We start from the raw sequence: 56318 nt of genomic DNA, 5'->3' as shown, positions 1-56318 counted from the left end.
CTGGATGCAAGGGCGCAGGAATAGGTCCACACGCCTCCAACCGTATCGGTCGTCATCAAGATCCTGATATCCGCGCTTCGGCTCATGATGCCACCTGGCGTTCGAGGGCATCGAGCGGCACGGGACGGTCGTTCTGGACGTCGCTGAACTGGTTGAACATCTGCAGGTAGTGGCGGTGCGCCCGTTCCCAGGCGAAGTCGTCGGGCTCGCCCCAAAGCTTTCGGTAGTCCGGCGAGCCCGGATAGGGATAGAGCGGCACTGGATCGTTCGCCCAGACGCCCGCGTCCTGCATCGTGCGGCGCCAGCGCTGCACGACGGGATCGTCGTCCTCGGGCACCTCGATCAGATTGGCCTGCACGAAGGGGACGTGGTGCCGGGCTTCGACCAGGCGGTCGGCGAGCTGATCGGTGGTCATCTTGCAGTTCTTGGCCAGCGCCGCGCGACCTTCGACCGTGAGGCTCTCGATCCCCGCTTCGATCGAGACGCAGCCGGCACGGCCGAGCAGCGCGAGCATGTTCGACTTCCAGAGGTCGATACGCGTCTGCACGCCGAACTTCAGGCCGCGGGTGGTCAGTCCTTCCAGCAATTCGGCGTTAGGAAGGAAGATCTCGTCGATGAAGTAGAGATACTCGATGCCTTGGCCGCGCAGACCATCGATCTCGTCGAGAATGACGGCGGCCGGCCGCCTGCGATAGGCGTTGCGGAAGTTCTCCTTGGCGCAGAACGTGCAGTTATAGGGACACCCGCGCGAGGCCTCGACCTCGGCGCCGGGAGCGACCGGCTCGGCTTCGAAGCGATGATGGTGGTGATGATGGCGCCGGATCATCTCCTCCGGCCAGTCGAGCGCGGGCTGATCCTTGAATTCAACGGCCTGCGGACCGCCATTGACCCGAAGCGAAGCGCCGTCGGCGATGCACAGGCCCGGAAAATCTCGCTCGCCATTGGCAAGACGCAGCAGGGACGCTTCGCACTCGCCCATCACGACGATGTCGGCGGCAAGCTTCTTCAAGGCCGTCCTTGGCGTGGTCGAGCCATGCGGCCCGACTACGATCAGGGTCGGGGCAAGGTCGCGCACCGCTCGCGCGAGCTCCTGTGGCACGCGCAGCTCCGGCGGCGCGCAGCGCCAAAACAAATAGGTCGGCGCAGTCGTGATGACGATCTGGTCGGGACCGAATGCGCGCAGCTCGGCTTCGATCTCGCCGAGCGACAGATCGAACATGTGCGCGTCGAGCAGCAGCGTCTTGTGGCCGGCCGCCTTCAGAAAGTACTCGGAGATACCGAGCTCGAGCGGAAGGTGAGGGGAGCGACAGCCGAAATAGATGCTGCCGGCGAAATCCCAGTTCGGGTTGATGAGAGCGATCCGCGTCATGCCAGCGCCTCGCGATTGTCCTGTGATGATCCGAAGCGGCCGTCCAGCCACGAATGGAGCGATCGGAGTCCGTCCGCGAGGAAGATTTGAGGCGCCCAGCCGAGCGTGGTGGACAGCGCCCGCGTATCGCTGACGTACCAGGGTTGATCGCCAGGCCGCCAATCGGCAAAGCGATACGTCATCTTGCGGCCGGTCAGGTCGGTGATGCCGTCGATCAGTTCCAGGAGGCTGATCGCGTTAGCCGGGCCACCGCCGAGATTGAATACGCGCCCGCGGGTCAGCGCGATGTGGTCAAGCGCGGCGAGCCATGCGCTCACCGCGTCGGATACGTGCAGCGCGTCGCGAACCTGGTGACCATCGCCGTAGATCGTCAGTGGATTGCCGCGGATGGCGCTGAGCAGGAAGTACGCGATCCAGCCCTGATCCTCGGTGCCGAACTGGCGCGGCCCGTAGATGCAACTCATCCGCATCACTACGGTCTGGAGCCCGAACACCCGGGCATAGTCGTGGACGTATTGGTCCGCCGTGCCCTTGGAGCATCCATAGGGGCTGTAGAAATCGAGCGCCGCATTCTCCGAGATGCCGCCGGCCAACCCGTTGCCAGTCGGGGCGTAGCGGCGACCGGTGAGCGCGATCTCGCCGTCGTCGATCAGCCGGCCGTAGACCTTGTTGGTCGAGGCGAAGATCACGGGTGCGGTGCTGTTGTGCAGGCGAAGGGCTTCGAGCACGTTCAATGTTCCGCGGGCGTTGATCTCGAAATCGGCGACGGGGTCGGTTACGCTATCGGTAACGGCGACCTGGGCCGCGAGGTGCAGCACGGCGCGCGCCTCGCGCACGGCGTCGATCACCGGGATCGGCTCGCGAATGTCGGCCACGGTGATCGTGACGCGATCGCCGTGCCTGGACTTCAGCCATTGCGCGTTTTCGCGCACGCCGTCCCGGGCGAGATTGTCCAGCAGCAGCACGCGGTCGCCACGCTCGGCAAGGCGATCGGCGAGGTTGCAGCCGATGAAGCCGCATCCGCCGGTGACCAGGACAGGCTTGTTGTCTCGTTCACTCATCACGCAACCAATCCTCGTTGCAGCAGCTCCCTGGTGGCCCGTTCCGCCTGATCATCGGCGATCTGGTCCGCAAGATATTCCGCGAGTTCTTCAAGGCCGGTCTTGAACTCGACATGCGGCTCGAAGCCGAGCAGGTCGCGCGCCTTGCCGATGTCGGCGAAGCAGTGCCGGATATCGCCGGCGCGATATTTCCGTGTGATCTCGGGAGCGATGGCACGGCGCCCCATCACCTCGGCCAGATCCTCGGCGACAGAGAGGATCGTGCGGCTCTGGCCCGAGCCGACGTTGAACACGTCCTGCGTATGGTCCGCCTCGAGGGCCATGCGGCAGGCGCGGGCGACGTCATGGACGTGAACGAAGTCGCGCCGCTGCCTTCCGTCCTCGAAGACGAGCGGTGGCCGGCCGTTGAGCAGCCGTGCAGCAAAGATGGCGAGCACGCCGGTATAGGGGTTGGAAAGGGCCTGGCGTGGTCCGAATACGTTGAAGAAGCGCAGACCCACGGTCGGGATACCATAGGCTTTGCCGGTGATCAGGCACATGCGCTCCTGCGCATATTTGTTGAGTGCGTAGATCGAGCTCAGCGACGGTTGTTTGGTTTCGGGAGTTGGCATGGGATCGAGCGGACGGTCGGCTCCGTCCCGCAACTCCCATTCGCCTCGGCGAAGCTGCTCGAGCGGCCGTTCGTCGCGGGCGACGACGCTTCCGTCACGACCGCGATACAGACCCTCGCCATAGATGCTCATGGAGGATGCGACCACCAGCCGGTCGATCGGACGTTTGGACAGCGCTTGCAACAGCACCGCGGTACCGAGCTCATTGGTTCTGACATAAGGCTCGATGTCGTACATGCTCTGGCCAACGCCCACGGCGGAGGCGAGATGCAGCACCACATCGGTGCCGCTCAGGGCCTGTTCGACCGCGAGGCTGTCGGTGACGTCGCCGACAATGAGTTCGGCGTCATCGGCGAGATAAGCGGGGCGCTGGCGGTTGCCGCCGTGAACCTGCGGCGACAGATTGTCGAAAAGGCGGACCTCATAGCCCGCCGCAAGCAGCACATCGGCGGCGTGCGAACCGATGAATCCGGCGCCTCCAGTAACCAGTACCCGCGTCATTCACCGCTCCGTGCGCCTTGAGACCGATCCTTTCGGGATCGATCGATGATGAGGTTGAAGCGCGCTTCTGCTTGGTCGGGCGACCTCGCGCACCAGTCACGTCTGGAGGTTAGAAGCGGTGCAAAGAATGTTCGTTCCTCGGAAATGTACAAACGAAAGTTTCTCTAACCTGGATTAATAAAACAGGTGAAGCACGGGTCTGCCGGCGACTAGAAGTGCGCGCCATGGAGCGGTGCGGGCAGGTCGAGATGCCTTGCGACGGTCGCGCCGATGTCGGCAAAACCCGCGCGCCGGCCGATTGGTGTCGTTGATTTCGCACTCAACGCCAGGATCGCCACCTGTTCGCGCGTGTGGTCCGAGCCGCTCCAGGTTGGATCGCAGCCATGATCGGCCGTGATGATCAGGAGGTCGTCACCGCGCAGACAATTCAGCAGATCGAGAAGGCGCGCGTCGAACACTTCGAGAGCTGCTGCGTACACGGCGACGTCGCGGCGATGCACCGTTCGCTTGAAATCTCTCGCCGACGTGCCCACGAACGGCCGGGCGATGACGCGGCCGATGTTTAAGGGTCGACGAGCCGCCTTGCCACGGTGCAGACCTCGTAGAGGCGTTCGAGCCCGAACGTCTCTTCATGGGCGGCGATCTGGAACAGGCTGTCGGCCGAGGTGTAGCAGATCGGCTCGCCGCTTAGCATGTGGCGCTCGCCGAATTCGACGATGATCGCGGTTCCCGAGGCGGGACAATTTCCGAGGATGCCGGGCAATCCAGCCTGGTCGCACAGCCTGATCACGAGATCGGGAGGGAAGCATGGTCTTAGGGAAATAGCCCCAATCGAACGGCATCGGCACGCCGGCGATCTCCCAATGACCTGAGGGCGTATCCTTGCCCTTCGATATCTCGCTCGCGCATCCGTGGCGGGAACGTTCGCCTGCTCCGTCGAGCCCCGGTGGCAGGCGCCCCGTGGCGAGACGGCAGGCTCCGCCGAGGCCCAACGCAACCAGATTGGGAAGCTGTAACGGTCCCTCCCGCTGCGGACTGTCGGCCTTGCCAGCGATGCAGTACTCCGCAATGTAGCCGACGGTATCGGCGCCCTCGTTGCCGTACCTGATGGCATCGAGTGCCGCGCCGATGCCGACCGAGTCCATCACCAGGATCAGGGCGCGCATGTCGGCTCCCTGATCGGGAGCCGAGGCGCGGCAGAGGGCGCCAGTCCAGTTTTCGCGCAGTAGCGCTCAATCATCAGCGCGCAGAAATCCGCGAATTCGTTCACGTCATGCGGCGGGCTCGTGTGGTGAGGTTCGAGACCCCGGTGTTCAGGTGTGAAGCAGAAGGTCACCGTCACCTGGAACTCCGCCAATGCATCCATCTGGCGGTCGAACCAATCGAGCGCGTTGGGACGGAAGCTGTCGGCCCAGGACAGCCCGGTCCGCAGATGCGTCAGGCCGAGACGGCGCATCCAGCGTACGGCGTCGTTGAGTCGATGGTCTTCATAGTGAAACCATTGGCACAGGCCCATGGCGGGCGCATATCGGCCAAACAGATCCGCTGCGACTTTGGGCGTTCCGTCCTCGCGCAGCAGGCCCATGTGGAAATGCCGGTAATAGGAGGAGCCCTCCGCCTCCTTGTGGCGCGTTGTTGCCTCCCAGGTTGAGGGGAGATCGTAGAGACTATACCAGTGAATGCGCGGCGCACGGCCGATCAGGAGCTCGGCGGTGCGCGACAGGCCCCAGGCCTGCACCTCCTCGGCGCCGAACGACGAGGCGCCGACCTCCGTCACCCAGATCGGATGCGAGGTGACGGCTTTGATTTCCGCGAGCTTGGCGGGCCATTCGCCGATCTGCCACAGGTTCCAGTCGAGCGGAAAGCCGTGCACGGCTACGGCCTCAACATGATCGAGTACGCCGCGCGCCTGCATGTTGCGCATGAAGGCCGGATCGATCGGCGAGATGCCTCCGAGCACGCGCGGCAATGTCGGATGCGCGCTGCGGATGGCTCTGCAAGCAGCCATCACCAGGCTCGCGAACATGGCCCAGTCCGGATCGATCAGGATGTCCCAATGCGACTTGTTGTTCGGCTCATTCCATATCTTGGCAGCCTCGATCATCGGCCGGCCTCCCGTGCCGGATAGATCGGGCCGTCGGCCTGCGGCCGCGTCGTCCGCCTGCACAGATAGACCTCCTCTTCCGGATGCGCTGCGATGGCAAAGCCCGCGCTGCGCAGCATGGCTTCGACGCAGGCGCGGTTCGGCACCCACCAATTGGTGGGATCATCGGCATATTTGTGCTCGATGAAGTGCAGCTTTGGGTACCCCGGGGAATCGAACTGGTCGGTGGTCCAGAAGTCGTAATTCTTCTCGACCGCGTCGACCAGGCCGTCGCCGCGCTGCATCGACTGAAACAGCAGCAGATCGCCGGCCACATGCTCGTGAATGAGATCCAGCGCGAGCAGAGGATGGCGCAGGTGATAGAGCACGCCCATGAAAATCACGAGGTCGAATTTTTCGCGGAGCTGCCCGACGTCATAGGCCGACATCCTGCGGAATTCGATCTTGAGCCCGTTCACCTCCGCGGCGAAGCGGGCTTGTGCGAGGTATTCCTCGTCAGTGTCGAGACCGAGCACGCGTTCGGCCCCGCGCCGTTTCATCTCCATGGCGTAGAAGCCGGCGTTGCAGCCGATATCGAGCACAGTCTTGCCTTCGAGGCGATCCGGGATGATGTCGGAGAAGCGCCGCCATTTCACGCCCGGATAATCGCCGAGGAAATGCGAAGGTGCGGTCGGCACGCCGTTGAGGTCGAGATTATGAAACCATGGTCCGAGCGCATCGACGCGCCGGCGGATTTCCTCGCGCGACAGGTCGCCTGTGGTCATGCAATCGCTCCGTAGTTCACTGTGGCGGGACGGGCACCGTCTGACGACGCACCGGCCTTGTAACCTCGATCGGCCGTCGCCGCCTGTGCGCTCGGCGAGGAGGGCTATCGCTGTGCGATAGCCCTCGACGGTGCCGACGTCGACGTAGGATTCGCCGGCCTTGACTCCGATGCCTCGGCCGCCGGCTGCGAGATAGGCGTTGACCAAAGTCCCGAAATACTCGTCGCGGCGCTCGCGCGCGTTCCAGAGCGCCTGGAGCGCGCCGAAGCCGCGGGTCGACATCCTGAAGGCGCCCCAGATCCAGCGTGAGGTCGCATTCGGCTGCTTGACCTGGATCTCCGTCACGCGATCGCCGTCGAGCACCACGGCGTCGAAGAATTCGGGATGCTCGACTGGAAACAACAGGAACGAGAGATCTGCGTCGGGCAAGGCCTGCAAGGCCGCCTTGGGAAACCACACGGTGTCTGGCAGGCCGACCATGACTTCCTCGTGCTCGCCGACCACCGTGCTCGCCCTGAAAACGGCGTCGCACAGCCCGGATGCGTCGGGCTGAACGACGTAAGCAAGCTGGGCGCAGCCATAGTGATCGCCGAAATATTCAAGAATATCGGACTTGCCCGGCGAGATCACGAAACAGATCTTATCGGCGCCCCCAAGGATCAGGCGCTCCAGGAGATATTCCGAGACGGCACAAGGGCGGTCGGTTCCGTCGTCGCACCGGCTGCCGACGGGCAGCAATTCCTTAGAGAAGGCAAGCGGCTGGATGCGGCTGCCGCGGCCCGCGGCCGGAACGATGCCCCACATGATCAGGCCTCCTCGGATTGCTGCCGGTGCGCGCCGCTCGATGCCATCTGCTCGAGCAGCGACACCAGTTCGCGGGCGCGTTTGTCGGATGTGTGCTGGTCCATGGTGCGGTCACAAGCGCGCTGGGCCAAGCGCCGGAGCTGAGCGCCCTCCATCCCCAGCGCGGCGAGCGCGTCCTGCCCGTCGCGCGCGATCAGGATTTCCTCTCCGGGCGCGAAAAAATCCCCGATCCCGGGCCAATCATCGCTAAGCAGCGGTGCGCCGCAGGCGGCGGCTTCGAACAGCCGCCCGGACGGACACCAGCCCATTTCGGCCATGGCCCTGCGCGTGACATTGAGCGTCAGCCGGGACGAGGCGAAGAACGGCGCGTGTTCCGAGGGCGGCAGGTGCCGCACAAAGTAGATATTCGGGGACCAAGGAAAAGTGTCGGGATATTGCGCGCCGCCAATCAGGAAACGGAGATCCTGTCGCGCCCGGGCGGGTGCGACGAAAAGCATCTCAAGCAAGCGCTGACGATCTTCGGAGTAGGTGCCGAGATAGGACAAATCCGCGCGATAGTGCGGCTGCGGCGGAACTGGCCGATGAATGTCGGCATCGACATGGCCATAGAGCGGCCGGACGTCGCGGGCGCCCAGCCTGCCGCGGAATTCGCTGGCGACGCGGGGGCCGCCAGTGAAACTCAGGACGAGAGCAAAATCGCGCAGCCCTCGCGGACCGATATACGAAACGGTTTCGCCGGCCATAAGCCTCGCCAGCGTAACGGGCGTATCGAGATCGTAGAACACGGGGATCGCACGACCTTCGGAGAGGATCAGATCGGTCGCCGCAAGCGCGTCGGGGCAGTAGGAAGTCACGATCGCAACGTCGGCATCGCGAAGATCGCTGCTCGCCGTCAGGCGTATGTCGTCCCAGTTTGTGAACAGGCGTAGCTGACCACCGGGCAATTCGTGCAGATCCCGGGCAGCGGCGTAATAGGGCGTGTCGCGCTCGAAAAAGACGATGCTGTGCCCGGACCGCACGACATGCTTGCACAGGCCGCGCCACAAGGTCGCGTGGCCATTGCCCCAGGAGGAAGAGATTGTCAGACCGAAAATGACGATCTTCACGCCAGCACCCGTCGGTTGATTCCGGTGATGCTGATTCCGCGATTGTCGACGCGAAGAGTGCTGATGCTGCCGGGGTCGATCTCGATCGACAGGAAGTCGTCGAGCCGCATGTGCGAGTAGCGCAGGAGTGCCGCGCGGATCGGCTCGGCATGACTGACGGCGATGACGACCTCGATATTGCGATCGCCGCGCAGCTGCTCCAGATGATCAACGACACGCTTCTGGAGCGATCGCATGCTTTCGCCGCTCGGCGGCCGGCTCGTGCTGCGTCGCGCATTCCAGCGCGACCATCGTGGATCCGAGGCGAGATCCTCGAAGGATCGTCCGGTCCATTCACCATAGTCGAGTTCGTCCAGGGCCGGCACGATCTCGACCGGTAGAGCGAAGCGCGCGGCGAGGATGCAGGCCGACTGCATGCAGCGCCGCTGCGGGCTCGATTGCACCAGTGTCGGCCGGGGCGCGACGGTCGCGGCACAGCGCGCCATCTCCTCGCAGCCGAGACCGTCGAGCTCCACGCCCTTCATCCGACCGCACAGTGTGCGGCCGAGTAACGGGTGATGACCGTGCCGGATGAGATGAATGATCTTCGCCATCAGGCATACGCCTTGTCATCGATGAAGGCGCGCGTCCGCCGCCCGGCTTCCTCATCCGTGAACTGCTGCGGCGGCGACTTCATGAAATAGCTCGAGGGGCCGGTCAGTGCGCCGGCCTGGCCGCGGTCCATTGCAAGCTTGGCGCATCGCACCGCGTCGATTACGACGCCCGCCGAATTCGGGGAGTCCCAGACCTCGAGCTTCACTTCGGCGCTCAGCGGAACGCCGCCGAACGTCGTGCCCTCCAGACGGATGAAGGCAAGCTTGCGATCGGTCAGCCACGGAATGTGGTCGCTCGGCCCCACATGAATGTTATCGGGCTCGATCGGAACATCGAACTGGCTGGTTACGGCCTGGGTCTTGGAGATCTTCTTGGAGGCCAGCCGCTCCCGCTCCAGCATGTTCTTGAAATCGGTGTTGCCGCCGACATTGAGCTGATAGGTGCGATCGAGCCGCACGCCGCGGTCGCGGAAAAGGTTCGCGAGCACGCGGTGGAGAATGGTGGCGCCTACCTGGCTCTTGATGTCGTCGCCGATGATCGGCAGACCTGCATCCTCAAACCGCCGCCGCCAGTCCGGATTGGACGCGATGAAGACGGGGATGCAGTTGACATAACCGCAGCCGGCCTCGATTGCGCGCCCCGCATACCATTCGCTCGCGTGCTGCGAGCCGACCGGCAGATAGGACACGAGCACATCGGTGCGCGACCTCGTGAGTGTCTCTGCAACGTCTGCTTCTGGTGCATCTGCGATCGGAATGTCATCCTCGAGATAGCGGCCGATGCCGTCCAGGACAGGGCCGCGCTGTACGATCACGCCCGTCGGAGCGACGTCGGAAAAACGGTGCGTATTGTTTGGTCGGGCAAAAATCGCATCGGCAACGTCGCGACCGACCTTGTCGGCATTGACGTCGAAAGCCGAGGCAATCTGGATGTCGCTGATGTGATAGCCACCGAGGTCGGCGTTCATCAATCCCGGCACTGGTTCATTCGATTTGGCATTCCGATAGTAGGTAAGTCCCTGGACGAAAGAGCTCGCGCAGTTGCCGACGCCGACGATACCGACGCGCACGCGTCGCCTGTCTTGAAGACGTGAATGCATGGATTGAGATCCTCCGGAAAGCAAGCAGCGTCGGTGCAAGTACGTCGGCGAACGTGCGGAAGGTATGTTCGTTCCTGTGCGGGGAGGCGCCGGCGCACCCCGGCGACCCGATTCCGGCCGGGAAAATGCAATCGGCTTAACTTGGGATAGAATACCGAGCCGTCAAGCGGGAACGAAGAGCCTCCGGGATGAAGATGAAGAAGATGATGCTGGCGTCCGGCTGTCTTGCTTCAGAGCACGGAAGAACAAATCCATCCGGTCAGCGTTTCCTGGCAGACAGTCTGATGCGGTGGCGATGCTCATCGCGCGGCCGCGGCAGCAAGGGAGGTGCGACATGACGAAGGCGCAGAACAGCGAAGCCGAGCAGACGACTGACCATGAGGTGATCCGGAAATGGGCGGAACAGCGCGGCGGAAAACCAGCGACGGTCAAGGCCACGGAAGAGGATGGGCACGCCGGCATCCTGCGCATCGATTTCGATCCGCCCGATGGGGAGCTCGACCGTATCGGCTGGGATGAATTCTTCGAGAAATTCGACGAAGCCGGAATCGCGTTCCTTCATCAGGACCGGACCAAGGACGGCAAGCTGAGCCGCTTCCACAAATTCGTGCGGCGCTAGCCCGGGCTTCGCGAGGTGGCGGGCGGCTGGGTCGAGGCGATGCGCACGCGCAATTTCGCCCGCGCCTGGGAGATCAGCGATCGTGATCTTCTGGAGATCGCGCATCCGCCCAAGCACACCGGGCCGCGCCATCTCCAGCGGATCTGGCGCGGCGAGCCGCTAGCGGACAGACATGTGCTCGTGCGTTGTTATCACGGGCTCGGCGATACGATCCAGTTTCTCCGTTTCATGCCGGCGTTTGGCGAGATCGCGCGCAGCCTCACGGTCTGGTGCCAGCCGGAACTACTGCTCATGGTCGCGCGGACGGCTGGGGTGGATCGTGCGATTCCACTCCACGATGGCGCGCCGGAGGTCGAATTCGACATCGACATCGAGATCATGGAGGTCCCACATGCTGTTCGAGCGGGGCGGGAGCAGGTCGAGATGCGAGCGCCTTATCTCACGCTGCCCGAGGTTGCGATCCCTCCGCTGGACAGCAAACGCGGTCTGGCTGTCGGTCTCGTCTGGGAGGTCGGCAATTGGGACAAGCGACGTGCCATTCCGGTCCGACTGTTGCGCCAGCTTGCTGATGCCGAGGTGACGCTCTATTCGCTTCAGCGTGGGGCCGCGCCGTGGGAGCTCGCCGAGATTGGCGCTCGGGACGTTAGCACGCCGGATATCGCGGCTCTCGGTCACCTCATCCGCCAGCTCGATCTTCTCATTTGCGTCGACACTATGGTCGCGCACCTTGCCGGCGCGCTCGGATGCGAAGCCTGGGTGTTGCTGCACGCCGATTGCGACTGGCGCTGGCCGCCATCCGGGTCCGGCTCGTTCTGGTATCCGAGCCTGCGGCTATTTCATCAGTCGACTCCGGGCGACTGGGAAAGCGTGATGGCTGAAGTATGCGCTGCGCTGCGGACGCGAGCCCGGCACCGGGAATTTTCCGTGTAGATGTCCGGCAAAGCGATTCTCGGTTTCGACGGCCGCACATCTGGTTCACTTGGACGAAGGTCGAGATAGCTTGGGTCGAAGCCGGCGAGCCGAACCAGGCCGACCCAATCCGTAATCGAGATGATCTTGCCCTGCCATTGCAGGAGGTTGCAGCGGCGCAATTCCTGAACGGTGCGATTGGCATGCACGGGAGAGATGCTGCAGGCCGCGGCAAGATCGGACTGGGTAAACGGCGAGGAAAAGCGGAAGTCTCGCGCAAGCCCGACAGTTTGCAGGCGCGTGGTGATTTCGCAGAGCAGATGCGCTACGCGCATCAATGCATCGCGGCTGCCGAGGTTCACCGTCCAGTTTCGCTGGATGGCGTGGTCGATCAGCAGGATCGACAGCAGCGCGCGAGCCGTACGCGGCGACCGTACGCACAGCTCGTGAAGGAAGCGGTGCGGCACGAGAGCTATGACGGCGGAGCCGAGTGCGACGAGATTGCTGGAGATGTAGGGACGGTACAAGGTATGCAGATCGGGCAGGTCGCCGGGAACGAAGATCGATGTGATCTGACACGTCGCCATTTCTGTTTCCTGCCAGCACAGATATCCCTGGAGCAGCAGACGGCATTGGCTGGTCTCGTCGCCCTGTCGCAGGATCACCTGATGAGGGCCGAAATGAGCGATGTTGGTCGGCATGTTCGAAAGGAGGTCAAGGTCATCGGCAGTCACGTCAGCGAGTTTCGTCAGACGGTCGGCGAGTTTGGAGAACGCAAAACCTGCTTGCATGTATTGTCCGCTGGCGCTCCACCCGCAATCCCCTTTTGAAAGGGAGGAGGGCGGAAGGTAATAACTTTTGATATGTTGCAGCGAGCCTTGGATGGTTGCCGCGAGGCCGATTCGACGTTTGACGATTTCAAAAGTTCCTATCGGTCTCTGACGCAGCTGCACGATCCTCAGCCGGGCCGATGCCGAACTGGCGGTGCGAAGGAACAGCCGCAACTTGCACTCGTTAGCGGGATGGTTGGCCCCAGCGGAGAACAGGAGAGCAGATGCGCAGGCGTCTCTGGTTGATGTCTGGAATCCTGCTCGTGCTTACGGCAATCGTGGTGACATGGTTCGTCACCTCACCGGATCGTTTCGCCGCGGCAGAGGTGAAAGACGTCGCCGATGGTATCGGTGATGCCGAGCGCGGTAAGCTGGTCTTCGCGGCGGGTGACTGCGCCTCCTGCCATGCTTCGCCGGGACAGCCAGATCATCTGCGTCTCGGAGGCGGGCTCGCGCTCGCCTCCCCCTATGGGACGTTCCGTGCGCCCAATATTTCAATGGATCCAGTCGACGGTATCGGGAACTGGACGACAAAGGATCTGGCCAACGCGCTCCTGCGCGGCACCTCGCCGGATGGCAGCCACTATTATCCGGTCTTTCCCTATGAGAGCTTTGCGCATATGCGTGCCGGAGACGTGCAGGATCTGATGGTCTATCTGCGGACGCTACCTGCGGTGAGGGGGCGTCCGCCGGATCATGATCTCAATCCCTTGTTCGGTATCCGCCGCTTCGTCGGCTTCTGGAAACTTCTCTACTTCCGGCCGGGGCCGATCTTGTCCGATGCCGCGCATGACGAGATCTGGAACCGCGGCCGCTATCTGAGCGAAGCGCTCGCCCATTGCACGGAGTGTCACTCCTCGCGCGACGTGTTCGGCGGCATAAAGGCAGGCACACGCTATGCTGGTGGGCAGGACCCCACGGGCACGGGCTTCTATCCCAACATCACGGCGGCGAGGATTGGCCGCTGGTCGGAGCAGCAATTGGCGGATATGCTGAAGATGGGAATCACGCCGAACCATGGCCGGGTCGGCTCGTCCATGGCCGACGTCGTGACCAACCTGGCCATGCTCCCGGAGAGCGATCGTAGGGCGATTGCCGCCTTTGTGAAATCATTGCCATCCCGGCCGACCCCCAATCCTTGAGATCTGCTCACTGCGCATAGAGATAGGCCGCGACGTCGCGTGCCTCGGCTTCGGTGATACCCGTTGCCGGCATTGCGGTTCGCGGCGATAAAGCCTGCGGGCTCACGATCCATCGGATCAGATTGTCCGGCGCGTTAGCCGCAACGCCGGCGATGTACACGCGCGACCTGAGATCGGCGAGCGAGGCGCCGACCTTGCCGTCACCGCCGGGAATGCCTGGGATGGTATGGCATCCCGCGCAGCCATAACGGCGGATCAGCGCCGGTGCGCGCGCCGGATCGCCCCCGGTCATGGCACGGGCGATGCTCTCGTTTTGCCGGCGCTCACTGCGGATGAAGCCTATCGCAACCCCCGCGGCGACCATGAGGCCGGTTGCTCCAATCGCGAAGAGCGTTCCTCTAGAGAGCGTGAAGCGCATCGGCCCGCTCGCTGTCCTTGCCGGCCCGCCGTATCCATAGCGCGATCAGCGCAAGCGCGGCGCCGGCATAGATCGTTCCTGCAGGGACCCACATGATAATTCCAGCCAGTTGCTGGTCCTCGAGTGGCGTCAAGCCCCAAGCCGCTGCGGCATCCGTTTGCTGCCGATAGAGCAGGTGGGGAGCCAGCGCCATCAGCGCGCCGAGGACGCTGGTGTGCAGCATGGTGACGAAGACATGCCAGGCAGCGCTGCCGGTTTGGCTTCGCCGGAACACTGACCACCAGAACAGAACGGCCGTCAGGAAAAAGCTCAGATGCTGGAACCGGTGCAGCAGGACGTCTTGGACGGCTGCATCGAACAGCGGCGGTGCGTGCCAGGCCCAGATCGCGACACCGTGCAGGAGCGTCGCATTGCGGCCTCCGCTCAGTGAGGTCCAGAGCCGCACGGTGAGCGGACGCCGCATCGCGCGGCCGACCGCGAGGCGCGCGGGCCGCGGCAGGGACCATAACAACGATCCGACCGGCTGCGCGATCGCGAGCAGCGGTGCTGCCACGGCTATCAGGATCTCATGCTCGATCATGTGAAAGGTCAGGAGCCGTTCGCCGAGCCAGTGCAGAGGCGACACCAGTGCGGCTGCCAACGTAAGCCAGCCTGCGCAGCAGGCGAGAGTCTGCCAGGCGCGGCCGCGACGCCTCTGCGCCGTTCGCTGCGAGAGAACCAGCAGGCCGATGACGTATATGAGGCTGAACGCGATCAGCGGCACGATGACCCACGGATCGAACGTCCAGCTTGCACTCACCGCGTCGCGTGTCGTTCCATGCCCCTGCGCCACGGAAGGGTAGGAGAGAGCAATGGTTGTCAGGACTATCTTTCGCATCCGGTCAGCACCAACGATGCAGCGCCTTGCATCAACAGCGCGAAGGTGAAGATACATGCCGAGAGTGCGCTGACGCCGCTGCCGAAACCTGTGATCTCGCGCTGAGCATGAGCCTCGCCAGCGGGCGGTCGCGCGGACTGCCATGAGACCAAGCCTGACATCGCGGTAAGCGCTGCCCCGACGAAGGACGTGATCGCCGATATATGAAGCTGCGAGCGGCAATCGGCATATGGCAGGATCTGACCAAGTTGCATGTTCACAGCCCAGATCAGCGGCGCGAGCCACAAGCCGGCCCATACCAGGAGATTGAAGTGGAGCTTCCATGCGCTCATAGCCGTGCAAGCCAGTAAATGCAGCCGTAGATCGGAAGCCAGGTCACGACGACAAAGTTCCAATACATGGCGTTGTCCTGGACGTCGCCGAACCGCCTCTCATTGTTGCCGTGGCGTGTGAACATGAGGGCAGCCAGGACGAGCGTGTCGACGAGATCGGTGATGATATGCGTGGTGTGGAGGCCAAGTAGCATCCACACCACTGAGCCGTAGGCGTTGCTGTCCCAACCCACCTTGAGAGCTGGGAACTCGAAGACGCGCACGACCAGCGGTGCGATGCCGAGGATCGACATGATAACCATTCCGATCCTCACCTTGCGGAGATCCTGCTGCTCAGCCCAGCGCGAGATCATGATATTCGGCGCCAGGCTGGTGAGCAGGATCAGCGTCACCAGCGTACCCGGAAGCAGGTCCGGCGGCGGCGCATTGATCGGCCAGGCCGCAGCCAGGCTCATCAGATAGAGATACACGGCGATCACGAGCGCAAAGCCGGTGCCTTCGATCAGCATGAAGGCTAGCGTGCCCCACCAGGTGACGCTCGCCGTTCCCATTCCGTGCGGCGGCAGCCGATCGAGGTCGAACACGACCTTCTCCCTCATGACTCATCCTCCGGCGTGCCCTTGGGCCAGAACCAGCCGATCAGCGTGATCGCAACGGGAATGGCACCCCAGACCGCCGCCCATGGTGAGAAGATCGACCAGATCAGCATGATCGTGGTCGCAATCGCCGCCCATAGCGGCCAGATCGAGTGCTCGGGCGAGGCTTCGCGGGCCTGCGGCTCGGCCTCTGCGAGTGTGGTCACGAGCAGCTCGCGCCGGTCGGTGCGCAGGCCATCGGCAACGGAAAGCGCATCGCGGTTCTCCCACAGCGGCTGTAGTCCGGCGACGACCGGGATCATCGCGAAATTGTAGCTTGGGGGAGGCGACGTCGTCGCCCATTCCAGCGTCGGCGCATTCCAGGGATTGTCAGTCGCAACCTCGCCAGAGCACGCGCTTCGGATGGCATTGATGAAGAACAGCAGGAAGCCGGCGGCAAGAGCGGTCGCGCTGAGGCTGACGAACAGGTTCAGGCCATGCCACGGCAGATCCGGCTGATACGTATAGATCCGGCGCGGCATACCCTCGAGCCCCAGGATGTGCATTGGAAAGAAGGTCGCGTTGAAGCCGGCGAAGATCAGCCAGAACGACCATCGTCCGAGCCGCTCGCTCATCATTCGTCCGGTCAGCTTGGGAAACCAGTAATGGATGGCGCCAAGCAGGGGGAATACGGCTCCGCCGATCAGCATGTAGTGGAAATGCGCAACGACGAAGTAGGTGTCGTGGACCTGAGTATCGAACGGCACCGAGGCGACCATCACCCCGGTCAATCCGCCGATGACGAACGTCACGATGAAGCCGATGATGAAGAGGAGGGGGGTCTTGAAGTCTGGCGTGCCGTCCCACAGCGTCGCCAGCCAGCAGAACACCTGGATGCCGGCGGGGATCGCGATCGCCATGCTGGACGCGGTGAAGAAGCTGTCGCCGAGCCGCGGCAGGCCCGCTACGAACATGTGGTGCACCCAGAGGCCGAAGGCGAGGATGCCGGTTGCGATCAGGGCCATCACCAGCGCAAGATAGCCGAAGGCCGGCCGCCGCGCGAATGGCTCGATCATGGTCGACACCATGCCGGCGGCGGGCAGGAAGATGATGTAGACCTCGGGATGGCCGAAGAACCAAAAGAGATGCTGCCAGAGCAGCACGTCACCTCCCTCGGCCGGATTGTAGAAATGCGTGCCGACGAGGCGGTCGAGAATCAGGCTGGTGCTCGCGACAACGATGGCCGGCATCGCCATGATGACGAGAAACGACGTCACCAGCATGGCCCACACGAACACAGGGATACGATCGAGGGTCATCCCGGGTGCGCGCTGCTTGAAAATGGTGACGACGAGCTCGACGGCGACCGCGAGCGCGGAAATCTCGGTAAAGGTGATCATCTGTGCCCAGATGTCGGCGCGCTTGCCGGCGCCATATTGCGGGCCGGACAGCGGCACATAGGCGAACCAGCCGACATCCGGGCCCATGTCGAGCGCGAAGGCGATCCAGAGCATTGCGCCGCCGGCGAGATAGATCCAGTAAGAGAAAGCGTTGAGGCGCGGAAAGGCGATGTTGCGCGTGCCGACCATCAGCGGCACGAAATAGATCGCTACCGCCTCCATGACGGGCACGGCGAACAGGAACATCATGTTGGTGCCGTGCATGGTGAAAATCTGATTGTAGCGGTCGGGACCGATCAGACGCGCCTCCGGCTGCGCGAGCTGAATGCGCATCAACGCGGCGAGAACGCCGCCGAGCGCGAGGAAGACGAAGGCCGTAAGGATGTAGCGGCGGCCGATGATCTTGTGATCGACGGTCGCGAGCGCGCCCCAGAGGCCGGACGGCGTCTTCCATGTCTCCGCGAGCGCGCTGGTCAGGCGCGTGCGCTGGAGCTCGATATCGCGCGTACCTGGCGCTGTGGCGGGATGGCTCATTTCAGGCTCGCCAGATAAGCCGAGACGGTGCGCAGTTCGTCGGGCGTGAGCGGCACCATGGGCATGTTGTTGCCGGGCTTGATGGTCTGGGGATCGGCGATCCAGGCGGCGAGCGAGCCGCGGGTGGTCTCGAACAGGCCTGCGGCGATGGTGCGTCGGCTGCCGACATGGGTGAGGTCCGGCCCGGTCTTGCCGTTCGCTGCCGTGCCGCGAATGGTGTGACAGCCCGCGCACGGCTTCGCCAGGAACGTCTGCAGGCCCGCGGCAAGTTCCTCTTCAGCGGGCTGAGGCGCAGCCTGCTGCTGCGCATTCGACCATCGGTCAAAATCATCCTGCGATTGCGCGATGACGAGCAGCGCCATGTGGGCGTGCTGCATGCCGCAGAACTCGGCGCATTGACCACGATAGACCCCTGGATTGTCGGCGCGAATGGTCAGTTCGTTCGAGCGACCGGGCACAAGATCCTGCTTGCCCGCGAGGCTTGGCACCCAGAACGAATGAATCACGTCGAGGCCCTCGAGCTTCAGGCGCACGTTGCGGCCGACCGGGATGTGGATTTCGTTGGCGGTCTCAAATCGGTCCGACGGCTTGGGGCCGATATATTCGAGGCCCCACCACCATTGCAGGCCGCGCACCCGGACCGTGAGATCGTCGTGGCCGGCAACGCCGAGCGTATGTGTCGCGAGGAAGCTGATCACGGTGAAGCTGCCGATGATCAGAATGGTCGCGACGACGGCGCCCGTCACCGCCACCGTCATGCGGTGTTCGGTTCGTGGCGAGGGCGTCGCTGGCCGTACCTCGCGGCGGCGCAACAACGCAAGGATCAACGTGATCATGACGAGCATCCAGACCAGCGAACAGACCACGACGATCACGATGATGAGCTGCTTCAGGCTGACAGCCGACCGACCGTGAGCGTCGAGCGCCGACTGCCAGCCGCTGCAGTCGGCCAGCAGAGCCGCGAGCATTGCGCGCATGCATGTCTTGCCGATCGCGCGGATCACGGCCTTGGTCCCTGATCCGCGTGCACGGGGGTGGGGCCTTCATCGAACAGGAGCTTCGCCGGCGCCCTGTTTTCGGCGGGACGCGTCTGCTTCTCGTCATTGCGGCTCGGCGCGGCGGTCTTGCCTTCGTAGGAGCCCATCGCCTGCACGTAGCCGGCAAGTTGCCAGATCTGATCCGTGGTCATCTTGTCGCGATAGGCCGGCATGCCATGCGGCCGCCCGTCTCGAATCGAGGCGAAGATCGAAACCATCTCTGGGCCGTAATACCACCAGCCATCGAGGAATGAGGGCCCGATGCCGCCTCGGCCGTCGCCATGGCAGGCCTTGCAGCCGAACCATGAATACAGCCGCTTGCCCTGGCTGAGCTTGTAGGCGTTGACCTCGTAGGGCTTGCCAAGTGCAAAATAGACGTCCGGCGGCGCTCCGCTGATCCCGTTCGGCATCAGCGCGATCCTGTCGAGCGCGTCCGCAATCGGCGGATCGAGCCGCAACTGCCGCTCTTCGCGCTGGCATCCCGCCAAAGCGGTTGCAAGACCCAGGAGAACGCCCGTCATCCGCATCATCTGATCGCTTGACGTCGAGGAACTACAATCGTCAATCGGCTCGCTTGTCCTAGGTTCCTCGCACTCAATTGACGTTGTCGCCGAACATGTTGCTGAAGGCCGTTGTCACCGCGGCGACGCCGCTCACGCGCTGCATCAGCGCTATCTCACCTTGCTGGCTCATGGCGGATGGCATTAGCCATGACGCGCAGGCGCGGATCGCCATGTGCCACATCTGGTCCGCCATCTTCACCGCGCCCTTGTGATGCCACGTCATCGTCTCGACAAAGAGGGCCATCGAACGCCTCGGGCGCGGCGATCTTGACTTGACGCTTCTCGGCCGGTGTCAGAAAGCCCGGCATGACCGAACGCTCCTGCGCGGTGCAGTCCGGCAGCTCGGTATCGAACCAGCTCAGCCACCAGTTCTCGAAGATCCTGTTCTCGCCGGACTGGCTTGCGATCATCAGCATGGCGAGCTCCTGCAAATGCGGGTCTTGCGCACGCCTCGATCCGGTTTGCGACGTCTTCGGCCGCTCCCGGATCCACGATGTAGTTGACGACGACGTCGGCGCTGGAGGCGGCGAGACCAAGGGCAACTGCGGAGCCGCTCCTGAGTTTGCGCCGGTCACGAGCGCTGGCTGCCCCTCCAGCACGATGGGAAAGCGGGGGTGCCGGTCGAACGCGTACACCGGGAAGAGCCGGGTGCGGCCGGATCCGGGGTGTCTGCCATGCTCACCTCCTGTTGGGGTGCGAGTTCCTCTGGTCGGTAGCGCCCGTTACCGGCGGCGGCTGGATGGCTGTTATCCGCCTTCGCTTCCTGTCGCACGTCCTTCGGTGATCCCACCGCCAGTTCCTTCGCTTCCCATCGTCACGCCAGTCTTGTCCAAGGACTTCGTGCCGCCCGACTGCAGTCCGGACGCGATCCCTGAGAATCCAGTCTTGCGGTCCTTCGCGTTGGAAGATTGATCCCGCTTTATGGTCAGTCCTCCTCGGAACGCCCCCACTCGCCGAGCACGGCTATCGTTCGGTCAAAGTCGATAGGGCTGGGTGGGTAGGCCGCTTCTGCCGCTACGCTGTCCGGGACAAAGTTCGCCGCTTTCGCTTCAGATGACGGGTTATCTCGGCCAGCGTCATCGCGTTCAGGACTCGGTCTGCGGGCACGCCGCCTTTGCGTGCCATCTCGACGCCCCAGTGCGTGTGGTCGAGCTCGCGGATCGAGTGGGCGTCCGGATTGATGCTCATCATGCAGCCGAACTCGAGCGCAGCCTGGTGCCAGCGCCAGTCCAGATCGAGCCGCCACGGATGCGCGTTGATCTCGACGGCGACGTCGTGGTTGGAGCAGGCGCGCAGCACTTTCTCGACGTCGATTTCGTAACCTGGCCGGCGCTGAAGCTGGCGGCCGGTCATATGGCCTATGATGGTGGTGTAGGGATTGCCGATGGCGCGCAGCAGGCGTTCCGTCTGCGCCTTTCTGTCTAGCTTGAAGCGCCCGTGGATGCTGGCGACTGAGAAGTCGAAGCTGTCGAGCACCTCGTCCGGATAGTCGAGCGACCCGTCCGCCAGGATGTCGGACTCGATGCCCTTTAGGATCCGGAAGTCCTTGCCGAACTTCCTGTTGAGCCGGTCGGCCTCGCGATGCTGCTCCTTGATCTTTTCCAGTGAGAGGCCTCCGGCGTAGTGCGCCGACTTCGAGTGATCGGCGACGCCGAAATATTCTAAGCCTCGCTTCAGCGTGGCTTTCGCCATTGTCTCGAGGGTCTCGGTTCCGTCGGAGGCATCCGTGTGGCAATGTAGGATCCCGCGCAGGTCCTGATCGGTAACGAGCTTCGGCAGCTCTCCTTTCAAACCGCGCTCGATCTCGCCGCGTCCCTCGCGCAGTTCGGGCTCGATGAAGGGAAGCCCGAGCGCCCGGTAAATGTCTTGTTCGGTGCCAGCGACCACGCTGCGTCTCTTGTGCAGCCCGTCCTCTTCGAGGCGCATTCCCTTCTTTTCCGCGAGGAGGCGAAGCTGCTCCAGGTGGGCCGACGAACCTGTGGCGTACAGCAGGGCAGCGCCAAAGTGCTTGCGATCGGCGAGGCGGACCTGTAGCCCCGTGGTATCGACGACCTCCGGCTCAATGCCGCTGCTTGGTATCTCCGCGACGATGGCCAGATCTCCGACCAACTCGCAGCCGCGCCTGAAGTCGCCGGCAATGGTAAGTCTCTTGAGCCCGGGACGGGATTTCCGGAGGGACTCCTGCGCATGCTCGAGCAGTGCGGCGGCGCGATGCAGATGCAGCCGACCTTGGCCGCTCTTGGCGATCGCCAGGTTCTGCAAGATCTTGGTCTGCCATGCCGCGCCGAGCCCCTTGGCTTTCTTGATCCGGTCCTCCTTCGCGGCCTGCTCCAGCCCGGCAAGCGAGGTGATGCCCAAGTCCTTGTAGAGCCGCAGCACCTTTTCGGGCCGAAGACCGGGCACGCTCAAGAGCTCCAGGACACCGGCGGGGATGTCCTGCCGGAGCTTCTCCAGGCTCGGGTGCGTGCCGGTGCGGTGTAGCTTGGTTACGATGTCGGCGATGGCTTCGCCGACCCCAGGTACCTCGGTCAGCCTGTTCTCTTCGATGAGATGCTCGATAGGGACGGCGAGCGCAGCCAGGCTGTCCGCTGCCCGAGAATAGGCTTTCGCGCGGTATGGGTTGCCGCCGCGCAGCGCACTCCGCTGTGCGTACTCGCGCAGCAGCCTTGCGATCTCTTGCGTACCAGCCTTGCGCACTGTGCCTCCGAGGAGCGTAGCGCGATCTCAACGGCTTGCTGCGAGGCACAGTTCCGGAAGGATTAGGCTCGTTTCATCTCCAGGGTAGATAGCGGTCCTGCCCGCAGTGCGGGGGGGAACGGCAGCATCGTCGGCTGGTTGGCGGGTTACGGGATGCAGGTTCAGACGTCGCGGTGCTCGAAACGAATGATCTGCTCGTGAAGTATCCGAGGTGCGGCACTTGGCCGATGGCCGGCGGCTCTCAGAAGGACATGCTCGCGCAGCCCGAGATCACCTTCAGATGTCCCAAGTGCGGCAGCGCGGAGACCGGCGGCTCCGCCGTGCCGCCGGGTCGCTGGTCTCTGCGCAGGGAGATCTGGACGCTGCCTGAGTGGCTAAGTCCGAGGTCGGTCGTTCGGCACGTGTCTTCTTGCCGGGACTTGATCACCCGACAACTGGAGAGTGGAGGACGATCATGAAACCGACGTGTGCCTGTTGCTGGCGTCGATTTCGCCGGCGGAAGCGAAGGGCTGCATCAAGGGCGCAATCGTCGGGGGAATCGCGAGCCATATAGCCGGGCATGGCAAACTTGGCGCTGCCGCCGGATGCGTGATCGGGCATCACGAGGCCAACAAGAAGGACTCGAATAACTCGAATGCTCAGCTAAGATCGGGTCAGAAGTAGCGTTGTCACCGAAGCCGTGTGTAGCCGATGAAGATCCGCGCGCATTCTGACAGCCACATCGTCGAGCTTGAGGACGGCTCGCGGTGGCAGATCTTCCCCGGCAATCTCGACCTGACGGTCGAATGGAAGCCCGAGACCGAGCTGACGGTCGTCGAAACCGAGGACGAGGTCACCAACCATTGGCTGCTCGGCCCCGCGCCAGGGTCCGCGTGAATCCAGTCGGCGAAAGTTGGCCTGCCGAGGACGTCAAACATGCGCTGAAGGACGGTTGAAGGCCGCACGGGACCGCCCCCAGGCACTCCCGGTCGCTGCTTCAGGAACGGATGCGATGTCTTCCGTTGACTCGAACCTCCAGGAGGGGTCGACATGGCCATGGAAGATCGGGAGACCTTCAGTCTCATTGGAAGCGACAAGGTCGAAGCTACGAACGTGTACGGGCCCGACGGGCAGAAAGTCGTTACATCGAGCGCGTCATGATCGACAAGGTCGGCGGCAAGGTGTCCTACGCGGTGCTCAGCTTCGGCGGTCTATTCGGTATCGGGGACGATCACTACCCGCTGCCGTGGCAAACGCTGAAGTACCACACGAACCTCGGCGGGTACGTCACCGGCGTCACCCAGGAGCAGATCCGCGGCGCCCCAAAATATGCTGACGAGAGCAGTTCGAGTTGGGACGCGCAAACGAGGCGCTCGGTCGACGACTACTATGGGGTGCCTGTCGCCTAGCGAGGCGGTCGGAAACCGCCCGTCACGCACAGGAACGAAGCCGCCGCGTCACCGTTGGTCGCGATCGGTTTGCGAGGTCCCATGAGAACGGTTTTCGCGCGTCGCCGGCGAGCGCACAGACATCCCGAGTTATCGGTAGGAACTGTCCTGATCGCGCTTGTCGCCGGGCTTCTGCTGGTATGCGCCACCTTGCGCACGGCCGCGGAGAGCTGAGGGCGGAGGCCGATGCGGATTGCCCAGATCGCTCCATTGGCCGAAAGCGTTCCCCCGAAGCTCTACGGCGGCACGGAAAGGGTCGTGGCCTGGCTGGTCGACGAGCTGGTCGAGCTCGGCCATGAGGTGACCCTGTTCGCAAGCGGTGATTCCCGGACGCGCGGAGAGCTGCATGCCGTTTTGCCGCGAGCCTTGCGTCTCGGGCGCCCGCGCGTCGATCCGAACACGGCCCATACGCTCTTGATCGAAGCGGTCTCGCGTCGTGCAGGCGACTTCGACGTTATCCATGCGCACATCGACTGGCTGCACCTGCCGACGCTCAGCCGGAGCGGGATCCCGTTCCTCACCACCCTGCACGGGCGCCTTGACCTGCCTGGCATCGGCGAGGTGGTGCGGCAGTTTCGGGAGGCGTGCTTCATCTCGATTTCCGACAAGCAGCGCATCCCGCTCAAGGATGCGAATTGGTGCCGGACCGTGCATCACGGATTGCCGGCCGGCCTGTTTCGGCCTTCGGACGCTCCCGGGACATACCTTGCCTTCCTCGGACGGCTGACGCCGGACAAGGGCCCCGAAGACGCCATCCGGATCGCGCGGGCGGCCGGCATGCCGCTGCGGATCGCTGCGAAGGTGCCTCGAGGCGAAACCGGCTACTTCAAGAAACATATCGAGCCAGAGATCGACGGTGCTCGGGTCGAGCTCGTTGGCGAAGTAGACGAACGCGGCAAGCAGCCGTTTCTGTCGGGCGCCGCGGCCCTGCTGTTTCCGATCAAGTGGCCGGAGCCGTTCGGCCTGGTGATGATCGAGGCGATGGCATGCGGGACGCCCGTGATCGCCTATCGGGCCGGATCGGTGCCGGAAGTCGTCGACGAGGGAGTGACCGGCTTCATTGTCGAGAACGAAGCGGAGGCGGTCCGGGCGGTGAAAGAGCTGGCCCGGATCGACCGGCGCAAGGTCCGGGCGCGGTTCGAAGAGCGCTTCACCTCGGACCGGATGGCACGGACCTATGAGACCCACTACCGGCTACTTCTCGCCGCCGCCAGGCCTGCCCGCCTCTCGGTCGCCTCCGAACACCTCGGCACGCCCGCGTCTCCGCTCGTCCCGTGAGCGGCGCGGTTCAGGGCGTTTGGCTACGGGTTAGGGGGAGGATTGCATGCGCGACCACCTCGCCGGCGTTGCCGTCATCTGCGGCAGCTCTAGCGCCAGGCTGCGCTGGACCATGACCTATCCCTTGACCCGACCGCCCTGGAGCATGGTGAAGGTGCAGCTTCGTCCGTCCTCGCTAAGCCGCGATGGGCAGCACAATGCCGCGCGCCGCAATGTTGGCTTGGATGTTGTCGCGGGTCTTGCGCTCATGTCGGAGGGATTGCTCAACGTAGGAATCGATCAGTGGTTTAGAGAAACGCTTGATGAAAAATCTGATGTTTACCGTCGTTTCAAAAATCGGTCGTGCAACGAGCACGGCTGTCTCATCGCGATATTTGCATATCTGATCTAAAAATGCGTCGAGCAGTTTATATTGCCGAACAACGGTCCCGCCGAGGGCTGCAAAGTAGCGATTCCAGCTCGTTTCTGCGCCCAATGTGCCGGCCGCTTTGCAGCTGTAGCTGGCGGCTTCCACCATCAGAGAGACGGCGAGCGAAAGGAATTCGCTTTCCTTGGTGAAAGACGCCATTACCTGGGAATCGACAGGGACCTGGTCGATCTCGGGAACGCTATGGTCCGGATTGTCGGGCCGATTGATTGAAATGTATGAACCAATTGTGGGTATCTCGGGCAGCTCGAACTCTAGAGAATACTCAGGATTGAGTTTGCCGACTTCTCTTACAACGATAACGACGCGGGGCATGGTTCCCAGCTCCTTTGCCATCTGATGCCGCGGGTACTCTCAGGGGCGCGCGCGCTTGATCACACATAGCTTCCTAAGTTGTTTTCGGGTCGAAGTTGACCGAGAGCCATTGAGTCGGACCAAAAACGTAGGAGACTTGCCCGTTAGCCGGTACGATCAAAGAGCCATCTTTGATGTCGATCCCAAGGCTCGGTCCTTTTATAGTCGTTGGTGATCCTTGAGCGCGATAGACTGTGTATGCCCCTGCAGGGGTTGGGGCGTTAATCTCAGACATGCGGCTCGCTCCGTTTTCAGACGCCGGCGGGGCCCTGCGCCACGGTGATTACGATGGTGTAAGTCTTAGGACTTCCGCGTTGGACAAGTCGAGTCTGTCCAGCACGCCGCGAGCTCTGACTTCGAAATGAAGGTGGTGACCTACGAGATGTTGGTCCAAGAGGAGCGCAATCGGCAAGTCGCCGCCGCCGTCCTCACCGGGTTGGCCGTTGGCGCCAACGCTTACAGCGCCGCGAACGCTGGGCATGGCCGCTACACCACCCCCAGCGGACGCACCGGAACGTTCTACAGCCCCACTGCGGCTGTGATCGCGCAGAACGACGCGGCCGTTCAAAACGAAGCGATGATCGCGGCCACTGTCGAGACAGGACAGCGCAATATGGCGGCGCTGGAGCAAGCCGTAATCAAGGACACACCTTGATGCCAGGCGAATGGTACGGCGGGAGCTCCACCTCGCACCACGCACTGACCAAGGCGGCAGCTCGGAGCCGCTTGATCCTCCCCAAGGTCCAAGCACCCCAACGGCCCCGGCCTCCCACCCAAGCCCCATGGCCGGGGCCGCTTTGCGGGACTATCGCGATATCGTCGGAGCTCGCGTGCCATCCCGGGATGGCTCCGGTTCTTCACCTTGACCCAGTGCTTCTGGCGACCGCCACGATATGGCCGATCGCGGTGCTTTGAGACCAGGCCTTCCAGTCCCATCTGGCATGCTGCCCGGAATAAGTCGGGCCCGATCTCGCCGCGCTCGAAGGGCGCCACGCTGATCCCCCCGCCGGCGCGCCAATCGCTGCTGCAGATTTGCTTTGCGCAGGTGGAGGGGCAGGGACCGCAGATCATCGCCGCCCATGACGAGGATATCGAAGGCGGAGAGCTGCACCTCATGGTCGTGTTGACGGCTGTGCAGCGCATTGAAGTCGCTGATGCCGTCCACGCCGAGGATCACGGCCTCGCCATCGATCACAAAGCGCTTCTGCCGGTTCTTCAGCGCGGCCTCAGCAATCTAGGGATAGCGCTTGGTCCAGTTGGTGCCGTTGCGCGAGAGGAGGCGCACGCGCTCGTTCTCCCGGATGACAAGCATCCGGTAGCCGTCGTGCTTTACTTCATGAATCCAGTCCGGCCCGTCGGGGACCTGCTTGGCGGCGACGGCCAGGCAGAGGTCGTACCCCATACGCATGGGCCGAAGATAAGTTTTCCCGCGGCGTTTACGAGTCAGGAACAAGTGGCAATCTAGCGAATTTCTTCCTTGCTCCGGCGTCCCCCAACGCCCCCCGAAACCGGAGCGCAGCCAACGGCCTCAGCTGCCGACCAGTTGAGGCCGCCCTTTTGAGTTACCGTACCAAGCTTTGCCACCTCCCTCGTGGGTCAGCGTTTCCTACTTTTCCCGCTTACATGCCGGCGCTCTAAGCGGCGGGGAGGTGCAAATGCCAAACGGCTGCCATCATCACAATAGAAGCCTTGAATACGGTGCTCCGGCAATAACCCTTCTGTCCTTCTGAGCACCCGTAATTTCCTCAGCATCAGAGGCCGCCTCAGTTGGCGGCCTTACTTTGGCGGCTGCAAGCCGGGAGACTTGAGCCATTCGCTCATATGCGCGCCAGTCTCGTACTGGCGGGCTCTCCGCAACAGGTGCTCACGTTCGATGCTGTGAGGAAGAGCCTTGGCCTTCTCCCGCAGCCGTTCGGCTTCCTGGCCTAGGCGTTCTTCTAGAGTTTTGGTCTGCTTGATGCGGCGGCGCACTGTCATGGCGCTATTCCCTGTTCAGTAGGGCGCGAGCGCTGTGATGGGCGTTCTCATCACCGACGCGCGGTGATAGCGCTTTAACGTTCCTGTAAGGGAACGGTTGCTGGGGTTCCAACCGAAGCCGCGGCGTACTGGATGCCCCGGTCAAGCCAGGTAGTTAGGACAAGAATTCAACTTAGCACACTAGCGGGATAGTACCTGACGGCGCGTCAGAATATTGAAACGAGAACAAAGGGGCCCAGCGCGAACTAGGGCAGGCCGCCCGACGGCGGCCCCTCTTCGGGCTCCAACGTCTCGATTTTGGTCGCGCCTTCCCAGAGCTCTACAGGATGCCCGTCGACAAGCTGCTTGGCTCTTTCCCTTGCGGCTGCCTCGTCGCGCATATCGAGGTCAATCCGCAGTTCTATGTGTCCATCGGCACCGATTATGTAAGCTCGATATACGCCCATGATCTTGCTCCAAAACAGCCGTTCCGAAGCCGGAACCATCTTAGAGCCGATCCAGATTCGCGTTACCATGGGATATTCACTTCGGGGACTGGGACCGCGACCTTTGAGCTTTCTCCGCCATCGCCAACCACTCTTCCCTCAGCTTTAGCCAAGCCTCTCTGTCGACCGGGCTTGTGGCCTTCTCTGCCTCCTTGAGGCAGTCCTTCGCCAGGCGGAAGTATCTCGCGGCGTCATCGCTCATCGCCGAATAATCTGCCCGCTTAAGAAAGATGCCATCCAAACGAAAGCCGCAGGCGCCGATCTGGCACGACCCTTGCGGCGGTGCCACGACGTTCCGCACGATCGGCGGGACTCCCGAATGTCGTCATCGTCCTCGGTTTCTGTAGCCTTCAGGCCCACCACCATTGGCAGTGCGTCCCCGAGACGTTTCCGATAGGTTTCATAGGCTGCTTTGAGAGCGGCGCGAAGGGCGCTGCCGATCCGCTTCTTGCTCGTCTCCTTCAGCTTTGAGGGCAGATCTCCCCTCCATGTCCGTAGATCATTTTCCGTTAGCGCACGCAGCGGCACGCTGGCCAGTGGTGCTGGCGGGACGTCCTCGCGTTTCGGTCCAGCTTTTCGCCCGATAACATAGCGCGAAAGGCGGTTGTCCACGTCCGATCGCACCATGCGCCCGGCGCGTCTGCTATGACGGGCATTGAGTGCTGCAATGTAGGACTCGACGGCCGATTGCACAGTAAGTAGCGGTCCATCTGCTTTAACTTTAGCTTCTGCGCGCTCTGCCTCAACCTGCGCTCGCGCGACGCGAATGGCGGCATTGTAGTCCAGCGTCCCGGTTGCAATCGCATCGTCCGCGGTGCCGATCGGCGCCTGGCGGTAACCAGCCCCATTCCGCCAGCGTGCCGGCCAGGTGGCCCTCTCTAGGCGGTCGCATGCGGGAGAACGTCCTTATCCCGGCACTCATCGTCGTGCTGCTGATTACTTCGTCGGCGTTATGACCACCTTGGTAACAGCAGGATCACGAGCAGCGCCAACGTGAAATCCAAGGCGAGGGCGAACCCCAGATGGTCAGCCACGATCAAGAAAGCTCTGCTGGCCGTCGTTACCGGCCGCCCCCTGCGATTGGCATCTGGGCTGCCGTCTACGGGTTCTAAGTAGGGCGCGTAGGCCAGATATTCGGCGCGGCGTTTTTGTGTAATGATCCCTCGGGTTCCATAGCCGATGGCGAAACCCAATCCCAGCGCTGCGAACAGAATTGCTAATCCGAGCATCTGATCATCCCTTGGGTAGGTCTTCCAGCCTGGCCCGAGCACGGTCGGAATAAGTAGGACGATCGGCCGTGGTTCCTAATGGGGACGCGCGCCTCGTGCGGCGGCTCGTCGAATACGAGCTAGCGGCCCCGCGCGCAAAGTCATCGAGATAAGATACCAGCGGCGTCACCGACGCGGTCGCGATCGGATCGGCTTTCCGTTATTGGACGTGCCGCGTCGCCCGCAAAGAATACTGTGCCGCCTCCTCGCAATCACCAATTCATATTCGAGCGCACCACCGCCAACGTAATCGGCGCGGTGCCGAGCTCCCGCATCGCAGCGCGCATTTCGGCAGCGCTGCGGACGTCGTGCTCTTCCCGTCGTAGATCTGCGCCTTTCTCGCGCTGCGGATTTGGCATGTGAAGCACCGCGCCCGAACTGAGCGCGAGGCCGAGGACCGGCTGCACGATTCCGATCAAGTCGGCGCCAGGACCGAAGGGAATGAAGGAGATGAACATGAAAGGGATGAAGGGCACGTAGCTAACTCAAATCGCATCGATCAACAGGATCCTTCTCGGATCAGCGGATCGTCGGCGGCCGTGCATGTGGCCGCAGCGCGAGCCGCCGCTACCGCCATCCAATCCCGCAGCAGGCCTCTGTCCTCCTTCGAAAAAGACGCGCGCCGCTTGAGGTCGGCCAGGGTGTCGTCGGGATGGCATCGCTCGAAATCCTCGCGGATCAGCGACTCGAGGTAGGTCCGGTCCCAGGCGCCGGCTGAATCGAGATGCTGGTGTGGGTCGGTCCTCATGGTGCACGCGGTCGAGAGCGGTCCCGATGCGGCACAACGGCAAGAGCGATTGTTGGTTCACGCATGTACCTGCCGGGTCGACGAGGACCGCCTCGAGACCGCCTCCGAGCGGGAACCCGCAAATGTCCAGGCCGTTCGAATCACAGGGGCTGGCCTTGAAGGAGCCGTCGCGATGATTGCCCGTGCTGTGGCGCCTGGCCCATGGCCGCGAACCTGCAGCGGACGTCATCCGCGCAGCCGGTTGTCCGGTTCAGGTGTCCAAGCTGCCACGGTGACGAGGCGGGCCGGCTGCGGCGCCCATTCGTGCAGCACGACCCGCCGCGGAGTCTGGATGCGGCCTGATGAAGATCCGGTCCCATTCCGAAAGCCACATCGTCGAACTCGAAGACGGATCGCAATGGCTGGTGTTTCCAGGCGATCTGGATCTCACGCTCGCCTGGAAGCCCGAGACTGATCTGACGGGGACGATGACGTGGCCTCGCACGCGCCGGTCGGCGGCGGCGTGAAGGTCCGCGTCATACCGGCCGGCGAAAGCCGGCCTGTGCGCGAGGTCAAGGACGCGCTGAAGCAAGGTTGATCGCGGGAACCCGGTCCGATGTGATTGCGGTCTCGCACCTCGCTCTTGAGGCCGCCCTCTCCGTAGACTCACGGAATCCAAAACGCGCCGCCGACGGGCTATCTATCCCGCAGCACCGGGGCTGGCGTATTTCATCCGTGCTCATATTTTTGCCGGTGGGCCGCAGGCTGTCAGTCTGCGGCCATTTTGCATCCGGACCTTCGAAACACGGCCACGGGCCGCCGCCTGGATCATCAGGCGCTGCGGGCCGCGCCTACCGTATCGGCCATCCTGGCGCCACGTGCGCCCATAGGTTTCTCGCTGCCCGTCGTCGTGTCGCGCGCGGTCTGGTGCTCCATCTCGGCATCGAGCTCGGCTCCGAGCAGGATCACGATCGCGGAGATCCACAGCCAAGTCATGAAGCCGATCGCGGCGCCGAGCGAGCCGTAGGTCTCGTTGAACTTGCCGAAGTTGGCGGCGTACCAGGAGAACAGCGCCGATGCGCCGAGCCACAAGACGGTCGCGATTGCGCTGCCCCACGTGATCCGGCGCCAGCGTGGCGCTTCGCGGCTTGGTCCGAAGCGATAGATGAGCGCGAGCGCCAGCGCGACCGCGACGAACATCGCGGGCCACCGGGCGATGCGAACGAGAAGATCGGCGGCGTTCGACAGTCCGACGAAGTTCAGCGCCACCGGCAGGACCACCACCGCGCCGAGTGCGATCAGGACGAAGGCGATGCCGGCGAGCGTGAAGGAGAGGGAAAGCGCGTTCAGCTTCACGAAGCCTCGCTTCTCTTTCTCGCCGTAAACGATGTTGAGCGTGTCGAACAGCGACTTCATGGCCGCGTTCGCGCTCCAGAGCGAGACCGCCAGGCCGATGGCGAAGGTGAGACCGAGCGTCTGATTGCCCTTCGAGGCCACGCGCGTGAGCTGATCTCTGGCGACGTCGATGGCGCCGCCCGGAAGGAATCCGGAGACCTGGTCGACGTGCTTGGCGATGCTGCCCGGATCCGAGAAGAGCCCATAGATTGCGACGAGGGCCGCCAGCGCCGGGAAGATCGCGAGCAGGCTATAGTAGGTCATGCCGGCGGCGAGCGCGAGGACGCGGTGCTCGGAGATGTTGCCGTAGACCCGCAGCAGGATGTCCTTCCAACCGCGCGCCGGAATCTCGGAGGGCGCGTCGGCGAGCCGCCCGCGGTCATCGCCTTCCGTCGCGACGGCGGCCGGGAAAGCGTCCCGATCGCCATCCTGCTTCTTAGGAAATGCTTCCCTTCTGTCGGGCCGCGCTACGTTCTCGGGCGGGGCGAGGCGATCCAACAGAAACGCGACCGCAAGAAGTCCCAGGGCTGGCGCCAGACTCCATCCGCCGCCCTCTGGGCGTGCAGCCGACTTCCGGACCTTGGCCATCGAACTCCTCCGCCGGAATTAAATTAATGGAAGCCCAGAGAGGGAGTTCCTTTCTGATGCCCGTGGCGTTTCGACCGTTCGTCAGAACGCAAACACCCATTGGCCGCGGCTTTCTCGGTTGACAACAGCCGTTACGCGGAAACTCACAAGCACCTCTGCGTCGCCTTGGCTTGGCTAAAACCGCCGCGCGCATCTGGACAAAATCACACGTCGGCGTTTAGCAGGTTGGAAAGTTTAGGATCTCTATCCTTCCTAGCGGGGCGCTTCGTAGCGATCCGGCATCTGCCAGGATCTGCGTACCGTGGGCGAGGCTACTGTGATGGCGCGGTTCCGAGCGGCTTCGGCGGATCAATCGCATTGACCGCGAGCTCGATGGTGGCATACAGATTGGCGCCATGAAGAGCGCGATCTTACTTGCCGTGGAGGACATTCTGACCCGGGGTCGAATGGTCCCGACATGCAGAGGTGCGCCTCCCTGCATGCGTCTGGTTTTACCGACTAACGTTGAGGTTGGGACGGCGTTGAACCCGTAGCCGCTCACTCGCGTTCTTTGAGTCTTCCAGAAATCCGAACTCCGACGGTGAGACGCCTACCTTTGTTTGTTTGAGCTTTCAAACCTTTCTCATGAATACTTGAACCCTGCGCTGCCAAGCAAAGACGATTCCATGTACGATGGACTCCCTTCGAAACTCGCCTGAGAAGACGCAGCCGGTCATGCAGGTGGTACCTATTCACGACCTCGGCTCCGGAATTGTTACGCGCAGCGCTTGGCGGTACGGAGGTTGACAACAAGCTGGAATGCTGTGGGTTGCTCGACCGGCATGTCTGCCGGATTGCCGCCTTTTAAACGTAAGTGGCCAAGAAAGGCAGTCGCCGATATCTGCCTGTGCCACGTCCATCGACCGCGGCGGTATCGATCGAGACAGTCGCAATGCCGGAATCTGCCACCCCGTCGTTAGCTTTGCAGGCAACGAGTCGGTGCCGTTGAGGTTTACTGGCGTACTGCTGAACGAAGCATCGTCATCAGCATGAAGCTTCCTGCCCTTGAAGGTCCGGAAACCATCGCACCATCAACAAGCTCAACGCCGCTGTCGTTGGCCAACACGTTGCCGCTGGCGAACACGAGTATCCTCTGCAGTAGTAAAACTGTCGTCAGCCGCAACCGGCGCGTCGTTCACCGGATTTACCGTGATCTTCACCGTCGATGTTGGAATCGGGCGTCCCACCGTGCGTGGCGCAGCTCTATCTCGCACCTCGTTTCAACCTATCGCTTCAATCCGCTATAAGATCAACGTGTGTTGTGCTGGTGCGCCACCGTTCAAACTCTTGAAGCGTGACTTGTCATGTCCCTGATGCAGGCGAGGGCGGCCCTCATTCGACACAAAACGGCCATCGTCGGCAACAAGGTTAATATTACGGCGTCTAGAGATGGCCGCCGTCGTTCGAAAGTAACGACAGGCCGAACACCGGAATAACGTACGTTATTACAGACAGCAGAGTGCCAACCGATAGATCGTTGGTTGGAAGTCAAGCAGGTGTGGGAGTGACTGAATCCGCATTTGTGGAGACCGTGTATTGCGTTGGGAGTTAAATCATTGTTGGCGCGAAGGAAGCGGATTCTGGTAACGGGCGGCGCTGGCTTCCTGGGTTCGCACTTGTGCGAACAGCTGATTGGCGCGGGGAGCGAAGTTCTGTGCGTCGATAATTTCTACACCGGCGCGAAAGAAAACCTAGGTGCGCTGTTGGGTTCACCTCAGCTCGAAATCATCCGGCACGACATTACGTTTCCTCTCTATGTGGAAGTCGATGAGATATTCAATCTGGCGTGCCCTGCCAGTCCGATTTACTACCAGCACGATCCCGTTCAAACGACCAAGACGAGCGTGCACGGCTCGATCAACATGCTTGGACTGGCGAAGAGAATACGGGCAAAGATTCTCCAGGCATCGACCTCGGAAGTCTACGGCGATCCTGAGACTCATCCACAGGATGAGACCTATTGGGGCAGGGTTAATCCAATCGGGCCGCGCTCGTGCTACGACGAGGGGAAGCGTTGCGCTGAAACACTGTTTTTCGACTATCGGCGCCAACATAACCTTTCGATAAAAGTTGCTCGCATTTTCAACACCTATGGTCCGCGAATGCGGCCCTACGACGGACGCGTCGTTTCGAACTTCATTGTGCAGGCGCTCACCAATCAGCCGATTACGATTTACGGCGATGGCAAGCAGACGCGCTCATTTTGCTACGTTGACGACATGATTGACGGTCTCGTCAGACTTATGAATACGAGCGACGGCGTTGTCGGTCCGATGAATCTCGGAAACCCTGCCGAGATCACGATGGTGGAGCTGGCCGCGCTGGTAATCGAACTCACAGGGTCCAGATCCGAGATCAACTTCAAGCCGCTTCCGATCGATGACCCAAGGCAGCGCCAGCCTAACATCAAGATGGCACGAGATACGTTGAGATGGGCTCCAACTGTTCCTCTGCGAGATGGCCTGGACAAGACCATTGCGTTTTTCGAGACGTTGATGATTGCGCGCGGTGCGGGTGCGGCGAGATGAACAAGACCGTGCTGGTCACCGGCGGTGCCGGCTACGTCGGCTCGCATTGCTGCAAGGCGTTTGCGACGGCGGGTTGGAACGTCGTGACGCTCGACAATCTTTCCCGGGGCTGGCGCGATGCGGTGCGCTGGGGACCGTTGGTCGAGTGCGATATTCGCGATTCAGCCGGCGTGCGCGCAGCGCTGGACACCTACAAGCCGGATCTCGTCGCGCACTTTGCGGCGCTGGCTTATGTCGGCGAGTCCGTGGCTGATCCCGCCATCTATTACGATAATAACACGAGAGGAACGCTTGCCCTCCTGGAGGCAATGCGAGCGGCCGGCTGTTCGCGCGTGCTCTTTTCCAGCACGTGTGCCAGTTACGGAGTTCCCAAGCACACCCCGATAGACGAAACACATCCGCAGGCGCCGATTAATCCCTATGGGTGGTCCAAGATGATCATCGAGCGCATGCTGGAGGACTTTGATCGCGCGTACGAGATGTCGTCGGTTTCGCTGCGCTATTTCAACGCGGCGGGCTGTGACCCTGACGGCGAGCTCGGCGAGCGCCACGAACCGGAAACGCATGCCATTCCGCTGGCGATCGAAGCAGCGCGCCGACCCGATCGGCCTTTCACCATTCTGGGAACGGACTTTCCGACGCCGGATGGCAGTGCAATCAGGGACTATATCCACGTCAATGACCTGGCGCAGGCGCACCTTCTCGCAGGTGACATGCTGGTGGCTCGAGGCGGTACTCATGTCTTCAATCTCGGTACAGGGGTTGGCACGAGTGTGCTCGAACTAATAAAGGCCGTGAAGCGTGTCTCCGGAACCGATCCGGTCGTCCGCCGCGGCCCACGCCGCTCGGGCGACCCGCCCATGCTCGTCGCCTCCTTTGCCAAAGCCAAGCGGGAGCTCGGTTGGAGCCCGCGGCAATCCGAGATCGATTTCATTATTGAGACTGCACTCAGGTGGAGCGATAGCAACCCGCCGGCATATTTCGCACGACGATGATCGAGACCCCATTCGCAGGAATTGGATTGGGAAGAGGCGTGACGCATGTTTCCGTGAGGTCGGCGTCCGATGTTGCGGAAACGACGTTGAACGAGGGCATGACGGTGTTCTGGCGCGCCGACCAGCCGATCGGCCATGTGCTGATGCATGAGGGCCAGATAACGGACGCCAGGATTGATCATATCAACGACGCCTTTCTCTCAACGGTCGACGCCAAACTGCGAACCCCGAGGAAAGAGAGGCTCTCGGCGAGCGTGGTGATCTGCACGCGCGACCGTCCGGAGGAGCTGAAAAAATGCTTGTCGTCGTTGCCGCGGCAGACCCATCCTCCCCGAGAAATCATTGTGGTGGACAATGCATCGCGCGATCGGCGGACGCGGGATGTCGCGTCGGCCGCGGCAGCAACCTATATTCGCGAGGAGCGACCCGGTCTGGATATTGCGCGCAATGCCGGCGCGCTCCAGGCGACCGGAGATATTGTCGCCTATACGGACGACGATGTGCTGCTTCACCCGCGTTGGCTGGAGCAACTGACATGTGCGTTTGACTCCCCCCAGATCGGTGCGGTGACTGGGCTGGTGCTTCCCGCCGAGCTCGCGACCGAGGCGCAACGGCATTTCGAGACGTATTGGGGATTTGGCAAAGGCTATCGCGAACAGGATTACGACAGCGCAGCCTTCCGATCGCATCGCGGCCAGGTCCTTCCCGCGTGGGACATCGGCGCCGGAGCGAGCATGGCGTTCCGGCGCGAGGTGTTTCAGGCCGTCGGGCTCTTTGATGAGCGCCTGGACGTCGGTCAGGCCGGCTGCTCGGGCGACTCGGAGTATTGGTATCGATTGCTCGCGGGCGGCTACACGTGTCGTTACACTCCGGCGTCAGTCGCATTCCACTTTCACCGCAGGACAATGGATGGCCTGGCCAGCCAGATCTATCACTACATGCGCGGTCATGCGGCCGCACTTTTGGTGCAGTATGAAAGAACCGGAATCTCAGCGAACCGGCGTCTGGCCTACTATCACAAGCCGCGTTGGTATCTCTATCGGTTGCTCCGGAAAGCAATAGAAGGAAGGAGCATTGGCGACCGCTTCCTCAAAGAGGAGATGATGGGGTATCTCGCCGGATTGCTGTTCTATCATCGTCGAAGGTTTCGCAGATGACAGCCGATCCGCGTACGTCCGTCGTGATCGCCGCCCGCGATGCTGCAGGGACCATTGCTGAAACGCTTGACAGCGTGCTCGCGCAGAGCGCCGCCGACTGGGAGGCGCTGGTCGTGGATGACGGTTCGATCGATGCCACGGCCGCGATCGTTGCTGAATATGTGGCGCGGGATTCCCGCTTTCGGATTCTGCAGTCTGGCGGAGCAGGCGCTTCCGGTGCCCGCAACAAGGGAATTGCAAGCGCGCGCGGCGAACGAATACTGTTCCTGGACAGTGACGATTGGATTGATCGATCCTTCCTTGCGCAGATGAATGCTGCGCTGGATCGCGATCCCGCGGCGGTGGCCGCCTATTGCAACTGTTGCCGGGTTATGCCTGACGGCAGTGAAACTCCCGTTCGCCGCGATCCGGCCATCCAGGACAACGCATTTGAACGGTTCGCCCGCACGTGTGCCACGTTCATCCATGGCGTGCTCGTCCTAAAGAGCGCGGTCGCAAAGGTCGGTGGCTTTGAGACCAGTCTCCGCACGTGCGAAGATTGGGACCTATGGCAACGGATCGCTCGCTGCGGCGGCAGGTGGATCCATGTCGATGAGAAATTGAGCTATTATCGGACAAGCGACCATTCTCTGACACAGGACGTCAAACGGATGCTGACCGACGCGCGGGTGGTCATTGCGCGCGGATTTTCGAGCGATGATCGCGTCAGCGAGCCGGCGCCCGCACATCGGGCTGGAGCTTCAACTGCATACGGTAGCGCGGCAGCGGCGTACGCGTATTTCGCGCTCTGGTGTGCCGGATTTGAATGCGGCCGCAGGAACGCCAGCGATCCATCGCTGGAAACGCTCAGCGACATCCCAAAGACCGAGACAACGGCGGACTTCATTGCCGCTGTTCTGCTCGATGCCGTGACGGTCGGGGCCAGAACGGTGCCCGCCAAGCTGGCGGAACGGTGGCCGCAATACGGGGAGGGCGTAACCAACCTCATTTCAGCGATCGGTCGCGCATGGAACGACCCGGCGGCAGGGCGAAAGTGCCAATACCGCTTTGAGCGGAAAGTGCTCGACTATGACGACCTTTCGGCGCCCAGGGTCCTCACGTTGACGTTCGGCACGCGCGTTGACCTTCGCCGTATCGGCACCATTAGGCCGATCGGGACTGTTGATCGATTGTACGTCTATCTCTGTGACGGGCCTCGCATCCTGACGCTGCTCGATATTGGTGCCCTCGGCACTGTCGACAGCCGCTTCTGGATCGCGCTGGCCGGCCATGGCCTCGTTCATTTGCAGGTCAAAGACCAGATCGGAAGGCTGGTTCGGGCGAAAATCGCACTCCACAAGCGGACCGAACGGGTTCGATCTTTGATGCGAGACGGCCGAGATACTCACCGGGGGCGCTTGCGCGAGTTGGCCACGCGGGCCTCGCGTGAGGCGCGGCCGCTGGCCATTTCAGGTATCCCCGATTCCAGCAGACGGAAGCGATGTGCCGAAAAGCCTCGAGACACCGCACGCCAGCAATTTTGGGAGGGCTTCTTCGAGCAAGAGGATCCCTGGAACTACGGTTCGCCATATGAACAGGAAAAGTATAGCCGGCAGCTCGAGCTCCTTCCGGACCAACCAGTGGATCACGCGCTTGAGCTTGCGTGTGCGGAGGGACATTTCACGCGGCAATTGGCACCCAGGGTCAAGCGCCTCAGGGCCGCCGATATTTCGACCAAGGCGCTCGATCGTGCTCGAGTCCGATGCAATGGGCATCAGAATATCGAATTCTCTCAACTGGATTTGTCCGCCGATCCGCTCCCGCAGGACATCGATCTGATCGTCTGCTCCGAGGTCCTTTACTACCTTAATGATGAGGCCGAACTAGAGTCGGTCGCGACGCGACTGGTGCAGGCGCTGCGTCCTGGCGGTCACCTTGTGGCGGCCCATGCCTTTGTGTTGAAGGACAACATGTCGCGAACGGGGCTCGACTGGGAGAGTCCGTATGGGGCGGAGACGATCACGCGAATTCTCCGGGGCGTACCCGGACTCGCCCTGGAGACATCGATCGAGACGGAGCTGTACCGTATCGATCGGTTCAGGCGGTTACTTCCGGGTGAAGCGTCCCCTGACACACAGGTGACATGCGCGGCTATCGACGCGCCGATTGAGGTCGAGGTTGCGCGATGCATCGTGTGGGGTGGGGCCGTGGCGCGCAGGTTTGACGTCGCGCAATCCGAAAGACGCGCGCACGTTCCGGTCCTGATGTACCACCGAATTGCGGCAGGAGGACCAGGCGAACTGGCGCGGTACCGCTTGTCTCCGAATGCGTTCGGGCAACAGATGCTGTGGCTGCGCCGAAATGGCTACCACACGATCAATTCGGATCAGCTCGCCTGGTTCGTGGCAAACAATCATCCGTTCGTCGGCAGGCCGGTGCTGATCACTTTCGACGATGGTTACGAGGATTTCGCCGAGCATGGATGGCCGATTCTCCAGGAAAACGATTTATCGGCAGAGGTGTTCGTCGCGACCGACTTGGTGGGAAAGCGGGCGGAGTGGGATGCGCCGTTTGGACAGCCCGCTTCGCTGCTTGCGCCGACCAGGATAGCCGCGCTTGCGGCCGAGGGCGTATCCTTTGGCAGTCATTTGGCGAGTCACCCGCGGAGCGAGCAGCTTGCGACCCAGGCTCTCGCCGAGGAATTGACGCGATCTCGCGCCCAGTTGGAACAGTGGCTTGGGCGATCGATAACGTCGCTTGCCGCCCCGTTTGGCTCTACCGATCAGCGGCTTGAAATTCTCGCCGCCGAATGTGGTTACAAGACCCTGTTCAACACGGTCGGACGGGCCGCGACGCTAAAGGACAATTTGCTGGATCTGCCGCGGATTGAGGTCAGAGGCGATTTTAGCCTGGACACATTCGCGCGTTGCTTGGAGCAGTACCAATGAGCACAGGTGCGCTCCTCGTCAGTGTGGTTATTCCTGCCTACAACGCCGATGCAACGATCGACGAGACGCTTCGCAGCGTCAGATCCCAGTCGCATCGGGAGCTGGAAATCATAGTCGTGGACGACGGCTCCACCGACAATACGATTGCGGTCGTCCAGCGACATTTGGCCGAGGATTCTCGAATAATCATCATAGAGCAGCATAACGCAGGGGTAGCGGCCGCCCGCAATGCGGGCTGGCAGGCGGCGCGCGCGGACTTCGTCGCGTTCATTGATGCCGATGATCTCTGGACGCCCTGCAAGATTGAGCAACAGCTTCAAGCCTTGCTTGACGGAGGAGAGCGGACTGGTCTTGTCTACAGCTGGTATGACTGGATCGATGCCGATAGTCGCGTAAGTGCCAGGTCCGATCCCGTCTTTCATGCGGGCGAGGTGCTGGACTATCTCTGTCAGGGAAATTTCATTGGCAACGGCAGCTCGGCGCTGGTCCGCCGGGAAGCCCTCATAGTTGCAAAAGGTTTCGAGAGCGGACTCAGGGCATCGGGGGCAGAAGGCTGCGAAGATCTGCTGTTCTATTGCCGTGTCGCGGAGGCGTACCAGTTCGCGGTCGTGCCCGAGTACCAGATCGGCTATCGCTACCTTCCGAACAACATGTCAAGCAACATGCCCCGGATGTTTCGGTCGTGGATGCTGGTCGCCGATGAGATCATGACGCGGCACCCTGAGCGCACGACGCTGCTTGAGCTAGGCTTCAGAAACTATGCGCGTTGGCTGCTTCGGAGAGCTCTGACGGGCGGTCAGTTGTGGTACTTCGCTTCAATCTTTGGACTCCTGTTCAGACGGAATCCCTTGCTCGCGCTCAGGATCGCCGTACACGATGTGCCGCGGGATACCGTCTCGGAAATCCGGTGGAAATGGCGTCATCAACGTCGCAGGGCGGTTCGACCCCCGGCTTCGTCGTTTGCCATCGGCGATCCAAGTCAATCGCTATGACAGAGCACGCGAACAACATACGAAAACCGAGAGCTGCTCGCCGTGCGGCGTTGGTCGAACTGTTCAAGCTGCTCAAGCTTGCGCCTTTGCCCCGTTGGGTGACGCCAGCGCTGATCGTCCTGGGCTTGGCTTCATCTTTGGCGGAGACGGTCGGGATTACCCTTGTGCTCCTGTTCTTCTATCTCGCTATGGGGCAGGTGGAGCTAGCGACGTCGACCAGCGGCCTCCTGGGCGAAGCGCTCCGGTATGCGGTGAACTGGTTTCACAGCTCGACAGAAACTGCCGTCGTTCTGCTCTTTCTCATCGTTGCTCGTGGTGCTCTTTCCTTCATCAACACATTAATCAGTGCGCGTGTTGGGGAGAAGATCAATGAAGTCGCGCGCAACCGCGTTCATCTGCAGTATCTGTCAACTTCGTATTCGTTCTTCCAACGCCATGACGAAGCGTACCTCATGGAGGTGTTGGGAACCGAGACATGGGTGATCTCCGGGGCATACGCCAGTCTTACCCGCATTATCGTGAGTTCGTGTTCGGTTTTTCTCTTCGCGTCATTTCTGTTGGCGCTCTCGATCAAGATAACCGTCCTCGCCGTCGCGGCCTCAATGCTCGTGTCGGCTGGATTGCGTCATCTTTCGTTGCCGATTCAGCAGTTGGGTGCCGGCGTCAAGCTGGTTCATCAAAAACTGGGTGAGCATATGCTGATGACACTCCAGGGTATGCGCACGATCCGCGCATATGGCCAGGAGGAGGTTCACCAGAAGCGCTTCGAGCACGCGTCGACGCAGGCACGGCAGGTCGCGCTGCGGCTTGCGCGTCTGTCCGCTCTGGTCTCGCCCCTGACGGAGGTGGGCTATCTTGCCGTGCTGTTTCTCGTCATCGCGTTCGCTGGTTTGTGGGGAATCGGCTTCGCGACGAGCCTGACCGCGGTCGCGTTGCTCTATCGATTGCAGCCGCATATGCGAGATCTGGAAGGGAACCTGCTGTATATGGCGCAGATCGAGCCGCAGCTGCGGTCCATCAGACACATGCTGTCGACAGATGACAAGGAGTACCCGAAGGCCGGGCACGTGGCCGTGGCTAAACTGGAGAACGGCATTTCATTTCGCAACGTGACGTTCCGCTATGATGCCGGTACCGAGCCCGCGCTTTTGGATGTTTCGTTTGACATTCCTGCGGGGAAGATCACTGCGCTCATTGGAGCCAGTGGAGCGGGCAAGACCACGATCGTAAATCTATTGTTGCGACTCTATTCGGCCAACGAGGGTGTCATACGGGTTGATGGGCGATCCATCGAAGACGTTCGTCGAACCGATTGGCTCGACATGCTCGCGATTGCGGGCCAGGATGTCGACCTGGTCGAAGGCACGGTGATCGAAAACGTGCGGATGGCTAAAAACGACGCCTCCGAGGAAGAGGTTCGGCAGGCGCTGCGGGTCGCGGGCATTTCAGAGGTCGTCGAGGCCTTACCTCACAAATACGACACCTGGATAGGACAGCATGGCCTGCGCTTCTCGGGCGGTCAGCGTCAGCGACTTGGTCTTGCACGTGCGATTGTGCGCAATCCAAAGTTTCTCATCCTCGACGAAGCGATGAGCGCGCTCGATCGAACCCTGGAGGAAAACGTTCGACGTGCGATCCAGCAGCAGTTGAAGGGCCGAACCTTATTGCTCATTACGCATCGCATCGAGTCCGTGCTCGATGCAGACCACGTGGTTTCTATCGAAAATGGCCGGGTGTGTGCGGAAGGCCCCCCATCGAAGGTTCTGGCGAATGCAAACCGTATGCTTTCGAGGAATCCCTCGAAATCTTCGGAACCGGCATCAAGTCCCGCTTCCAATATCTAACCGCGCCTGAGGCGAGCCTGGTCAAAACGTTGTCCACACACAGAGGTTGCGTCGGGGACTTGCAAGACCACATGGTCGGCGTTTTGCGGGTAGCGAGACGGATGCTGCTTCGCGCCGATCGTCAGCTGCAGCTGGTCGATATAAAGGTCCCAGTGAAGCCGGATTTTCGCCAGCCGCTGCGATCACGCGCGCGTGACGGGTTTTTCTAACTACCGCACGGCACGAAGATCGGCAACACCTCGGGACCGTAGCCGGTCGCAAAGACAAACGGATGCGACGGCGCACCAGTTCGTCGGCGAGGGAGAACGCTCGATCTCCACGCAAATCGATATTGACCACTGCGTCGAAGCCACCATTCGCAATCTGGTCGTTCGCCTCGTCGCTTCGTCGAATGGACCGATCACCGCCGCTTCATGCGCCTTCAATTCCTGCTCCAAATCACCGCCGTCGGATTGGATAAAGAGCGCTCCACAGATCACCGTCGCAATGTGCGACGATCTCATCCACAGCTTGCCAGTATTGGTCAAGAATGAAGTTGGTACCAACGTGTGACATGCGAACCTCCAAGAAGTGTTCGTGGAGTAGATCGCTGATGCATTCTGCAAAGCAAACGATTTAGATATCTCGCCCGAGGCAAACATGGGGGAGGGCCGATAGATTTCAAATTCTCAAGTGGCTATCAGGCCCGCGTGTTTGTCGAGATGAAACGATCAGGCGGCACGGTCGTTCACGGCTACGAGAAGCAATTGGAATTCCATAAGGCCGCCTCACAAACCGAATTTGGTGTGTTTGTGATCATCGACTACGGTGATCTTGGCAATAAGCTGAATGAGGTCAACCGCATTCGAGATGAACGTGTTAAAAATGGCGAACGCGCTTCAGAAATCATCGTAATCGACACCACTCGGAAGGCTTCGGCAAGTAAGAGAAAATGATACGGGGCGGTCTACGCGCCGCGAACGAAATGAGAACAAACAGCAAGCCGCTAGACATCGGGCCCGTGTCCTTCGGGGACGCTAAAAGCGGTAGTAATGGGCCGCCGACGATCGCCAACCGCTCGATGAGGGCAGATTTGGGACCGCAAGGAAGAAGCCGCCACCTACGGCAGGAACGGTCGGAGTTCACTCCCGTTACACCGGTTCACCCCCAAGGGAGCACTCGCACATGTTGAAGATCGCTCTTGTTTTGGCCGCGACCGCAGCGGCACTGACAACTATCCCGCTCGCCATTCCGGCCAACGCCCAAGGCGTCAAGATGGCCCAAGGCGTTGATGTTCAGATTGGCCGGGATCGCGAGGACCGCTACTACAGGGACCGTAACTACAGGGACCGCGACCGCTACGACCGCGACACGACAGTTGGCGTCGGTCCGGGAGGCGTTACGGTCGGCCCAAGACAGCGCTGCCGCACAGAGACCGTCACGGTCGAACGGGATGGCCGCATGGTTACACGCAGGGAGCGCCGCTGCGACTAGTTCCGTCCGGAGCGAAGGCGGAATTGATCCGGGGCAACACCATGGTGCACGCCGCATGAAAGCGCGCGAGCTTGCTACTCCACGCCTTATGTTGGCGGCCAGAGGCCGATTTGAAGCTCAATGCGGCACTGAAACGCTGGCAGTGCAAGAAGGACCGACGCGCACCGCTGGTCAAGCCGATCCCGCTGACCGCGACATGCGGGATCGCGCCCTACATTGGAACGCGGCTACCGGCAAGTTTGTTGGCTTTCCGTCCATTTTGAACAATGGACGGCAAGACTGGCTCCGATCCAGCTTCCCCCATTGCCCTTGGTGTCGGGGCCAGCCCATGTGGATTCCATGTGGATAGAGACCATGGACGGTAGGAGCACGGCCCGGATCGTCGCTTTCAGCATGGCGGGTATATACTTCGTTTGCATGGTGCTCGCGGCGATCAGCATGACTTGACTGCGTCCGAGCCCTTCACGCCCCATGCTTCCGCCAGGAACAAGCGGCCAATTCAGCGCGTTGGCATCGCTACTTCGACCCTTGCTGCCGGGCCTCGGAGCGTTTGCCACGTTGTGCGATCTCTAGCGTCCAACGGCGGCCATCTCATAAAGCAGTTATGGGCGTGCAATGGGTGATCGCGGTCAGGCGGACAGCCGTACGACTGTTCTGTACCAACGCCTTGAGGTGCTCGTTGCTCAGCGCGCTGAGCTTGAGCAGCTTCGCAGGCAAGTTCTGAGTGCTGAGCAAAGAACCGTTAGCACAAAGCGACAACCCATTTTTGGGATCACCAAAGTGGGCCAAGAGGGCAAGCAGAAGCTTTAAGCCGCGCGTTCAAATGGATTGACGATAAGCGCTCACTAAAGGCGCAGATCGTTTCTTCACGCGCTCGATAGGCACACCGGTTTCAACGTGTTTCGTAGAAAAAGCCCGAGCCAAAAGATCGGATCGGGCTCCGGAGCGATCAGGCCGCGAGCAGCAGCTTCGGATCAACGGCCTTCACAGGAGGCTCGCCGATGATCCGCCGCAGTTCTGCGGCCCACGCGTCCAGGACTTCCCGCTTCTTTTTCACCTCGCGATCCTCGGCGTGGACGTAGTGCTTGCCGGTCACGGGTGGCAGCTTGATGCCGTCCTCCGTCGTCACGAGATGGTCCAAGCAAAGCGCAATCTTCGCCATCGGCTGACCGATCCGACGCGCTCAACTCGCCGCTGTCCGCCGCAGATCGTGTGGCGTGAACGACCGCAGGCCGAGCAACTGGCAGATGCCGGGCGTTCTCACCTTGCCCTTGCGCTTGTCGCCACGCAGCGCGTCAGCCATCGCTTTGCGGTGCATCGGCTTGTTGTCGAGCGGGCTGGCGAATACGAAATCCTTGTTATTGCCCTTCAAGGCCTCGCAGATGATCTCCACCGCGAGGCTCGGCAGCGGCTGTTGGATCACTCGCCGTTTCTTCACCCGCTTGAGTGGCACGTCGAGGCGCGGCTGCTCGCCGTCGAGGTCGATCAGTTCGTTGCGGTGCGCGCCGAGCAGTTCGGCCGAGCGCAGCATGGTGACCGCGTCCCACACCCATTCCTCAAGATTTCTTAGGATGTCTCTGCGGAGGAATTTGATGAACAAGCCATCCGGAATTGGCAGCAGCAATGCTGGCAGCAGCAATGCTGGAAGTTGTATTGTGTGCCGTGACAAGCTGAGCACCGCACAACCCTTGAGACCTGCACGAAACCTCAAGCAGGCGCAACGGAGGGGGCCTATTCGGCGCGTCCAGCGCAGTCAGTCCCAGCCGGCGCTCATGCCCCTCAATGGACGGTCGGTTGACATTTCTGAGTTCGAGAGCCGAAACAGTAAGGCGGTCTTTCCCTATAGATGGAAACCGATGCGTGTTCTTGGCGTTGGGATCAATGGACGATGACAATCTGCAAGCTCGCAGCGAACAAGCTCTCGTCGTCGTGACCCTTAGCACGGCGACGCTGATCGCCTGCGTTACACTTTTAGTATCTCAATTGTAAGCTTCATTTGGCGGTGATTGAGTAGTTCGCCGCGATGGCGCGAGTTGGCCTGGGCGAACACGTCCGGTAAGGAGGGCGACGCGGACCTCGCGGGGCGTTCTAGCCCCGAATGGGCATACTGAGCTAGAGCGCTCAGTTACAAGGAAAATGCCACCGGAGGCGGCTAGTCTTGGTCTTCCCTCTTGCTTATTTTTCGAGGGCGTCAGCGGCGTCCCGCGCGAGCAAAGTCGGAAAACGTGCGGGTGAAATATCCTCAAAGAGGGCGGTCACGCCCTAAAGGCCGCGTCGTAAGACCTGCCAAAGCGCCGACACAAAATTCCAGTGTGGTCGGGGTGACGTATCGTCCTGGCGATGCGCGGCCGACGGTGCACTGCCGTCCAATTCGGTCAGCCGCTCCACCATATTTTGCAGTTGCAATGGTAGTGGGTTGCAATGGTAGTGGGGTGAGATCGTCCGTGAGGGTGCCGCGAAGTTGCTCACCAGTCTCGTTGCAGATCGCCCGGCGATGCTCCGGATGATCTAAACTGGGGGGATGGACCACGGACGCGGTCGGAGGGATGTCCGCCATGGCTGCCACCGTTGGCTTGATGTGCACAGCCTCCTTGCCATGCACGGGTATCCTGCCGCCGCGTAACGCGCGACATGCTACCTTGATCCCGGCTTTGCACTAATACCGCTGCTCCAAGCGTCCGAAGTTCTCCGATAGCCAATCGGTTCCTCGTGCTATCATGCTCTCCCGCGTGGGCTTAGGAGGCAAGAAATGTCTACCTACCTGCGATTACAAACCGCCGACTTGAAGCCCGAAATGGTCAGCCGCATCACGGCAGCTTACGAGCAGGCGCTCCATACGCTTTGCGTTAAGGATCGCGACGATCCGCTCACGGAAAAGGTCGCAAGCAAGATCATCAGGATCGCCCAAACGGAGGCTCTCGCCCCGGCAGAAATTGCGGCTTTGGCGATCAAGGAACTCGAAATGCGTTAGGCATTGTGCTTAACGCCCTTCGAACCCGAAACATTTCCGCCATCAGGAGGTTGGCTAGTGGGCTTCGGGGCTTCGCAATATGCGAGTCACGCCATGACCTCTTTACCGCCGTGCGAAGCAATTCTTACAGTCGCCATCATGGGCCTCACTGTCCTAATCGAGATTGCGCTTTTCGCCTCGATCGGAATGTTCTGAGAGACCCGCGTATGGCCCTTCGGCCTGAGCACCCCTCAAGTCCGGCCAAGCTTGTCGCCGTTTCCCGCAACCATCGACCTGCCAACGGAACTAATTTTCAGCGAACACAATTGTCTTGTCATAGCGATGGAGGATCATCGCCATGAGGATCGAATATTTCTCTGCGATTGTGATAGCTGTTCTTGCCGTTGGGACCGGGCTGGCCGTCAATTCTCTCGGCTCGCTGCCTACCGACCAGCAGTCCACGCCGGCCGCCACGCAAGTTGCGGACCGATTAGCTCTGTCAATGGATCCGTTTCTGATGCGGTCTGGTGGCTAACAGATTGGGGTGAGGCGACGCCCGGCACGCTCAGCCTTGTGCCCGCGCTTTGAGCGCTCTTCCAACCGATGCGCGACTGGCTGGCGGCCAAGACGTGGAGCGACGGCCTCAGCGCGACATCTCGGTCTGCATTGCAGCTAGTAGTAAGTCGTTCCGCGCTGCAGTTGGATTTTGTTCGTAGTCGGTTGGCGACGCGCGAGAGGACCTTTCATCGACTCGGCAGGCGGTAGTTAGTGGACTGCCTACAGGTGCAGGCATTTGCTGATCGTCACCCATTTCGCGTTTGGGTCGCGACAGGCTATGTTCAACTTTCTTAGATTGAAAATAGGCTTGAGCTGCAGAGTGTTAGCCACTTCATAATTCTTGTCGAGCCTGCCGGCTTAAGCTTGTAGAGACAACCGCTCGGGAGGCAACGATGACACCCGGCTGGCTCATTTTCCCTGCGAATATCGCCTGTATCTACTTCCTGACCATCGTGAGCTTGATCATCCTTGGCGCTTGGTAGGCAGCTGACGAGAGAATCTTCAGAGAGCGCGCTCTGAAGATTCGTCCCTAGACCGACGTGCACTCATGTAGGTCAGCAATTCGATCGGGTGCGGCATGGATTGCCCGAGTTGCGGCAGAGTCAACCCAGAGGGAAAGAAGGTCTGCGGCGACTGCGGCGCGCCGCTATTCCTTCGCTGCTCGGCGTGCGGGGCCGACAATCCGCCAGGCAAGAACTTCTGTGGCGACTGTGGCGCAGCACTCACGCTGCGAGTAGCAGCAGGGGCGGGCGCATCGACGTCCATCGTGGCACGGGTCGCGGAGCGCTCGAGCTTGTCACCCGCACCAAGTTCTTCCGCCGAGCGTCGCCAGCTGACAGTGATGTTTTGCGACCTCGTCGACTCGACGGGACTTGCGACAAAGCTCGATCCAGAAGATCTACGAGACATAATCGCCGAGTACCGCGATAGCGTAGCGGCAGTCGTCCGCAAATACGGTGGCACCATCAGCCGCTACATCGGCGATGGCATGCTCATCCTGTTCGGCCATCCTTCAGCGCATGAGGACGATGCCGAACGCGCAGTGCGCGCTGCGCTTGAGATCGCCGCGCCCAGGCACGCGTCGGGAGCCCCACCCGGGTTCGAGCTGCGGGTTCGCCTTGGGCTCGCGACTGGTCTCGTCATCGTAGGTGACCTTATCGGCAGCGAAGCGGCGGAGGCACAGGCGGTCCTTGGCGAGACGCCGAATCTGGCCGCTCGACTCCAGGCCCTCGCCGAGCCGGATGGAGTGGTAATCGCTGAGGACACGCGGCGGCTCATCGGCGGGCTCTTCGACTACGAGGATCTCGGCGCGGTCACGCTGAAGGGCTTCGCCGCGCCGGTGCAAGCCTGGCGGGTGCTGCATGAGGGAACAGCGGAAGGCCGCTTCGAGGCGTTGCACCCTTCAGTTCTCGCCCCGCTGGTTGGGCGTGAGGAAGAACTCGCGCGGCTGGAACGGAGCTGGCGCCGTGCAGGGGCGGGTACCGGTCAAGTAATATTGCTAGTCGGCGAGGCGGGGATCGGCAAGTCGCGCCTCGTGGCGGCTCTCCAGGAGCGTATCAAGCGCGAGCCGCACACCTGCTTGCGCTATTTCTGCTCGCCACGTCATCAGGAAAGCGCACTCTATCCCTTCACCGCACAACTCCAGCGAGCGGCTGGTTTCGATCGTGAGGACACACCGAGGGCGAAGCTCGACAAACTCCGAGTGCTGCTATCCCCCGCATTGCCATCCGACGAGGACGTGGCGATCCTGGCCGAGCTGCTGTCGATCCCGAAGGGTGATCTGTACCTGCCCGTTACCGTTACGCCGCAACAAAAGAAGGAGAGAAGCTTCGCCGCTCTGGCTCGCCAGCTTGAAACTCTCGCGCAAAGACATCCAATCATGGTCGTGTTCGAGGACATGCAATGGATCGATCCGAGCTCGCGCGAGCTGCTGGACCGGACGGTCGATCGAGTAGCGAGCATACCGGTTTTGGTCCTGATCACCTGCCGCCCCGAGTTCCAGTTGGTATGGACCGGAAAACCGCACGTCAGCTTGCTCGTGCTGAACCGGCTTGACCAGAACGCGGGCGCTGCGCTGATCCGGAGCGTGGCTGGCACCCGGACGCTGCCGACCGAAATCGTCAATGAAATTGCTGAACGAACGGATGGCGTGCCGCTGTTCGTCGAGGAGTTGACCAAAGCGGTGCTCGAAACGAGCCCCGAGGGGGCCGCGCGAGCCATCTCTTTCGCGCCCCTGCCCGGACTTGCTGTGCCGGCCACATTGCATGCTTCGTTGATGGCGCGGCTCGACCGAATCGGTCCGATAGCTAAGGAGGTGGCCCAAGTCGGCGCGGCCATTGGCCGCGAGTTCTCCTACGATCTGCTTGCCGCGATCGTACAGCGGTGTGACAACGAGCTGCAAGCGGCGATCGATCGGCTGATCAACGCCGGGCTCATGTTTGGGCGTGGCGAACCGCCCGACGCCAATTTCTTGTTCAAACACGCACTGGTCCAAGACGCGGCATACGGCACACTGTTGCGCGGCCAACGCCGCGAGTTGCACGCGCGGATCGCTGGCACGCTTGAGGAGAGGCTCGCTCGGGGCATCCAAGAGCAACCGGAGATTCTCGCCCACCATTGCGGGCATGCGGGTCTGATCGAAAAGGCGGTTTCCTATTGGCAGAAGGCTGGTGAGCGTTCCAAGGCTCGATCGGCAATGACGGAAGCAATCGTGCAGATGCGAAAGGCGCTCGATCTGCTATCCCATCTGCCGGACACCCCCGGGCGCCAGGGTACCGAAACGGACCTTCAACTCGCGCTCGGCGGCGCATTGATCGCCGCAAAGGGCCATGCGGCCGAAGAGACCGGCAGGGCCTACGCCCGGGCGCGCTGCCTCTGCGAGTCACTGAACGACACGCCGAACCTGCTCAAGGCGCTCTGGGGCGAGTTCGTGCATTATCACGTGCGCGGTGAAACGGGCCGATCGCATCGCATCGCCGAGGACCTGCTCGATTTGGCAGGACGACAAAACGACGCGGCCATTCTTGTCGCCGGTCATCGGGCAGTCGGCGACAGCTGGCTTCATCGCGGACAATTGGCCTTGGCGCGTACCCATCTTGAGCGGGGGCTCGCCCTCTACGATCCGGAGCAGCAGCGCTTTCTGACGGCTCTGTTCGCAGAAAACGCCCGCGTAGCGATGCTTTCGTTCCTGTCGCTGACGTGTGGCCTACTTGGCTTCGCCGATCAGGCGCGCGTGCAGAGCAGTGACGCCCTGGCAGAGGCGCGCGAGTCGTCCCACCCGATCAGCCTCGCATTCGCGCTGAGCGTTGCCTGCCGATTGCATTTCGTGCTCGATGATGCGGATATGGTTGGGCGACGGGCGGAGGAGCTAGTTGCGCTCACCACCGAGCAGAGCTTTGCCTTCTTTCTCGCGATGGGGACGGCATATCGCGGCTGGACGCTGGCCGAGGCCGGCGACGCAGAAGCCGGGGTGGACTTACTGCGGCGCGGTATCGAGGGATTCCAGGCCTCCGGCGCAGTGTGGACTCTTCCATTCTACCTCGCGCAGCTCGCGGCAGCCGGGGCAAAGGCTGCGCGATTTGAAACCGGCCTCGGTCAACTATCCGACGCCTTGGCACTCACCGAGAAATTGGGGGTGCGATGGTTCGAGGCCGAACTGCACCGCCGACGAGGCGAGTTGATGCTGGCGGCTCGGCCGGGCGCCGAGGCCGAGGCGGAGACCGAGTTTCGCCACGCCATTGCGATTGCTCGCCAGCAGGAAGCGAAACTCTGGGAACTTCGCTCTGCCGTCAGTCTCGCCCGGCTCTGGCGTGATCAGGATAAGGTTGACGAAGCACGCGGTCTTCTCGCGCCGATCTACGGTTGGTTCAACGAAGGCTTCGACGTTCGCGACTTGAAGGAAAGCAAAGCACTGCTGGAAGATCTCTGGGCGTAGACAGTTTCTGAAGGCAAGACGGACGGACTTCGTCTAGCACGTCGGGCCAATCTTGCGATAATGTCATTTCAGCGGGGCGCAGCCAGACCTGCGTTCAGGCAGAATCCGAACCAAAGAGACCGTCGTCAGTGCCTGTCTTCGGGCCGGCACTCGGGACAAGTGTCGCCGATCCCGTCCAGGACTTCCGCTACGGCGACGGCAGCCGCCTCTGGCGAGACCCCGTACGGCGGCGTCTCTCGGGCGATCTCGATCGCGCGATCGCGGGCATGAGGATCCGTGCGGTCCTGCATCCAACCATGCTCCTCGCATTCACGAATGGCGCCAGCTTCCAACAACACCGACCGAGCCCAGCCTTCGATCGTGCGATAAGCGGGGCGTCGCTCCCGGAACATCAACATCACGAACTCCATCGACGCGGAAGGAATCGCCATCCAAGCCCGCCGTTCCGGCGCATAGCACAGAGCAGGGATTCGAAATGTGTAGGCTCAATCTTGTCCAGTGAAGGTCTGTGGACAGCTATTGTCCCGATTTCATGAGCTTCCCGTGTTCGCAGGCTTGGCACGTCGTGAAGCTGAAGTTGCGGAGCGTTGCACATTTGCAACCCGCACAGGCGTTCGAGGTAGTAAGCTGCTCGATCAGAATGATCGAAACATATTTCGTGTTTACTTCGACAGGCATTAGCAGGGGGCGAAAAATGTTTGATGTCTATCGCAATGGGAAGCGTGACTTGCTCGTTCTAAGCACAGGCTCCGCGATACCCGGGGCTTACTCTGCAAATAAGTGGCGCAAGAGCAGAAAAAGAATTCTCAAAGTAAGCGACGAGATTAGGTCAACGGTTCAGCGACAAGGGTATTACGTTCGTAGCTTGCGGGCCACGAAGAAGGGGATGATTTAGTTCGACGTCGACCGCTACTTGGCCAAGTTGCAGCCGATGCCCGGCGTATTGCGCAAGCCATTGTTCGCCGAATTTCGATAGCGTTCTCGACGCAACTTGCATACTACAATACCGGCTGCTCGCAACCTCATAACCGTTTGTCAATCGCTTTGGCATAATTCTGAACACGGACATTCTACAGATGGCCAGCGTGGCCATCGCTATTATGGCAAGCCTAGTCCGAGTTGGCCTGTCCTGTTGTACTCGCGTAAAGCTGTATTTTTCATCATCTCTTTTTTTGATTGCGTTCCGGCAAAGCAACGCCGACTCGCGAATAGAGAGTTGCGACGATGATGTGCTGCGCGAGCTTCATCATTTCGGACGGCAGCTTCATTTCCGGAATTTCGCTGAAATAGTCCGCCTCATTTCGGATGTCCTGCGCGAAGCGCAGCGTCACGCCGAGAAGGCCGCGACCTGCCGGTTCGAGGAGAACTGGCCGCTCGCGCGAGGACGGCACCACGCGCGCAAGCCCGACAACGCCTCCCGGCTCATTGCGTCTCGAATCACCGCAAACGATTCTTGACTGATCTCCTCCCGCGGCACGATGTAGTACGGCTTCTCAAAATATTGCGCATCGATCTGCCCTGCGGGAATGAAGCGTTCGATCTGGATCGTGCGCGTATTCTGCGGCCGCGGGCGAAGGACAGTTTCCTCCTGTTCCCCGTCTTCATCCTCATAGTCGCAGGCGCTTTCGTCGGCCTGGTCGCCAAGGCGGCGGGAGCGGTTGGCGGGCTTTTACGGTGGCGTGGCGCGGTAAGCTCCTCCTCACCAGGCGCCGAGCGCATGCGTCTGGCCCGCTCAAGGTCTCGATCCTCGACCAGCAGAAACTCCTTCTCACCGACCTCATACCCCGGCGCCTTGTCTGTTGCATCAACGGTTTGGCCTGTGACTGAATCGATCAGTCTGTGTTTGAGGCGATGGCCCGTTCGGCGGTTGACCTGCCGAAACGAGATACGCTCGGCCGCCGAGATTGCGGGATAGAGTGCAATCGGACATGAGACGAAGGACAGCTTCAGATAGCCCTTCCTGTAGGGGCGGGAGGCCGGCACCGGAAACTCCAACGCAACAGGAGTATAAACGCCAAGCTGGTAGGCAAAGACCGCGGAATTAATGGCCGGAATGGACGGGAGTTTCAAGCGCTTGAGAATCGTCCCGCGTGTCGGCGGGATGGCATCGCTCGAAGTCCCTCTGATCAGGGTCTCATGCTAGGTCCTTTCGTTCTGAGCGAAGTAGGGGTTGGTCGGCATGACTGACCTACAGTACTCGTTCGGGGGAGTGCTGGCACAACAGAGACGGAGGCGACAGTTCGCGAGCACGGCGTGCGGATCCGAGTTGATCCGAGTGGTCTGTGCGGGCCAACTTCGCTTTGGGAGCCAGTCCTCCGATCTGACTTGCGCCTTGGCACCAGCGTTCGCACGCATGCAGGCTATAAAGCAACCGATAGGACCCTGTGCGCATTCCCGCACCAATCGCCTATATAGTCCTCTACGTCGCCCTCTACGCGGCGTTCGGCGCCGCATCTCCGTTCTGGCCAAAATTTTTCGAAACGCGAGCTCTGGCGTCTCACCAGATCGGTCTGATCCTGGCTGCCGCAATGCTGACGCGGCTCGTTTTTGGACCGTTAGTTGCTATGCTGGCAGATCGGCTCGGGTCATTGCGCCTCGTGCTGGCGGGCTGTGCTGCCGTGGCGGCCGCAGCAGCCGTCGCATTGCTTTGGGCCGATAAATTCTGGTTCTTGCTTCTTGTCGCGTTGGTTCAGGCTGCCGCTCTCGCCCCCACCACCTCGATCGCTGATGCTTTATCGGTCAATACAGTGAGACCTCGGTTGGCGGGAAGGCCATTCGAGTATGGGTGGATACGGGGGGCTGCCTCCGCGGCTTTCGTTCTGGGAACACTGATCGCCGGACAACTCGTAAGCCCAGCCGATCTCACTCCGGTTATCTGGATGAACGCCGCCTTCCTGATCGCCGCCGCTGGCGCCACTGCACTGCTACCTGGGCAAGCCCGATCGCAGAGGTCGCCATCCTTTGTTGTGTCAGAGATGAAAGCCCTGATCAGCGTATCGCAGTTTCGCATCATGATCATCGCATCGGCTTTGATCTATGGCAGTCATGCCGTGCACGATGCATTTGCAGTGATCAGGTGGAGCGATGCGGACATCAGCACCTCGGCAATTAGCTTCTTGTGGTCGGAATCGGTGCTTGCTGAAGTGTTGGTGTTCATGCTGGCCGGTCCAGCGCTCCTGGATAGGTTTGGCGTACGTGGCGCGGCTATCTTGGCAGCTGCGGCCGGAATCGTCCGCTGGTCCGTAGCAGGCGTGACCACCTCAGTGTTGCTGCTCTCGCTGATACAGCCGTTGCACGGACTAACGTTCGCTCTGCTTCATCTCGCTTGCATGCGAATGATGGGGACGCTGGTCGCAGCAAGCGTCGCCGCAACTGCTCAATCTCTCTATGCGTTTGGCTCGGGGTTGCTAACGGCAGTACTAACCTTCTTGTCCGGCGAACTGTATGCTTCCTATGCCGGGGCGGCGTTCTTTCCTATGGCGGCGCTCTGTGTCCTGGCACTCCCATTCGCCTGGTTTGGCTTCGCCAATGGGAGGGGCTGATCCTTCGGTCGAGCGAACGGGGGAGGAGCCGTCGGTGTACGCACCGCCGAAACGCAGAATTCGAACTGCGTCTCATGCCTCGGCCAGTTCGGCGTTCGGGCGAAATCCTGTTCGAGCCAACTGACGTCGTCTGCAACGGCATCTCATGCTCCGTCGAAGGAGACGGCAGTCTAAAAATCTACACTGACAGCGACGTAGCCTCGAATTTTCAGCTTAGTTGCTGGCTTCGTGCGGGCCTTGCAGACAGGTGTCCCGATCCATTAGGCACGCCCTGAATCTCCGATACGGCACAACTTTCGCCGATGACCCAAGCGAGGACCGTGGCGGCTCAACCAAGGAGTCGAAACATGAAACCGGTCGGTACGAACCTTCTGGCTACCTCCAGCGCGCGATTCTCGCAGCATCCAGCGCGATCTTTTGGGAAAGCATAATATCTCCGACCGGCAGATTACCACGCGGCATGAAACACAGGCCGCGCGTAGGGCGGCCCTTTTCGTCGATCTCGCAGACGTTCGTCGACGCGCCCGCGTAGATCCGATATTGCCTGCCAGTGTCGCCACCGATGACCTCGAAATAGCCCTTTCCCGCGAACTGTGCACGCTGGGCCGGCGATAGCCACGTCCGCAAGAGCTGCAGCGAGCGGCCCTCCGGAGTTCTCTCGGCGCCGTGTCTGATGAAGAGAGCCCGAACGGCTCTCGCCCGCCGGCGTTCATGTCGGCGAGATGATCTGAAGCCCAACATGACGCGGGCCGATCACCCGCCGACCAGCCTAGGGAAGAAGACGGTTTCTTCCGCGTTCGGGTCAAACGATCGCATTTGCGAAACTTGACCCGGACCCGTCCGGACGGCCGCGGTGAAGCCGGCATCGGTCAGTTCGTAGAACCGCCGCTCCCCCTTCGCGAGCTCTCGTGCGTCGTCTGGATTGAAAAAGTGACGGCTGTCACCGGTGCTGTCCATCACGATCTGGATCGCCATGATCGTCTTCCTCGGAATGATGATGGCTAAGGACTTGATCCAAGTATCCGCCCGAAGTCGCGAAGTTTCAAGACAAGAAGAGGTCATCGCAACGCCGGTCTTGCCCAAAGAAGGCTATGCCGGTGACGCCTGCGATAAACCCGGCATCAACAGTGAACCGATTGCCGAGCGGTATTAACTCCGATCGTATAAATGCAAGGGCGGGCTGTGGATGGTTGACCGCTCCGAGCGGAGCATGTGCCGGAGAGCCAAGTAGGAACCAGCCGGAGAAAGGAGATTTAGTGTACTAGATGCATTTCGAAGGGTTTACCAATGGCGATCGATGCTTTTAGAGGAACAACGCCGCTGTTTCTTCCCGAGCGTTTTTTCATCGGGCGGCTAGAAGGTTGGGCAGTGCTCGAAAGTCTAGTTGGTGGACTACTGAAGCGCGCAACGATTGCTGGTCACGGCGAACTAGATGCGGACACGGATACAGTGCTGTTCGTCGAGTCATACACATTTGACGATGGTCATAGTGATACTCTGCATTGGA

Annotated in this window: 53 protein-coding genes and 4 pseudogenes (2 of these 57 cut by a window edge); 24 read left to right on the top strand and 33 right to left on the bottom strand. The window is 61.5% G+C overall.

The genetic code is table 11. From position 1 onward, the window contains the following. The 11 genes and pseudogenes from LRP30_RS24985 to LRP30_RS24935 form a co-directional block, all read right to left on the bottom strand. Positions 1-86, bottom strand: the start of a protein-coding gene (locus tag LRP30_RS24985; protein WP_249756580.1) for a glycosyltransferase family 4 protein. 1027 nt of this gene lie to the left of the window's left edge; 86 of the gene's 1113 nt are visible here — the first part of the coding sequence; the start codon lies at positions 84-86; its stop codon lies off the left edge, out of view. Further along, positions 83-1369 carry a TIGR04295 family B12-binding domain-containing radical SAM protein gene (locus LRP30_RS24980; RefSeq protein ID WP_249756579.1) on the bottom strand — a complete coding sequence of 429 codons (1287 nt, stop codon included), beginning with the start codon at positions 1367-1369 and terminating at the stop codon, positions 83-85. The genes LRP30_RS24985 and LRP30_RS24980 overlap by 4 nt, the downstream gene beginning before the upstream one ends. Beyond that, entirely contained in the window at positions 1366-2430 is a 1065-nt protein-coding gene (locus LRP30_RS24975; protein ID WP_249756578.1) for an NAD-dependent epimerase/dehydratase family protein, read from the bottom strand. Before LRP30_RS24975 ends, LRP30_RS24980 begins: the two co-directional genes overlap by 4 nt. Continuing rightward, the gene (locus LRP30_RS24970) at positions 2430-3542 is read right to left on the bottom strand and encodes an NAD-dependent epimerase/dehydratase family protein (RefSeq protein WP_249756577.1); all 1113 of its coding nucleotides are present in this window, start codon (positions 3540-3542) and stop codon (positions 2430-2432) included. Before LRP30_RS24970 ends, LRP30_RS24975 begins: the two co-directional genes overlap by 1 nt. Positions 3543-3751: 209 nt before the next feature. After that, positions 3752-4708 (bottom strand): annotated as a pseudogene (locus tag LRP30_RS24965) (phosphopentomutase). After that, positions 4696-5646, bottom strand: coding sequence for a beta-xylosidase (locus LRP30_RS24960; protein WP_249756576.1), 951 nt, complete (start codon positions 5644-5646; stop codon positions 4696-4698). The pseudogene LRP30_RS24965 and the gene LRP30_RS24960 overlap by 13 nt, the downstream one beginning before the upstream one ends. Next, positions 5643-6410: a TIGR04290 family methyltransferase gene (locus LRP30_RS24955; RefSeq protein ID WP_249761826.1), complete on the bottom strand. Its 768-nt coding sequence runs from the start codon at positions 6408-6410 to the stop codon at positions 5643-5645. The genes LRP30_RS24960 and LRP30_RS24955 overlap by 4 nt, the downstream gene beginning before the upstream one ends. After that, positions 6407-7214 (bottom strand): annotated as a pseudogene (locus LRP30_RS24950) (nucleotidyltransferase family protein). Before LRP30_RS24950 ends, LRP30_RS24955 begins: the two are co-directional and overlap by 4 nt. 2 nt (positions 7215-7216) lie before the next feature. Further along, positions 7217-8320: a glycosyltransferase gene (locus tag LRP30_RS24945; protein ID WP_249756575.1), complete on the bottom strand. Its 1104-nt coding sequence runs from the start codon at positions 8318-8320 to the stop codon at positions 7217-7219. Next, positions 8317-8913: a histidine phosphatase family protein gene (locus LRP30_RS24940; RefSeq protein ID WP_249756574.1), complete on the bottom strand. Its 597-nt coding sequence runs from the start codon at positions 8911-8913 to the stop codon at positions 8317-8319. Before LRP30_RS24940 ends, LRP30_RS24945 begins: the two co-directional genes overlap by 4 nt. Next, the gene (locus LRP30_RS24935) at positions 8913-10013 is read right to left on the bottom strand and encodes an inositol-3-phosphate synthase (RefSeq protein ID WP_249756573.1); all 1101 of its coding nucleotides are present in this window, start codon (positions 10011-10013) and stop codon (positions 8913-8915) included. The genes LRP30_RS24940 and LRP30_RS24935 overlap by 1 nt, the downstream gene beginning before the upstream one ends. A gap of 334 nt (positions 10014-10347) precedes the next feature. On the opposite strand from LRP30_RS24935, the gene LRP30_RS24930 reads away from it, so the two are divergent. Both LRP30_RS24930 and LRP30_RS24925 read left to right on the top strand, forming a co-directional pair. Continuing rightward, entirely contained in the window at positions 10348-10632 is a 285-nt protein-coding gene (locus LRP30_RS24930) for a hypothetical protein (protein WP_249756572.1), read from the top strand. Between the two features lie 39 nt (positions 10633-10671). Beyond that, positions 10672-11562, top strand: a complete 891-nt coding sequence (locus LRP30_RS24925) for a hypothetical protein (protein WP_249761825.1) — start codon at positions 10672-10674, stop codon at positions 11560-11562. On the opposite strand, the gene LRP30_RS24920 is transcribed toward LRP30_RS24925, so the two are convergent. Then, positions 11472-12545: a Crp/Fnr family transcriptional regulator gene (locus LRP30_RS24920; protein ID WP_249756571.1), complete on the bottom strand. Its 1074-nt coding sequence runs from the start codon at positions 12543-12545 to the stop codon at positions 11472-11474. The two genes, LRP30_RS24925 and LRP30_RS24920, sit on opposite strands and share 91 nt — an antisense overlap. A 50-nt stretch (positions 12546-12595) precedes the next feature. Here LRP30_RS24920 and LRP30_RS24915 point away from each other — a divergent pair, with 50 nt between their 5' ends. Then, entirely contained in the window at positions 12596-13513 is a 918-nt protein-coding gene (locus LRP30_RS24915) for a cytochrome c (protein WP_249756570.1), read from the top strand. 7 nt (positions 13514-13520) lie between these two features. Here the strand turns inward: LRP30_RS24915 and LRP30_RS24910 are convergent, their stop codons facing one another. From LRP30_RS24910 to LRP30_RS24875, 8 genes are all read right to left on the bottom strand, one after another. Beyond that, positions 13521-13877 (bottom strand): c-type cytochrome, encoded by a 357-nt coding sequence (locus LRP30_RS24910; RefSeq protein ID WP_249756569.1) that lies wholly within the window; start codon positions 13875-13877, stop codon positions 13521-13523. A 34-nt stretch (positions 13878-13911) separates the two neighbouring features. After that, the gene (locus tag LRP30_RS24905; protein ID WP_249756568.1) at positions 13912-14808 is read right to left on the bottom strand and encodes a cytochrome c oxidase assembly protein; all 897 of its coding nucleotides are present in this window, start codon (positions 14806-14808) and stop codon (positions 13912-13914) included. A gap of 328 nt (positions 14809-15136) precedes the next feature. Beyond that, positions 15137-15739, bottom strand: coding sequence for a cytochrome c oxidase subunit 3 (locus LRP30_RS24900; protein WP_249756567.1), 603 nt, complete (start codon positions 15737-15739; stop codon positions 15137-15139). Beyond that, a complete protein-coding gene (ctaD, locus tag LRP30_RS24895; protein ID WP_249756566.1) occupies positions 15736-17649 on the bottom strand; it encodes a cytochrome c oxidase subunit I in 1914 nt (637 codons plus the stop codon). The genes LRP30_RS24900 and ctaD overlap by 4 nt, the downstream gene beginning before the upstream one ends. Continuing rightward, positions 17646-18626 (bottom strand): cytochrome c oxidase subunit II, encoded by a 981-nt coding sequence (coxB, locus tag LRP30_RS24890; RefSeq protein WP_249761824.1) that lies wholly within the window; start codon positions 18624-18626, stop codon positions 17646-17648. The genes ctaD and coxB overlap by 4 nt, the downstream gene beginning before the upstream one ends. A 23-nt stretch (positions 18627-18649) precedes the next feature. Then, positions 18650-19213: a c-type cytochrome gene (locus tag LRP30_RS24885; protein WP_249761823.1), complete on the bottom strand. Its 564-nt coding sequence runs from the start codon at positions 19211-19213 to the stop codon at positions 18650-18652. Positions 19214-19362: 149 nt separating this feature from the next. Next, complete coding sequence (locus tag LRP30_RS24880) at positions 19363-19665, bottom strand: hypothetical protein (protein ID WP_249756565.1); 303 nt, start codon at positions 19663-19665, stop codon at positions 19363-19365. Between the two features lie 598 nt (positions 19666-20263). After that, positions 20264-21946: a helix-hairpin-helix domain-containing protein gene (locus LRP30_RS24875; protein ID WP_249756564.1), complete on the bottom strand. Its 1683-nt coding sequence runs from the start codon at positions 21944-21946 to the stop codon at positions 20264-20266. Positions 21947-22387: 441 nt separating this feature from the next. On the opposite strand from LRP30_RS24875, the gene LRP30_RS24870 reads away from it, so the two are divergent. The 4 genes and pseudogenes from LRP30_RS24870 to LRP30_RS24855 all read left to right on the top strand — a co-directional run bounded on the left by LRP30_RS24870 (position 22388) and on the right by LRP30_RS24855 (position 24651). Beyond that, positions 22388-22609: a hypothetical protein gene (locus tag LRP30_RS24870; protein WP_249756563.1), complete on the top strand. Its 222-nt coding sequence runs from the start codon at positions 22388-22390 to the stop codon at positions 22607-22609. A gap of 27 nt (positions 22610-22636) precedes the next feature. Beyond that, a complete protein-coding gene (locus LRP30_RS24865) occupies positions 22637-22822 on the top strand; it encodes a hypothetical protein (protein WP_249756562.1) in 186 nt (61 codons plus the stop codon). A gap of 153 nt (positions 22823-22975) precedes the next feature. Next, a pseudogene (locus tag LRP30_RS24860) lies at positions 22976-23334 on the top strand (PRC-barrel domain-containing protein). Positions 23335-23559: 225 nt separating this feature from the next. After that, on the top strand, positions 23560-24651 hold the full coding sequence (locus LRP30_RS24855) for a glycosyltransferase family 4 protein (RefSeq protein ID WP_249756561.1): 1092 nt from the start codon (positions 23560-23562) through the stop codon (positions 24649-24651). A 175-nt stretch (positions 24652-24826) separates the two neighbouring features. On the opposite strand, the gene LRP30_RS24850 is transcribed toward LRP30_RS24855, so the two are convergent. Beyond that, positions 24827-25393 carry a DUF5677 domain-containing protein gene (locus tag LRP30_RS24850; RefSeq protein WP_249756560.1) on the bottom strand — a complete coding sequence of 189 codons (567 nt, stop codon included), beginning with the start codon at positions 25391-25393 and terminating at the stop codon, positions 24827-24829. A gap of 400 nt (positions 25394-25793) precedes the next feature. On the opposite strand from LRP30_RS24850, the gene LRP30_RS24845 reads away from it, so the two are divergent. Further along, a complete protein-coding gene (locus LRP30_RS24845) occupies positions 25794-26087 on the top strand; it encodes a hypothetical protein (RefSeq protein ID WP_249761987.1) in 294 nt (97 codons plus the stop codon). Positions 26088-26237: 150 nt separating this feature from the next. Here the strand turns inward: LRP30_RS24845 and LRP30_RS24840 are convergent. From LRP30_RS24840 to LRP30_RS24815, 6 genes and pseudogenes are all read right to left on the bottom strand, one after another. Continuing rightward, positions 26238-26744: pseudogene (locus LRP30_RS24840) on the bottom strand (hypothetical protein). A 464-nt stretch (positions 26745-27208) separates the two neighbouring features. Beyond that, on the bottom strand, positions 27209-27409 hold the full coding sequence (locus tag LRP30_RS24835; RefSeq protein ID WP_128933080.1) for a hypothetical protein: 201 nt from the start codon (positions 27407-27409) through the stop codon (positions 27209-27211). A gap of 245 nt (positions 27410-27654) precedes the next feature. Next, positions 27655-27924, bottom strand: coding sequence for a hypothetical protein (locus LRP30_RS24830; RefSeq protein ID WP_249756559.1), 270 nt, complete (start codon positions 27922-27924; stop codon positions 27655-27657). Between the two features lie 920 nt (positions 27925-28844). Further along, positions 28845-29123 (bottom strand): hypothetical protein, encoded by a 279-nt coding sequence (locus LRP30_RS24825; protein ID WP_128933081.1) that lies wholly within the window; start codon positions 29121-29123, stop codon positions 28845-28847. 251 nt (positions 29124-29374) lie between these two features. Beyond that, entirely contained in the window at positions 29375-29638 is a 264-nt protein-coding gene (locus LRP30_RS24820) for a hypothetical protein (protein ID WP_128933082.1), read from the bottom strand. A 23-nt stretch (positions 29639-29661) separates the two neighbouring features. After that, on the bottom strand, positions 29662-29910 hold the full coding sequence (locus LRP30_RS24815; protein ID WP_128933083.1) for a hypothetical protein: 249 nt from the start codon (positions 29908-29910) through the stop codon (positions 29662-29664). A 341-nt stretch (positions 29911-30251) separates the two neighbouring features. Between LRP30_RS24815 and LRP30_RS24810 the strand changes: the two genes are divergently transcribed. After that, complete coding sequence (locus LRP30_RS24810) at positions 30252-30416, top strand: hypothetical protein (protein WP_245474159.1); 165 nt, start codon at positions 30252-30254, stop codon at positions 30414-30416. 304 nt (positions 30417-30720) lie between these two features. Here LRP30_RS24810 and LRP30_RS24805 read toward each other — a convergent pair whose 3' ends face one another. Then, entirely contained in the window at positions 30721-31872 is a 1152-nt protein-coding gene (locus LRP30_RS24805; RefSeq protein ID WP_128933084.1) for a YihY/virulence factor BrkB family protein, read from the bottom strand. Positions 31873-33470: 1598 nt separating this feature from the next. Here LRP30_RS24805 and LRP30_RS24800 point away from each other — a divergent pair. The 9 genes from LRP30_RS24800 (at position 33471) to LRP30_RS24760 (ending at position 43827) form a co-directional block, all read left to right on the top strand. Then, positions 33471-34439 (top strand): UDP-glucuronic acid decarboxylase family protein, encoded by a 969-nt coding sequence (locus LRP30_RS24800; RefSeq protein WP_208758149.1) that lies wholly within the window; start codon positions 33471-33473, stop codon positions 34437-34439. Next, positions 34436-35434 carry a UDP-glucose 4-epimerase GalE gene (gene galE / locus LRP30_RS24795; protein WP_249756558.1) on the top strand — a complete coding sequence of 333 codons (999 nt, stop codon included), beginning with the start codon at positions 34436-34438 and terminating at the stop codon, positions 35432-35434. Before LRP30_RS24800 ends, galE begins: the two co-directional genes overlap by 4 nt. An 86-nt stretch (positions 35435-35520) precedes the next feature. After that, positions 35521-36591 (top strand): glycosyltransferase, encoded by a 1071-nt coding sequence (locus tag LRP30_RS24790; RefSeq protein ID WP_245474161.1) that lies wholly within the window; start codon positions 35521-35523, stop codon positions 36589-36591. Next, a complete protein-coding gene (locus LRP30_RS24785; RefSeq protein ID WP_128933087.1) occupies positions 36588-39518 on the top strand; it encodes a trifunctional glycosyltransferase/class I SAM-dependent methyltransferase/polysaccharide deacetylase in 2931 nt (976 codons plus the stop codon). Before LRP30_RS24790 ends, LRP30_RS24785 begins: the two co-directional genes overlap by 4 nt. Beyond that, a complete protein-coding gene (locus LRP30_RS24780) occupies positions 39515-40510 on the top strand; it encodes a glycosyltransferase family 2 protein (RefSeq protein ID WP_128933088.1) in 996 nt (331 codons plus the stop codon). The genes LRP30_RS24785 and LRP30_RS24780 overlap by 4 nt, the downstream gene beginning before the upstream one ends. 50 nt (positions 40511-40560) lie before the next feature. Beyond that, on the top strand, positions 40561-42354 hold the full coding sequence (locus LRP30_RS24775) for an ABC transporter ATP-binding protein (protein WP_208758132.1): 1794 nt from the start codon (positions 40561-40563) through the stop codon (positions 42352-42354). A 192-nt stretch (positions 42355-42546) separates the two neighbouring features. Next, on the top strand, positions 42547-42906 hold the full coding sequence (locus LRP30_RS24770; protein WP_164940652.1) for a hypothetical protein: 360 nt from the start codon (positions 42547-42549) through the stop codon (positions 42904-42906). A 137-nt stretch (positions 42907-43043) separates the two neighbouring features. Beyond that, the gene (locus tag LRP30_RS24765) at positions 43044-43289 is read left to right on the top strand and encodes a hypothetical protein (protein ID WP_206734917.1); all 246 of its coding nucleotides are present in this window, start codon (positions 43044-43046) and stop codon (positions 43287-43289) included. 229 nt (positions 43290-43518) lie between these two features. After that, positions 43519-43827, top strand: coding sequence for a hypothetical protein (locus LRP30_RS24760; protein ID WP_128933090.1), 309 nt, complete (start codon positions 43519-43521; stop codon positions 43825-43827). Positions 43828-44776: 949 nt separating this feature from the next. On the opposite strand, the gene LRP30_RS24755 is transcribed toward LRP30_RS24760, so the two are convergent. Together LRP30_RS24755 and LRP30_RS24750 are read right to left on the bottom strand one after the other, a co-directional pair. Next, complete coding sequence (locus tag LRP30_RS24755; protein ID WP_249756557.1) at positions 44777-44989, bottom strand: hypothetical protein; 213 nt, start codon at positions 44987-44989, stop codon at positions 44777-44779. A 21-nt stretch (positions 44990-45010) separates the two neighbouring features. Beyond that, positions 45011-45358: a tyrosine-type recombinase/integrase gene (locus LRP30_RS24750; RefSeq protein ID WP_245473727.1), complete on the bottom strand. Its 348-nt coding sequence runs from the start codon at positions 45356-45358 to the stop codon at positions 45011-45013. 1218 nt (positions 45359-46576) lie between these two features. Between LRP30_RS24750 and LRP30_RS24745 the strand changes: the two genes are divergently transcribed. Both LRP30_RS24745 and LRP30_RS24740 read left to right on the top strand, forming a co-directional pair. Further along, complete coding sequence (locus tag LRP30_RS24745; protein WP_249756556.1) at positions 46577-46798, top strand: hypothetical protein; 222 nt, start codon at positions 46577-46579, stop codon at positions 46796-46798. Between the two features lie 1330 nt (positions 46799-48128). After that, the gene (locus LRP30_RS24740; RefSeq protein ID WP_249756555.1) at positions 48129-51269 is read left to right on the top strand and encodes an AAA family ATPase; all 3141 of its coding nucleotides are present in this window, start codon (positions 48129-48131) and stop codon (positions 51267-51269) included. Between the two features lie 125 nt (positions 51270-51394). On the opposite strand, the gene LRP30_RS24735 is transcribed toward LRP30_RS24740, so the two are convergent. After that, the gene (locus LRP30_RS24735; protein ID WP_249761822.1) at positions 51395-51667 is read right to left on the bottom strand and encodes a hypothetical protein; all 273 of its coding nucleotides are present in this window, start codon (positions 51665-51667) and stop codon (positions 51395-51397) included. Positions 51668-51963: 296 nt separating this feature from the next. Here LRP30_RS24735 and LRP30_RS24730 point away from each other — a divergent pair, with 296 nt between their 5' ends. Further along, positions 51964-52164 carry a hypothetical protein gene (locus LRP30_RS24730; protein ID WP_091891403.1) on the top strand — a complete coding sequence of 67 codons (201 nt, stop codon included), beginning with the start codon at positions 51964-51966 and terminating at the stop codon, positions 52162-52164. Positions 52165-52429: 265 nt separating this feature from the next. On the opposite strand, the gene LRP30_RS24725 is transcribed toward LRP30_RS24730, so the two are convergent. Continuing rightward, positions 52430-52663, bottom strand: coding sequence for a hypothetical protein (locus tag LRP30_RS24725; protein WP_128933093.1), 234 nt, complete (start codon positions 52661-52663; stop codon positions 52430-52432). A 990-nt stretch (positions 52664-53653) separates the two neighbouring features. Between LRP30_RS24725 and LRP30_RS24720 the strand changes: the two genes are divergently transcribed. Further along, complete coding sequence (locus LRP30_RS24720) at positions 53654-54811, top strand: MFS transporter (protein ID WP_249756554.1); 1158 nt, start codon at positions 53654-53656, stop codon at positions 54809-54811. Positions 54812-55564: 753 nt separating this feature from the next. Here LRP30_RS24720 and LRP30_RS24710 read toward each other — a convergent pair. Continuing rightward, entirely contained in the window at positions 55565-55786 is a 222-nt protein-coding gene (locus LRP30_RS24710; protein ID WP_128933095.1) for a hypothetical protein, read from the bottom strand. Here LRP30_RS24710 and LRP30_RS24705 point away from each other — a divergent pair. Together LRP30_RS24705 and LRP30_RS24700 are read left to right on the top strand one after the other, a co-directional pair. Further along, entirely contained in the window at positions 55785-55964 is a 180-nt protein-coding gene (locus LRP30_RS24705; RefSeq protein WP_128933096.1) for a hypothetical protein, read from the top strand. The genes LRP30_RS24710 and LRP30_RS24705 overlap by 2 nt on opposite strands. Positions 55965-56098: 134 nt before the next feature. After that, positions 56099-56318, top strand: partial view of a DUF3833 family protein gene (locus LRP30_RS24700; RefSeq protein WP_128933097.1) — the 5' portion only. The gene runs 257 nt beyond the window's last position; 220 of the gene's 477 nt are visible here — the first part of the coding sequence; the start codon lies at positions 56099-56101; the stop codon falls past the right edge of the window.

The organism is Bradyrhizobium sp. C-145 (assembly GCF_023375135.1).
Lineage (GTDB): Bacteria > Pseudomonadota > Alphaproteobacteria > Rhizobiales > Xanthobacteraceae > Bradyrhizobium > Bradyrhizobium zhanjiangense.
Note: the sequence above shows the minus strand (reverse complement) of the source record. Positions and strands in the feature narration are given on the sequence as shown.

What these genes read in the sequence shown, in the direction of transcription:
- LRP30_RS24980 (WP_249756579.1), bottom strand. Translation starts at nt 1,369, where the DNA reads ATGACGCGGATCGCTCTCATCAACCCGAACTGGGATTTCGCCGGCAGC.
- LRP30_RS24975 (WP_249756578.1), bottom strand. Translation starts at nt 2,430, where the DNA reads ATGAGTGAACGAGACAACAAGCCTGTCCTGGTCACCGGCGGATGCGGC.
- LRP30_RS24970 (WP_249756577.1), bottom strand. Translation starts at nt 3,542, where the DNA reads ATGACGCGGGTACTGGTTACTGGAGGCGCCGGATTCATCGGTTCGCAC.
- LRP30_RS24960 (WP_249756576.1), bottom strand. Translation starts at nt 5,646, where the DNA reads ATGATCGAGGCTGCCAAGATATGGAATGAGCCGAACAACAAGTCGCAT.
- LRP30_RS24955 (WP_249761826.1), bottom strand. Translation starts at nt 6,410, where the DNA reads ATGACCACAGGCGACCTGTCGCGCGAGGAAATCCGCCGGCGCGTCGAT.
- LRP30_RS24940 (WP_249756574.1), bottom strand. Translation starts at nt 8,913, where the DNA reads ATGGCGAAGATCATTCATCTCATCCGGCACGGTCATCACCCGTTACTC.
- LRP30_RS24935 (WP_249756573.1), bottom strand. Translation starts at nt 10,013, where the DNA reads ATGCATTCACGTCTTCAAGACAGGCGACGCGTGCGCGTCGGTATCGTC.
- LRP30_RS24930 (WP_249756572.1), top strand. Translation starts at nt 10,348, where the DNA reads ATGACGAAGGCGCAGAACAGCGAAGCCGAGCAGACGACTGACCATGAG.
- LRP30_RS24925 (WP_249761825.1), top strand. Translation starts at nt 10,672, where the DNA reads ATGCGCACGCGCAATTTCGCCCGCGCCTGGGAGATCAGCGATCGTGAT.
- LRP30_RS24915 (WP_249756570.1), top strand. Translation starts at nt 12,596, where the DNA reads ATGCGCAGGCGTCTCTGGTTGATGTCTGGAATCCTGCTCGTGCTTACG.
- LRP30_RS24910 (WP_249756569.1), bottom strand. Translation starts at nt 13,877, where the DNA reads ATGGTCGCCGCGGGGGTTGCGATAGGCTTCATCCGCAGTGAGCGCCGG.
- LRP30_RS24905 (WP_249756568.1), bottom strand. Translation starts at nt 14,808, where the DNA reads ATGCGAAAGATAGTCCTGACAACCATTGCTCTCTCCTACCCTTCCGTG.
- LRP30_RS24900 (WP_249756567.1), bottom strand. Translation starts at nt 15,739, where the DNA reads ATGAGGGAGAAGGTCGTGTTCGACCTCGATCGGCTGCCGCCGCACGGA.
- ctaD (WP_249756566.1), bottom strand. Translation starts at nt 17,649, where the DNA reads ATGAGCCATCCCGCCACAGCGCCAGGTACGCGCGATATCGAGCTCCAG.
- coxB (WP_249761824.1), bottom strand. Translation starts at nt 18,626, where the DNA reads ATGCGCGCAATGCTCGCGGCTCTGCTGGCCGACTGCAGCGGCTGGCAG.
- LRP30_RS24885 (WP_249761823.1), bottom strand. Translation starts at nt 19,213, where the DNA reads ATGCGGATGACGGGCGTTCTCCTGGGTCTTGCAACCGCTTTGGCGGGA.
- LRP30_RS24880 (WP_249756565.1), bottom strand. Translation starts at nt 19,665, where the DNA reads ATGCTGATGATCGCAAGCCAGTCCGGCGAGAACAGGATCTTCGAGAAC.
- LRP30_RS24865 (WP_249756562.1), top strand. Translation starts at nt 22,637, where the DNA reads ATGAAGATCCGCGCGCATTCTGACAGCCACATCGTCGAGCTTGAGGAC.
- LRP30_RS24855 (WP_249756561.1), top strand. Translation starts at nt 23,560, where the DNA reads ATGCGGATTGCCCAGATCGCTCCATTGGCCGAAAGCGTTCCCCCGAAG.
- LRP30_RS24850 (WP_249756560.1), bottom strand. Translation starts at nt 25,393, where the DNA reads ATGCCCCGCGTCGTTATCGTTGTAAGAGAAGTCGGCAAACTCAATCCT.
- LRP30_RS24845 (WP_249761987.1), top strand. Translation starts at nt 25,794, where the DNA reads ATGAAGGTGGTGACCTACGAGATGTTGGTCCAAGAGGAGCGCAATCGG.
- LRP30_RS24835 (WP_128933080.1), bottom strand. Translation starts at nt 27,409, where the DNA reads ATGACAGTGCGCCGCCGCATCAAGCAGACCAAAACTCTAGAAGAACGC.
- LRP30_RS24830 (WP_249756559.1), bottom strand. Translation starts at nt 27,924, where the DNA reads ATGGTAACGCGAATCTGGATCGGCTCTAAGATGGTTCCGGCTTCGGAA.
- LRP30_RS24825 (WP_128933081.1), bottom strand. Translation starts at nt 29,123, where the DNA reads ATGCTCGGATTAGCAATTCTGTTCGCAGCGCTGGGATTGGGTTTCGCC.
- LRP30_RS24815 (WP_128933083.1), bottom strand. Translation starts at nt 29,910, where the DNA reads ATGAGGACCGACCCACACCAGCATCTCGATTCAGCCGGCGCCTGGGAC.
- LRP30_RS24810 (WP_245474159.1), top strand. Translation starts at nt 30,252, where the DNA reads ATGAAGATCCGGTCCCATTCCGAAAGCCACATCGTCGAACTCGAAGAC.
- LRP30_RS24805 (WP_128933084.1), bottom strand. Translation starts at nt 31,872, where the DNA reads ATGGCCAAGGTCCGGAAGTCGGCTGCACGCCCAGAGGGCGGCGGATGG.
- galE (WP_249756558.1), top strand. Translation starts at nt 34,436, where the DNA reads ATGAACAAGACCGTGCTGGTCACCGGCGGTGCCGGCTACGTCGGCTCG.
- LRP30_RS24785 (WP_128933087.1), top strand. Translation starts at nt 36,588, where the DNA reads ATGACAGCCGATCCGCGTACGTCCGTCGTGATCGCCGCCCGCGATGCT.
- LRP30_RS24780 (WP_128933088.1), top strand. Translation starts at nt 39,515, where the DNA reads ATGAGCACAGGTGCGCTCCTCGTCAGTGTGGTTATTCCTGCCTACAAC.
- LRP30_RS24760 (WP_128933090.1), top strand. Translation starts at nt 43,519, where the DNA reads ATGTTGAAGATCGCTCTTGTTTTGGCCGCGACCGCAGCGGCACTGACA.
- LRP30_RS24755 (WP_249756557.1), bottom strand. Translation starts at nt 44,989, where the DNA reads ATGGCGAAGATTGCGCTTTGCTTGGACCATCTCGTGACGACGGAGGAC.
- LRP30_RS24750 (WP_245473727.1), bottom strand. Translation starts at nt 45,358, where the DNA reads ATGCTGCGCTCGGCCGAACTGCTCGGCGCGCACCGCAACGAACTGATC.
- LRP30_RS24745 (WP_249756556.1), top strand. Translation starts at nt 46,577, where the DNA reads ATGTCTACCTACCTGCGATTACAAACCGCCGACTTGAAGCCCGAAATG.
- LRP30_RS24735 (WP_249761822.1), bottom strand. Translation starts at nt 51,667, where the DNA reads ATGTTGATGTTCCGGGAGCGACGCCCCGCTTATCGCACGATCGAAGGC.
- LRP30_RS24730 (WP_091891403.1), top strand. Translation starts at nt 51,964, where the DNA reads ATGTTTGATGTCTATCGCAATGGGAAGCGTGACTTGCTCGTTCTAAGC.
- LRP30_RS24705 (WP_128933096.1), top strand. Translation starts at nt 55,785, where the DNA reads ATGATCGTCTTCCTCGGAATGATGATGGCTAAGGACTTGATCCAAGTA.
- LRP30_RS24710 (WP_128933095.1), bottom strand. Translation starts at nt 55,786, where the DNA reads ATGGCGATCCAGATCGTGATGGACAGCACCGGTGACAGCCGTCACTTT.